A 55,787-nucleotide genomic window follows, 5' to 3' on the forward strand; every position below is an offset into this window, starting at 1 on the left:
GCGGCCAACAAGGCCGGCAAGGACGGGCTGGAGATGCTGCTCATCCCGACCGAAGAGATTTTCGGCCGCTATTCGGCGCTCGACCTGATCGACGAGAGCACCGGCCGCATCTACATCGAGGCCGGCGACGAAGTTTCGCCCGAGAACCTTGACGCGCTCGACAAGGCGGGCATCGACCGCCTCGAACTGCTCGACATCGACCATGTCAGCACCGGCCCGTGGATCCGCAATACGCTCAAGGCCGACAAGGCCGAAGAACGCGATCAGGCGTTGAGCGACATTTATCGCGTCATGCGCCCCGGCGAGCCGCCGACGAAGGAGACCGCCGAAGCGCTTTTCGCCGGGCTGTTCTTCGATCCGGAGCGCTACGACCTCTCGGCCGTCGGCCGGGTGAAGCTCAACATGCGCCTCGGCCTCGACGCCGACGACACGATCACCACGCTACGCACCGAGGACATCGTCGCGGTGGTGAAGGAGCTGGTGAACCTGAAGGACGGCAAGGGCGAGATCGACGACATCGACAATCTCGGCAACCGCCGCGTGCGTTCGGTCGGCGAACTGCTCGAAAACCAGTATCGCGTCGGCCTGCTGCGCATGGAGCGCGCGGTGAAGGAGCGCATGTCGTCGGTCGACGTGTCGACGGTGATGCCGAACGACCTGATCAACGCGAAGCCCGCGGTCGCCGCGGTGCGCGAATTCTTCGGCTCGTCGCAGCTTTCGCAGTTCATGGACCAGACCAACCCGCTGTCCGAAGTCACCCACAAGCGCCGCGTCTCGGCGCTCGGGCCGGGCGGTCTGACCCGCGAGCGCGCGGGCTTCGAAGTCCGCGACGTTCACCCGACCCACTATGGCCGCATCTGCCCGATCGAAACGCCCGAAGGCCCGAACATCGGTCTGATCAACAGCCTCGCGACCTTTGCGCGCGTCAACAAATATGGCTTCATCGAGACGCCGTATCGCAAGATCATCGACGGCAAGGTGACCAACGAGGTCGTCTATCTGTCGGCGATGGAGGAATCGAAGCACACGGTCGCGCAGGCGAACGCCGACCTCAACCCCGACGGCAGCTTCATCGACGAGCTGATCTCGGCGCGCGAGGCGGGCGAATTCCTGATGGCGCCGCGCGACCAGATCACGCTGATGGACGTGTCGCCGAAGCAGCTCGTTTCGGTCGCGGCCTCGCTGATCCCCTTCCTCGAAAACGATGACGCCAACCGCGCGCTGATGGGATCGAACATGCAGCGTCAGGCGGTGCCTTTGCTCCGCGCCGAGGCGCCGGTCGTCGGCACCGGCATGGAAGGCACCGTCGCGCGGGACTCGGGCGCGGCGATCGCGGCGCGCCGCGGCGGCGTGATTGACCAGGTCGACGCGACGCGTATCGTCATCCGTGCGACCGACATGGTCGAACCCGGCAAGTCGGGCGTCGACATCTATCGCCTGCAGAAGTTCCAGCGCTCGAACCAGTCGACCTGCATCAACCAGCGTCCGCTGGTGAAGGTCGGCGACGTCGTCCGCACCGGCGACATCATCGCCGACGGTCCGTCGACCGAGCTTGGCGAACTGGCGCTCGGCAAGAATGTGCTCGTCGCCTTCATGCCGTGGAACGGCTACAACTATGAGGACTCGATCCTCATCAGCGAGCGCATCGTGAAGGACGACGTCTTCACCTCGATCCATATCGAGGAATTCGAAGTCACCGCGCGCGACACGCGCCTCGGGCCGGAGGACATCACCCGCGACATTCCGAACGTCGGCGAGGAAGCGCTCCGCAACCTCGACGAGGCGGGCATCGTCTATATCGGTGCCGAAGTCGGCCCGGGCGATATCCTCGCGGGCAAGATCACGCCGAAGGGCGAAAGCCCGATGACGCCGGAAGAAAAGCTGCTGCGCGCGATCTTCGGTGAAAAGGCGAGCGATGTGCGCGACACCTCGCTGCGCCTGCCGCCGGGCGTGTCGGGCACGGTCGTCGAGGTCCGCGTCTTCAACCGCCACGGTATCGACAAGGACGAACGCGCGATCGCGATCGAGCGCGAGGAAATCGAGCGCCTGAAGCAGGACGCCGACGACGAGCGCGCGATCCTCAACCGTGCGACCTTCTCCAGCCTCAAGGACCTGCTGATCGGTCAGACGACCAGCGCGGTGCCGAAGGGCCTGAAGAAGGGCGACGAGGTCACCGAGCAGATGCTGGTCGATCTCGACCGCGCCGACTGGTGGAAGCTCGCGGTGGTCGAGGACAATGCGCAGACCGCATTGGAAGCGATCAAGGCGCAGTATGACGACGCGATCAAGCGGATCAACGCGAAGTATGAAGACCGCGTCGAGAAGCTGCAGCGTGGCGACGAACTGGCACCGGGCGTTCTCAAGATGGTCAAGGTCTTCGTTGCCATCAAGCGCAAGCTGCAGCCGGGCGACAAGATGGCCGGCCGTCACGGCAACAAGGGCGTCATCAGCCGCATCCTGCCGAACGAGGACATGCCGTTCCTCGAAGACGGGACGCCGGTCGACATCGTGCTCAACCCGCTGGGCGTGCCGTCGCGCATGAACGTCGGGCAGATCCTCGAAACCCACCTCGGCTGGGCCTCGCGCGGCCTCGGGCGGCAGGTGACGCAGGCGCTGGAGGATTGGCGCGACGCCAACCCCGACGCGATCGGCGGCCAGATGCCCGAAGCGGTCAAGGAATCGCTGGAGCATGTCTATGGCGCCGAATATCGGGCCGACATCGAATCGCGCGATGCCGACAGCATCGTCGAACTCGCGTCGAACCTGAAAGTCGGCGTGCCGTTCGCGACGCCGGTGTTCGACGGCGCGAAGGAAGCCGATGTGTCGAACATGCTGACGCTGGCGGGTCTCGACTCGTCGGGCCAGTCGGACCTGTACGACGGCCGCACCGGCGACAAGTTCGACCGCAAGGTGACCGTGGGCTACATCTACATGCTGAAGCTCCACCACCTGGTCGACGACAAGATCCACGCGCGTTCGATCGGGCCGTACAGCCTCGTTACCCAGCAGCCACTGGGCGGTAAGGCGCAGTTCGGCGGCCAGCGCTTCGGGGAAATGGAGGTCTGGGCGCTCCAGGCCTATGGCGCGGCCTATACGCTGCAGGAAATGCTGACGGTGAAGTCCGATGACGTGATCGGCCGCACCAAGGTCTATGAGGCGATCGTCAAGGGCGACGACACGTTCGAGGCCGGCATTCCCGAAAGCTTCAACGTGCTCGTCAAGGAAATGCGTTCGCTGGGCCTCAACGTCGAGCTATCGTCCTATTCGGACGAAGACCCCGACGAAGGTCCGGACGCCCTTCCCGAAGCCGCCGAATAAGATTTTTCCTCACCCCTCTCGCCCGGCGCGAGAGGGGAAGATGGAGCAGATATATGAACCAGCTTACCAACTTCATGAACCCGGTCGCGAAGCCCGAAACCTTCGACATGATCAAGATCGGCATCGCGAGCCCGGAGCGTATCCGCTCGTGGTCGTTCGGCGAGATCAAGAAGCCCGAAACGATCAACTACCGCACGTTCAAGCCCGAGCGTGACGGCCTGTTCTGCGCGCGCATCTTCGGTCCGATCAAGGATTATGAATGCCTGTGCGGCAAGTATAAGCGCATGAAATACAAGGGCATCGTCTGCGAGAAGTGCGGTGTCGAAGTCACGGTCACGAAAGTGCGCCGCGAGCGCATGGGCCATATCGAGCTCGCCGCGCCGGTCGCGCACATCTGGTTCCTGAAGTCGCTGCCGTCGCGCATCGGCCTGCTGCTCGACATGCAGCTCAAGCAGCTCGAGCGCGTCCTTTATTTCGAAGCCTATATCGTTCTTGAGCCCGGCCTGACGCCGCTCGAAAAGTTCCAGCTTCTGACCGAGGATGAACTGCTCGACGCGCAGGACGAATATGGCGAAGACGCGTTCAGCGCCGGCATCGGCGCCGAGGCGATCCGCGTGCTGCTCGAAAATCTCGATCTCGAGCAGGAACGCGTCGACCTGATGGAAGATCTGGCGACGACCAAGTCGGAGTTGAAGCCCAAGAAGATCATCAAGCGCCTGAAGGTCGTCGAAAGCTTCATCGAGTCGGGCAACCGTCCCGAGTGGATGATCCTGGAAGTCGTCCCGGTCATTCCGCCCGAACTGCGCCCGCTGGTGCCGCTCGACGGCGGCCGTTTCGCGACGTCGGATTTGAACGATCTCTATCGCCGCGTGATCAACCGTAACAACCGTTTGAAGCGGCTGATGGAACTGCGCGCGCCGGACATTATCGTCCGCAACGAAAAGCGCATGCTGCAGGAAGCCGTCGACGCATTGTTTGACAACGGCCGCCGCGGCCGCACGATCACCGGCGCCAACAAGCGTCCGCTGAAGTCGCTCAGCGACATGCTCAAGGGCAAGCAGGGTCGCTTCCGCCAGAACCTGCTCGGCAAGCGCGTCGACTATTCGGGCCGTTCGGTCATCGTGACCGGGCCGGAGCTCAAGCTGCACCAGTGCGGCCTGCCGAAGAAGATGGCGCTCGAACTGTTCAAGCCGTTCATCTACGCGCGCCTCGACGCCAAGGGTCTGTCGATGACCCTGAAGCAGGCGAAGAAGTGGGTCGAAAAGGAACGCAAGGAAGTCTGGGACATCCTCGACGAAGTCATTCGCGAGCACCCGGTCCTGCTGAACCGCGCCCCGACGCTTCACCGCCTCGGCATTCAGGCGTTCGAGCCGGTGCTGATCGAAGGCAAGGCGATCCAGCTGCATCCGCTGGTCTGCGCCGCGTTCAACGCCGACTTCGACGGTGACCAGATGGCGGTCCACGTGCCGCTCTCGCTGGAAGCGCAGCTCGAAGCGCGCGTGCTGATGATGTCGACTAACAACATCCTGTCCCCCGCGAACGGCAAGCCGATCATCGTGCCGTCGCAGGACATGGTGCTGGGTCTCTATTATCTGTCGCTGGAGCGCGAAGGCGAGCCGGGTGAGGGCATGCTGCTCGCCGACATGGCCGAAGTGCATCAGGCCTTGCATGTGGGCGCCGTGACGCTCCACACCAAGGTCAAGAGCCGCGTTCCGCAGACCGACGAGGAAGGCAATACCTACCTCAAGCGCTACGAGACCACGCCGGGCCGTATGCTGATCGGCGAATGCCTGCCGAAGTCGCACACCGTGCCCTTCGACGTCGTCAACCGTCTTCTCACCAAGAAGGAAATCGGCGACGTGATTGACCAGGTCTATCGCCACACTGGCCAGAAGGAGACGGTGCTGTTCGCCGACGCTATCATGGCGCTGGGCTTCCGCAACGCGTTCAAGGCGGGCATCTCGTTCGGCAAGGATGACATGATCATCCCGGCGTCGAAGGAAGGGATGGTCGACGAAACCCGCGCGCTCGTGAAGGATTTCGAGCAGCAGTATCAGGACGGCCTGATCACGCAGCAGGAAAAATATAATAAGGCGATCGACGCCTGGTCGCAGTGCGGCGACAAGGTCGCGAACGCGATGATGGACGAAATCCGCGCAACGCCGAAGCTCGAAAACGGCCGCATGGCCCCGATCAACTCCATCTACATGATGGCGCATTCGGGTGCGCGTGGTTCGCAGGCGCAGATGAAGCAGCTTGCCGGGATGCGCGGCCTGATGGCGAAGCCGTCGGGCGAGATCATCGAAACGCCGATCATCTCGAACTTCAAGGAAGGCCTGACCGTTCTCGAGTATTTCAACTCGACCCACGGCGCCCGCAAGGGCCTGGCCGACACGGCGCTCAAGACGGCGAACTCTGGCTATCTGACCCGCCGCCTCGTCGACGTGTCGCAGGATTGCGTCGTGATCGAGGATGACTGCGGCACTGAACGCGGCATGGAAATGCGCGCGATCGTGCAGGGCGGTTCGACGATCGCCTCGCTCGGCGAGCGCATTCTCGGCCGTACCACGCTCGAGGATGTGACCGACAAGGACGGCAACATCATCGCGCCAGTGGGCACGCTGCTCGACGAAGCGACGACGGCGCGGATCGAGGAGGCCGAGGTTCAGTCGGTCAAGATCCGCTCGCCGCTGGTCTGCGAAGCGACGCTGGGCGTGTGCGGCAAATGCTATGGCCGCGACCTCGCGCGCGGGACGCCGGTGAACATCGGCGAAGCGGTCGGCGTCATCGCGGCGCAGTCGATCGGCGAACCCGGCACGCAGCTCACGATGCGGACCTTCCACATCGGCGGCGCGGCGCAGGTCAACGAGCAGTCGAACGCCGAAGCGATTTCGGACGGCACGATCGAATATCGCGACATGGCGACGATCGTCGACCAGCGCGGCCGCCGTCTGGCGCTGTCGCGTTCGGGTGAAATCGCGGTCATCGACAGCGAAGGCCGCGAGCGCGCTTCGCACAAGCTGCCCTATGGTGCGCAGATCATGCACAAGGACGGCGAGAAGGTGAAGAAGGGTGACCGGATCGCCGAATGGGATCCGTTCACCATGCCGCTGATCACCGAAAAGAACGGCGTCGTGAAGTATCAGGATCTGGTCGATACCAAGACGCTGATCGAGCAGGTCGACGAAGCGACGGGCATCGCCCAGCGCGTCGTGATCGAATATCGTTCGGCAGGTCGGTCCAAGAAGGAAGACCTGCAGCCGCGCCTGACCTTGCTCGACGATGCGTCGGGCGAAGCCGCGCGCTACCTGCTCGCGGTCGGCACGATGCTGTCGGTCGAGGACGGTCAGGAAGTGCAGGCGGGCGACGTTCTGGCGCGTGTGACCCGCGAAGCGTCGAAGACGCGCGACATCACCGGCGGTCTGCCGCGTGTTGCCGAGCTGTTCGAAGCGCGCATTCCGAAGGATAACAGCGTCATCGCGAAGATCAGCGGCCGCATTGAATTCGTCAAGGATTACAAGGCGAAGCGCAAGATCGCGATCGTTCCGGAAGAAGGCGATCCGATCGAATATCTGATCCCCAAGTCGAAGGTATTGGAAGTGCAGGAAGGCGACCAGGTCAAGCGCGGCGACGCGCTGATCAGCGGTTCGCCGAACCCGCACGACATCCTCGACGTCATGGGCGTCGAGGCGCTGGCCGAATATCTGGTTGCGGAAATCCAGGAAGTCTATCGACTCCAGGGCGTGAAGATCAACGACAAGCACATCGAGGTGATCGTTCGCCAGATGCTGCAGAAGGTCGAGATCACGAGCGGCGGCGACACCACGTTGCTGCCGGGCGAACAGCTCGATTATCTGGAGATGATGGAATATAACGCGAAGCTGCCGAAGAACGGCAAGCCCGCCGAAGGGCGCCCGGTGCTGCTGGGCATCACCAAGGCGAGCCTCCAGACGCGCAGCTTCGTCTCGGCGGCGTCCTTCCAGGAAACGACCCGCGTCCTCACCGAAGCGTCGGTGCAGGGCAAGGTCGACTCGCTGCAGGGCCTGAAGGAAAACGTCATCGTCGGCCGCCTGATCCCGGCGGGCACCGGTGCGGCCATGAACCGCGTCCGCGTCACCGCCTCGTCGAAGGACGCGGCGCTGCGCGCGGCGATGCGCAACGCGACCGAAGCACATCTGATCGCGCCGCAGACCGCCGCCGAGGAGCATGAAGCCGAACTGGCACAGGGCCCCGAGGCGGCGATCGGCGACGATCCGCTGGGCAAGGTGCAGGGCGAGGACTTCACCACCGACGACGTGATGGTCGAAGATCGTCCGGAAGGCGAAGGCGAGGAATAAGCCCCTCGGCCCGCTGGCCCGACAGAAAAAAGCCCCGCCGGAGTGATCCGGCGGGGCTTTTTCTTTGGGCGGCTTCGAGAGCGGGCGGAACGCTCGGCTTTGGTTGCTGGTGATCGGCAAGCAGGCGACCATACACGTCAACGGTGGCGCGCCTACGCTTGAAGGGCGATACCAGTTAACAGTCGGATTTTTTAATCAGCAATCGGCAGTGCAAGATGGGGTGTGAGGCCTTGCCTTCATATCTTCTGACAACAGATGATTGAAAATCAGGGCAAAAGGAAGCGAAATGACAATAACCGGAATAATGGCTCGTTTTGCCCAATACGCCGGGCTAGCGCTTCTGATAACAAGCCATAGAATATAAGAAAAACATGCCGAAATCGAAAATATAAACGAGATGGTCAGGAGCAACTTTCCGGTCCACGCCATTTCGTCCCGAATGAGCGACGCCGCCATTATTATCGTGGTTCCAAAACTGCTTAACGCTCCCACCGCAGAAAATAGTGCGAAGCAAAAAAATATCACACGATCAAAGCGTGAAATCTGTTCCCAGTATGTTTGGTATCCCATTTGCCCCTCCCAGCAGATGATAGGGGAATGATATATCATAATTCTGGCAAATGCTATGCGCCGTAGCCAGTTTGACGCCGCGTTGAGGTGTCAAAAGACATCGCATCCGCTATCGGTCCGAAGCTCGGCACGATAGAAAGGGCCCACCGGCGTGACCGGTGAGCCCTTGGTTGTTTGGGGAATGTGCGGGCCGGCGCGATGGGGCTTTGCGGCCGCCGGCCCTTCGCTGTCCTAGGGCGCGAGGATCGCGACGGCGAGGTACAGCAGCAGCGGCAGGCCAAAGCCCAGCAATGTCAGGGCGACGAAAGCGACGCGCGTCCACAAGACGTCGATGCCGAACTGGTCGGCCATCCCGGCGCACACGCCGAAGATCATCCCGCTGCGACGATTCTTGCGAAAACCCTGGTTCATGTCTTTCCTTTCGATCCCGGCCCGAGGACCGGCGTTCTTGGTGGCCTTTCGGGGCTGGTCAGGCGACCAGCCCACTGAAATGCGCAGCGTTCGGGCCGACAGCGGCGAGGAACAGCATCGAGCAATAGAGCGAAGCAACCGCCGCGATGGCGTAGCTCTTGAGCGAGTCGACGTTGAAATGGGCCATGATCTTGTCCTTCCTATATGGGTCCGCCGGGCCATCCGGTGGATGCCCGATGTATTGCAGGAGGCGTGCCAGTTTCATTCATTGGCAGTTAACGGGGGTTTTTGGGGTTCAGATATTTTATTTCAACGAGATTTTTACCGGAATATGGTGAAAATATCCGATTAAAAGTAATTTTTATGAAATCCCCTTTGCTTCGTCATTGCGAGCGAAGCGAAGCAATCCAGAGTAGTGCAAGGCTGCTCTGGATTGCTTCGCTTCGCTCGCAATGACGAAGGGAGAAATCCGCAGTGTGGATGGAGGCTTGCCCGTCCTCCTCCGCTGGTCGCTCGACGAAAGGCCATTTCCCTCGGCGTTAGAAATATCCTACGCGCAAAAGGCATGACGCTGACCCGCCTTTCGCTGACCGATTTTCGCAATCATGCCGGCGCGGACATGGCGGCGGGGGCGGGGCTGGTGGCGCTGCACGGCGACAATGGCGCGGGCAAGACGAACATATTGGAAGCGATCTCGCTGCTCGCGCCCGGCCGCGGGCTGCGCCGCGCGCCACTGTCCGACATGGTGCGCGACGGTGCGAGCGGCGGCTTCGCCATCTTCGCCGAAGTTCTCGCGGGGGCCGATCTGCCGCCGGTCGCGCTGGGCACGGGTATCGAGCCCGCGCACCCGGGACGGCGGATCGTGCGGATCAACGGTGCGTCCGCAGCGGCCGCCTCGCTCGGCGAGTGGATCGCGATCCTGTGGCTGACCCCTGCGATGGACCGGCTGTTCGTCGAGAGTGCGGGCAACCGGCGGCGCTTCCTGGATCGCCTCGTCCTCGCGCTCGACCCGCGTCACGCGCAGCACAGCAACCGCTACGAAGCGGCGCTGCGCGCGCGCGGCAAGCTGCTCGCCGATCCGGGACAGACCGATCCGCAATGGCTCGCCAGCCTCGAGGCGCAACTTGCCGAGCATGGCGCCGCGATCGACGCCGCGCGGTTGGCGACGCTCGCGGCGCTGTCGGGGGAACTCGCCGACCAGCCCGACGCGCCGTTTGCCCGGCCGCTGCTGACATTGGTCGACGGTGAGGGACGCGCGCGAGAGATGCCCCACGATGTCGAGGCGCTCAAGGCCCTGTTCGCCGCGCGCCGCCGCATCGATGTTGCTGCGGGCCGCGCGACCGCGGGGCCGCACCGCGACGACCTGTCCGCTGTCCACGCCGCGACCGGGCGCGCGGCAGCGCGCTGTTCGACCGGCGAACAGAAGGCGATGCTGCTCTCGCTCGTCCTCGCGCACAGCGATTGCGTTGCGCGCGGGCGCGGGGCGCGGCCGGTGCTGTTGCTCGATGAGGTGGCGGCACACCTCGACCCCTCGCGCCGCGCGGCGCTCTACGAACGGCTCGCGGGGCAGGGGGGGCAGGCGTGGCTGACCGGGACCGAGGCGGCGCTGTTCGCCGACATGCCGGGCCCGGTGACGCGATTCCGCATCGCGGGCGGACGGATCGCGGCGGGCTGACCGCCGTTAGCCCTTCGGCTTGACTGTTACCCAGATGCTGATCGGCGCCGCGAACTTGCCCCGCGCGGGTTTGCCGACGTCGATGCGTTCGGCGGTGACCAGTTCGCCGGTCTCCAGCGTGAAGCTGGCCCACGGCTTCGGCATACGGTTGAAGCTCATTTTCTGGAGCGGCTGGCCGGTGGCGGTGTTCATGATCGTTGCGGTGATACCCATGCGGCGCGGGTAGCCGGGGGGCGGTGATCTTGTCCAGCGCGAAGGGGAAGAAGAAAGCCGGGTTTCGATTGAAGGCGGGCATTGGTAAATTGAGAGGGGGTTTTGCGTCCGCTGGCGTCGCCCCCCTCTCCAAGCTTCGCTAGCTCCCAGGGGAGCAAGCTGCGCTATCCTCTCCCTCAAGGGGAGAGGAGGCTATGTCCGCTCTCCACCCCAAAACAGCCGCTCCGTACAATCGCTCGTAATGATCATCCATTCGCGCTATAATGCGCTTTGCCAGAGGGTCGGGCGATCGCCGCCGTGCGCAAGCGCGGGGGAGGAAAGTCCGGGCTCCACGGAAACCACGGTGCCGGATAACGTCCGGCGGCCCCCGCGAGGGGGTCAGGGAAAGTGCCACAGAGAAGAGACCGCCAAAGGCTTCGGCCCGGCGAAAGGTGAAAGGGTGCGGTAAGAGCGCACCGCGCGGACGGTAACGGACGCGGCACGGCAAACCCCACCGGGAGCAAGGTCGAATAGGGATGGCAAGAGGCAACTCAGGGCTGGTTCCGGCCCCGTCGTCCGGGTTGACTGCTTGAGCGTTCGGGCAACCGCACGCCTAGAGGAATGATCGCCCATCCCCGGCAACGGGGTGGACAGAACCCGGCTTACAGACCCTCTGGCATACTCTCCCCATCCGGCACGCGCGGAACCGCGCACCGCCGCCCCGCGTTTCATGCGGACCAGAAAGGGAGACGAGCCATGCAAGTCGTCGATGACCATGTCGAGGTGACCGAAACCGAAGCGAGCGGCGGGGTAAAGGAGCAGGGCGTGCGCTATGTCCTGGCGATTTCGCTGCTGGCCGTGATCGTCGTGCTATCGGCCATCTGGATCGTGCCGGCCTTGCTGCGGTCCTAGAGCGGCGAGCCCCAAATCTGACCCACCGTCCCGTTCGAACTAGGGTTCTGATATAGCGCAGGGCTATCCGGGATAGTGGACCGCCATCACCTCCCACTCCTTCGGTCCCGCGGGAAGCTGCACGGTGCGAAGATCGCCGACCGCGGCGCCGCGTAGCGCGCGGGCGAGGGGGCTGTTCCAGCCGATCCGGCCGGCGCCGGCATCGGCTTCATCGTCGCCCACCAGCGTCACGATGCGCCGCGCGTCGTCGTCATCGGCGAGTTCGACCGTCGCCCCGAACCAGATGCGGTGCTTGTCGGGCTGCGCCGCGGGGTCGACGACGCGCGCCGCCTTCATCCGCCGCGCGAGGAAGCCGAGCCGCCGGTCGATCTCGCGCAGCCGCTTGCGGCCGTAAATATAATCGCCATTCTCGCTGCGGTCGCCATTACCCGCAGCCCAGCTGATCGTCTCGACCAGCTTGGGGCGTTCCTGCCCGAACAGCGCGTCATATTCGGCGCGCAGCGCCGCGAAGCCTGCCGGGCTGATGATGTTGGTCTTGTCCCCCGCCATGGGGCCTACCCCGGATTGCGCTTGCCGAGGTAGAAGCTCAGCGGAGCGTTGGGGAGCGGCCGGTCGCGCAGCGTGTCGTAGACGACGGCGTTTTCGAGCACGCGCTGGACATAGTTGCGCGTCTCGAAGATCGGGATCGCCTCGATCCAGTCGACCATGTCGATGCCGCCACCCCGGGGATCGCCGTTGGCGCGCAGCCATTTGTTCACATTGCCCGGCCCGGCATTATAGGCCGCGACCGCGAGCGGATAGCTGCCGCCGAAATAGCTCAGCATCTGCTGGAAATAGGTCGAACCGAGCGTGAGGTTGTAATTGGTGTCGCTGGTCAGCGAGCCCGCGTCGTAGCTCAGTCCCAGCTTGCCCGCGACTTCGCGCGCGGTGCCGGGCATGAGCTGCATCATCCCGCGCGCGCCGGCATGACTGATCGCCTGCCGGTCGAACTGGCTTTCCTGCCGCGTGATTGCGTGGATGAAGGTCCAGTTGCCCTCATGACCCGAGGGCACGCGCACGGTCGGAAAGCCCGACACCTCGACCGCGTCGAGGCTGTTCGCCTGCGCGCTGCGCCCGATCATCACGCCGAGGTCGGGGCGGCCGATCGACGACGCGAGCTGGCCCGCGAGGACATGGTCGGCGGGCGTGGTCGCGCGCTGTGCGATGGCGCGGAGGAACTGCGACTGCTCGCGCCACGCGCCGATCTCGCCCAGCGCGCGCGCCGCGCGCACCAGCCGGTTGTCGTCGAACGCCCGCCGTTCGTCGCCGTTGACCGTGATCGTCGGGTTCGGCGTCGGCTTGGGCTGCGGCCGGCCGAGCCGTTCGAGCGAAAGCTGGCCGTAGAACTGGTCGTAATGCTGCGCGGCGTCGTTGAAGTAGCGGTTCGCCGTGTCGCGGTCGCCCGCGGCGAGCGCAGCGCGGCCCGCCCAGTAGAAACCCTTGGTCCGCGTCTGCGCCGAGCGCGCGGCTTCGCCATAGGCGGCATAGAGTCGTACCGCCTCGCCGGGACGGCGGAGGCTCTTGAACGCGAGTTGCCCCGCGAGCCAAGCGAGCGAGGTATAGTCGTCGCGCACCCCGAGCGGTTCCTCGCGGATCACTACGCCGGGCGCGAAGCTGTCGTCGATCTGTTTGGCGATATTATAGGCGGTGAGCTTGTCGCCCGCGGCGTCGGCCTGCCGCGCATTGGTGAGCAGCGTTTCGATCCATTCCTCGGCGTCGGTCGGCGCCTTCGCCAGCGTGCGCGGGGCGGCGAGCAGCGCGCGCGCTTCGCCGACGCGGCCCGCCTTGCGCAGCCAGGTCGCCTTGGCGGTGATGTAGCCGGGATCGGTGCGGGTGAGCGAGGGATTGTCGCTTTCGACCGCCGAGGCCTGAAGCGCGGCATCGACCGCGCCGCTGCGCATCGCGAGGCGCGCCGCGAACACCGCGCGCTTTTCGGGCGAGACATAGGGAAGCTGGCGGCCCGCCGCGATCGTCGCGTTGGTCCACAGCAGCCGGTCCATGCGTGCGTCATGATCGGCGAGGCTGAAGACGCCGGGGAAGAGGCTGAGCGCGCGGCTCACCTCCATCTCGTCGATGATGCCGCCGGTCCAGGCGCGGCGCGCGGCGGCATTGGCGTCCTCGCGGCGGCCCGCGGCCTTGAGCGCCAGCGCATAGCGCAGCTCGCCGCTCGGCGTGCGCGGCGGATAGGCCTGAAAGAAGGCGAGGGTGCGCTGCGGGTCGTAGCTGTCGAGCGCGATCGCCTTTTCGGCGCGCACGCGCAGCTTGTCGGCGTCGGGCCAGTCGCGGTTCGCCATCAGGAAGCGCGAAAGCTGGTCGAAGGAGGCGGTGTTGGTCGCGGTGAGGCGCCGCCATTCGAGCACCGCATCGCCCACCGAATTCGTCGACGGCGGCGCCCCCGACTGGGCCGCGAGCCCCATCTGGGCGCGATACCAGGCCATTTGTTCGGGAGTGAGTTCGCTCGCATGAGCGGCGGTGGGAAGGAGAAGGGCGGCGGCGAGCGCCAGACGGGAAATGCGGGTCAGCGAAATCATGCCGGCCATGGTAATGCCAAACTCCTTGCGGGGCGCTGAATAGACGTTCAATAGCGTGCGCGCCGGCCAATCCTATGACCGTGCCGGAGTCTTTGTAAAGGAGCGGAGCATGTTTTCGGGGTCGATTCCCGCCTTGGTGACGCCATTTCGCGACGGTGCGTTCGATGCGCCGGCGTTCAAACGGCTGGTCGAATGGCAGATCGACGAGGGAACGAGCGCGCTCGTGCCGTGCGGCACCACCGGCGAAAGCCCAACCCTAGGCTTCGACGAACATTATCAGGTGATCGACGCCTGCATCGAAGCGGCGGCGGGGCGTGTGCCGGTGATCGCCGGTTGCGGGTCGAACGACACCGCGACGGCGATCCGCCATATGCGTTATGCCGAGAAGGCTGGTGCGACCGCGGCGCTGGTCGTCGCACCTTATTACAACCGGCCGACGCAGAAGGGGCTGATCGCGCATTTCGAGGCGCTTGCCGAGGCGAGCAGCCTGCCGATCGTCGTCTATAACGTCCCCGGCCGCACCGTCACCGACATCAGCGCCGAGACGATGTGCAGGCTCGCCGAAATCCCTTCGATCGTCGCGATCAAGGATGCGAGCGGCGACCTCGCCCGCGTGACGGTCCACCGCGCGGGGGCGGGCGCCGATTTCTGCCAGCTCAGCGGCAACGACGATCTGTGGCTGCCGCATGCGGTGCTCGGCGGCGTCGGTTGCATTTCGGTTACCGCCAATGTCGCGCCGCGCCTCTGCGCCGATTTCGCCGCGGCTTGTGCATCGGGCGACTGGACCGGCGCGCTGGCGCTGCATGACCGATTGTTCGACCTGCACAAGGCGATGTTCTCCGACGCGTCGCCCGGCCCGGTCAAATATGCGCTGTCGCGCGTCCACGACTGGTTTTCGCCTGAAGTGCGCCTACCTATCATTGATGCGTCCGAGGCATCGCGCCAGGCCGTCGATGCCGCATTGTCCGCGGCGGGAGTAATCTAGGTTCCGTTTCATGGCCCGTCCGCAATCCGCCGCCGAATTCGACAAGAAGAAGGTCGTCGCCGAGAACCGGCGCGCGCGCTTCGACTATGCCATCGAGCAAGTGTTCGAGGCGGGGATCGCCCTGCAGGGGACCGAGGTCAAATCGCTGCGCTTCGGCGAGGGGACGATCGCCGAAAGCTATGCCGAGGTGAGGGGCGGCGAGGTGTGGCTGATCAATGCCAACATCCCCGAATTCAGCCACGGCAATCGGTTCAATCATGAGCCCAAGAGGCCGCGCAAGCTGCTGCTCAACGGGCGTGAGATCAACAAGCTGCACGCCGGGGTGATGCGGCAGGGGATGACGCTGGTTCCGCTGTCGGTCTATTTCAACAGCCGCGGCCGCGCCAAGGTCGAGTTGGCGCTCGCCAAGGGCAAGAAGGCGCACGACAAGCGGGAGTCGATCAAGGAGCGCGACTGGAAACGCGACAAGCAGCGGCTGATGAAAGAGCGCGGATGAGCGGGGGAGGCCAGCCGCGCGACCCGAAATCCCGGGACAAGGCGTTCCTGATGAACTGGATTCGCCGCAACTCGCCGACGCGCGAGGAATTGCTGGCGAGCCGCTTCGTCAAGCCTTTCGCGCACCGCGTCGCGCACAGTCATTTGTGGCGCTTCACTCGCACCTCGGTGCGGCGCGGCACCGCGCTCGGGTTGTTTGTCGGCATCTTCTTTCTGATCCCCGGCGTCCAGATTTTGGGCGTCGCGCTGCTCGCGCTGCCGTTTCGCGCCAATATCCCGATCGGGGCGGCAATGACCTTTCTGTCGAACCCGGTGACGACCCCGCTGATCCTCGCCGCGTCGGTCTGGCTCGGCAATGTGCTGTTCGGGATGCACACCAATATGGCGGGGCTCTACGCGCTCTATGAGCGATCGGCCTCGCTTTCGGACTGGTGGCAATGGTTCACCGCGAACGCAGGGCCGGCGCTGCTCGGTGGGCTCGGCGGACTGTTCGTGATTTCGGCGGCCTCGGCGGTCGTCGGCTATATTCTGGCCTCGGTCATCTGGGACAATTGGATTCGCCTACGCTGGCGGCGCAAGATCCGTCGGGCACGCGACCAACGACTTGAGACATCGACGAGTGACACCGCCGCCGGTTGAACCGCGGCCGCCCTGCGGCCTATAGCTGTTCCCATCGCAAGATCGCGCCGCGGCGCGCCCTTCGCACTGTCTATCTGGGGAATATCATGACTTTGAACCTTTCTTCGCGCCTGATGGCGACCGCCGCGCTTGGCGCGGTGCTGATGGCGGCAACGCCTGTCTTCGCTCAGGACACCGCCGCCTCGGCGCCCGCGACCGACACCGCCGCCAAGCCCGAAATCGGCGATTTCGGCTTCGATTTCTCGGGCATGGACAAGAGCGTTCAGCCCGGTGACGATTTCTATGCCTATGCCAACGGCACCTGGGTGAAGGATACCGTGATCCCGGCCGACAAGTCGAACTACGGCATGTTCACCGCGCTCGCCGACCTGTCGCAGAAGCGCACGCAGGAAATTCTCGAGGCGGCCAAGTGCGACCCGAGCAGCATGATCGGCCGCGCCTATGCCGCCTATCTCGATTCGGCGGCGGTCGAGGCGAAGGGGCTCGCCCCGATCCAGCCGTGGCTGACCAAGGTCCGCGCCGTCGACAAGGCCGGGCTCCCCGCGCTGCTCGCCGAGGCCGACCGCAGCGGCGTGTCGCATTTCTTCGGCGGCTATGTCGGGCAGGACGACAAGAATCCGGACGTCTATATCTACACCCTGTTCCAGGGCGGCATCGGGATGCCCGACCGCGATTTCTATCTGAAGGACGGCGAGCGCAACCTGAAGTTGCAGGCCGCCTACCTCAAGCATCTGGAGAATGTCCTGACGCTGGCGGGCGAACAGGACGCCGCGGCGCGCGCCAAGGCGATCTACGACTTCGAAAAGCAGGTTGCGACCGTCCACTGGGACAAGAACGACAGCAGCGACGCGACCAAAGTCTATAACAAGATGACGATCGCCGACCTGACCAAGGCCGCGCCCGGTTTCGACTGGTCCGCCTTCATCCGCGGCGTCGGGGTCAAGGAGGACACGATCCTGGTCGCGCAGCCGAGCGCGCTGACCGGCGAGGCGAAGCTGATCGCCGACGCGCCGATTGGCGTGCTGCGCGACGCGTTGCTCGTCCGCAGCCTCGACGGCTTTTCGGACGTGCTGCCCGACGCGGTGGCGAAGGAGGCCTTCTCCTTCTATGGCACCGCTTTGTCGGGGACGCCGCAGATGCAGGAGCGCTGGAAGCGCGCGGTCGATTTCACCACCAACAATCTGGGCGAAGCGGTCGGTCAGGACTATGTCGCGAAATATTTCCCGCCCGAAACCAAGGCGGCGATGGATGTCCTCGTGAAGAACGTCCTCGCGGCGCTCGACACGCGGATCGGTAATCTGACGTGGATGCAGCCCGCGACCAAGGTGAAGGCGAAGAAGAAGCTCGCCAATTTCACGACCAAGATCGGCTATCCCGACCGCTGGAAGGATTACAGCAAGCTGGAGATCAAGGCCGACGACCTGTTCGGCAATGCGCTGCGTTCGAACCAGTTCGCGCACGACGACAATATCAGCCGCCTCGACGGGCCGATCCGCCGCTGGGAGTGGGGGATGACCCCGATGGAGGTCAACGCCTACGCCAATTTCGGGATGAACGAGATCGTCTTCCCCGCGGCGATCCTGCAACCGCCCTTCTTCGATCCGAAGGCCGACGCGGCGATCAACTATGGCGGCATCGGCGCCGTCATCGGCCATGAGATCAGCCACCATTTTGACGACCAGGGCTCCAAATATGACGAGACGGGCAAGCTCGCCAACTGGTGGACCCCCGCCGACGTCAAGGCGTTCGAGGCCGCGAGCAAGGCGCTCGTCGCGCAATATGACGCCTATGAGGTGCTGCCCGGCGAACATCTCGACGGCACCTTCACGCTCGGCGAGAATATCGGAGACCTTGCCGGCCTGACGATCGCCTATGACGCCTACAAGAAGTCTCTCGGCGGCAAGGAAGCGCCGGTGATCGACGGGCTGACCGGCGACCAACGCTTCTTCCTCGGCTGGGCGCAGGTGTGGCGGCGCAACTATCGCGAGCAGAATCTGTCGCAGCGCATCACGACCGACCCGCATTCGCCGTCGATTCAGCGGGCTTGGGTCTCGCGCAACCTTGACCCTTGGTATAAGGCCTATAACGTCAAGCCGGGCCAGAAACTCTATCTGGCGCCCAAGGATCGCGTCCGCATCTGGTGATGCGCCCATAGAAGAGAGTGTCGTTGACTGCGCAAAGCCTGCCTGCCGCTGATGCTGATTTCAGTCGGGGGGCGGGCTCCGCGGGGCCGCCGCCGGCGCTTGCGGCGCTGTCGCGGCTCGATGCCGCGATCATCGGCGGGCTCGCCTTGCTGTCGGTCGCGCTGCTGTTCTGGGCGACGGCCAATGCGGTGTTGGCTGCCGGCTTCCTTGCCGGACTTGCGATTTCCGTCTGCGGGCTGATCCTCACGCGGCGGCTGTTTCCGGCCGCGGCCGGCGGCGAGGTGGCGGCGCCCGACTGGACGATGCTGCGCGCAGCGGTCAACCACGACGATGTCGCGATCGCCGTGACCGACCGCGCCGGGCGGCTCGTCTGCGCCAACGATCTGTTCGCGACGTGGATGGGCGGCTTCGTGACCCCGCCGGGGTTGCCGCTCGACGGACGCGGCGCCGACCTGCTCAAGAACGCCGGGCGTGCCGCGTGGCGCGATGGCGAGGGGCACGCCAGCGACATCGCGGTCGGGCCACTGCAATTGCAGGCGCAGGTGACGCGGACCGGGCAGGCCGAGGATTATCTCGTCTGGCGCTTCGCCGCGCTCGAACGGCTCGACCTGACGAGCGAAGTGATGCGCCACCTCGACGGGCCGGCCGGTCGGACGCTGGCGCGTGCGGGGATCATGGCGGCGCTGGTCAGCGCCGAGGGCCGGCTGCGCACCGCCAACCAGGCCTTTCTGCTCCGCGCCTTCGACGAGGGCGACCAGGCGCATTATGCCGGACGCGACGTCGCCGCGATGCTGCGGCTCGACGACGCGGGCACGCTTTACTTCGCGCGCGAGGGCGACCGCGCGACGCCGGTGCGGATGCTCCAGATTCCGCTGACGCCCGCCGACGGCCATGGCCCAGTGCTGCTCGCGATGCTCGACGAGGAAATGGGGCCCGCCGACCGCGGCACCGCACAGACCTATGTCGAGACCTTGCTGTCGCTGCTGCCCTTCGGGCTCGCGCTGGTCGATCGCGACGGGCGCTTCCTCTATATGAACCGCGCCTTCCTCCGCGCCGCGGGGATCGGCGAGGGGCGCCCGCCGCGCTATCCCGGCGATCTGGTCGTCGGCGAGGACAAGGGGCCGCTCGCCGACATGATCCGCCGCCACAGCAGCGGCCAGCAGGTCGGCGGCGATCTGTCGATCCGGCTGATCGGGCAGGGCGACGACCCGGTGTCGATGCGCGTCGTCGGGGTGCGCGGGCTCGGTGAGGCGGCGGTGCTGCTCAGCCTCAAGGATTCGAGCGAGGAATCGCGGCTGAAGCGTCAGGTCGCACAGGCGTCGAAGATGCAGGCGGTCGGCCAGCTCGCGGGCGGCGTCGCGCACGATTTCAACAATATCCTCACCGCGGTGCTCGGTGCCTGCGACCTGATGCTGATGCGCCACACGCCGGGCGACAGCGATTATGACGACATCCAGCAGATCCGCAGCAACGCCAACCGCGCCGCCAGCCTGACGCGGCAATTGCTCGCCTTCTCGCGCCAGCAGACGCTGCGTCCGCAGATCTTGCAGCTTCCCGACGTGATTTCGGAGGTGTCGCATCTGCTCAAGCGGCTGATCGGCGATACGGTCCAGCTTATGGTGCATCACGGCCGCGGCCTCGGCGCGGTGCGCGCCGACCCGGGGCAGCTCGAACAGGTGATCATCAACCTCGCGGTCAATGCGCGCGACGCGATGGCGGGCGCGGGAACGCTGACGATCGAGACCTATCCGGTGTCGGCCGCCGACGTCCGCCAGATGGGCAATGAGTTCATGCCCCCCGCCGATTATAGCGCGCTGAAGGTCAGCGACACCGGCAGCGGCATTCCCGCCGACGTCCTGCCCAAGATCTTCGAGCCCTTCTTCACCACCAAGGATGTCGGCAAGGGGACCGGGCTCGGCCTGTCGACCGTCTATGGCATCATCAAGCAGTCGGCGGGCTTCATCTTCGCCGACAGCCGGCCGGGGGAGACGAGTTTCACCATCTATCTCCCCGTCCACCGCGCGGGGAGCGACGGCCCAGCAACGCCTGCGCCGCCGGCCAAGCCCAGGAAGAGCCAATGGGGCACCGGCACGATCCTGCTCGTCGAGGACGAGGATATGGTGCGCGCAGTCGCGGAACGCGCCCTGACCCGCGCGGGTTATAGCGTCGTCACCGCCGCGCAGGGCGAGGAAGGACTGGAGCGTTTCGCCGGGATGGAAAAGATCGACCTGATCGTCAGCGACGTCGTGATGCCGACGATGGACGGCCCGGCAATGGTGCGTGCGATGCGCGCGAAGCGGCCGGCGTTGCCGGTGCTGTTCATGTCGGGCTATGCTGAGGAGCAGCTTCGCCAGTCGATCGACATCGCCGACGTCGCTTTCCTGCCCAAGCCCTTCTCGGTCGCACAACTGACCGAAGCGGTGTCGGCGGCGCTCGACGAGGCGGCGCATCGGGCGGGCCATGGCTGACGCGCCGCGCATCCTGCTGGTCGAGGACGACGTGCTGATCGGCATGATGCTGGCCGACATGTTCGACGCGCTCGGTCTGCCCGAGCCCGCGCAGGCGACGACCAATGATGAAGCGTTGGCGGTCATCGCCGCCGAATCGCTCGCCGGCGCGCTGATCGACATCAACCTCGGCGACGAAAAGGGCTGGCCGATCGCCGACGCGCTCGCGGAGCAGGGCATTCCCTTTGCCTTCACCTCGGGCGGCGGCGACGTGATCCCGCCCGCGCACGCGCACCGGCGGCTGGTGACCAAGCCCTTCCGCTTGACCGACATCGAGGCGGCGATCGCCGAGTTCGGCGCCTGACCCGTCGCCCCCGCGCAGGCGGGGCCGCCGTCGCCCTTTCCCTTCGCTGCTGCGTAAACTGCCAGCGACCCTCGCCCGCGCGGGGCGAGGAACTATTTTTGTTCCCCTCTTGTTCCATGAGAACAAATGTGGCACATGAGGCAGGCGTTGCGATGCTTCCGCGGTCGCTCTAGAGCAGGAAAGGGACGGCAATGGCCGGACAATTGTCACTCGTCGAATCGGGGAAATCAGTGAACGGAACGGACAGGCAGAAGGCGCTCGACGCCGCGCTCGCGCAGATCGATCGCGCGTTCGGCAAGGGCTCGGTGATGAAGCTGGGCTCGAAGGAAGCGATGCAGGTCGAGGCGGTTTCGACCGGCTCGCTCGGGCTCGACATCGCCCTGGGGGTCGGCGGTCTGCCGCGCGGCCGCGTCATCGAAATCTATGGCCCCGAAAGCTCGGGCAAGACCACCCTCGCGCTGCACTGCATCGCCGAGGCGCAGAAGATGGGCGGCACCGCGGCCTTCGTCGACGCCGAACATGCGCTCGACCCCGTCTATGCCAAGAAGCTCGGCGTCGACATCGACGAACTGATCGTGTCGCAGCCCGACACCGGCGAGCAGGCGCTGGAGATCGTCGACACGCTGGTGCGCTCGAACGCGATCGACGTGCTCGTCGTCGACTCGGTCGCGGCGCTCGTCCCGCGCGCCGAGATCGAAGGCGAGATGGGCGACAGCCACGTCGGCCTCCAGGCGCGCCTGATGTCTCAGAGCCTGCGCAAGCTGACGGGATCGATCAGCCGCTCGCGTTGCATGGTGATCTTCATCAACCAGCTTCGCATGAAGATCGGCGTGATGTACGGCAATCCCGAAACGACGACCGGCGGCAACGCGCTCAAATTCTACGCCTCGGTCCGCCTCGACATCCGTCGCACCGGCCAGATCAAGAATGGCGACGAAATCGTTGGCAACACGACGCGCGTCAAGGTCGTCAAGAACAAGGTCGCCCCGCCGTTCAAACAGGTCGAATTCGACATCATGTACGGGCAGGGCATTTCCAAGATCGGCGAGATCCTCGACCTTGGCGTCAAGGCCGGGCTGGTCGAGAAATCGGGCGCCTGGTTCAGCTATGACTCGATCCGCATCGGCCAGGGGCGTGAGAATGCGAAGACCTTCCTGACCGAGAATCCCGAGCTGATGCAGCGCCTCGAAAGCGCGATCCGCACCCGCACCGACGCGGTCGCCGAAGAGATGATGACGGGCCCCGACGACGACGAATGACCGATCTTGAACGCCATCCGGCCGGTTTCCCCTCCCATGAACCGGCCGGCCGACGGCGGCGGGCCCCGCAGCCTCCTTGCGGCTGCATCGCACCTGCACCTGTCCCTCTCGCAGGTCGGCCCGCCCGCCGTTGATTTGCTGCCGATCGGTATGCGATCTGGCGGCGACAGCGTAAAACGGGTCGGGAAGCGGCCATTCCCCTTCGTTCCCTCTCTTCGTCGTTCCCGCGAAAGCGGGAACCCGGTGTGGGGTCAGCCGACGCACGCCCTGGGTTCCCGCTTTCGCGGGAATGACGAAATGATGAGTCGCAGACCGTCGCTTACGGCCGCTTTGCGTTCCCTTCCTTCGTCATCCCGCGCTTGATCCGGGATCCCGCTTTCGACGTTCGCGCAGAGGCGCGAAGCGGCCTATCGGTCCCGGCCATCGTCTCGGCGTCTCCGCGTCTCCGCGCGAACTATAATCTCTGCGCTCTTTGCGTCTCTGCGCGAATTGTCTTCCTTTCTGCGCCCGGCCGCTTCAAATCATTATCGGCCCCAAACCTGCGCTGCCTGGCCAGGCGCGGCGCCAAGGAGAATGCGATGAGCCTGATTGTCCACCACCTCAACAACAGCCGTTCGCAGCGCATCCTGTGGCTGCTCGAGGAAATCGGCGCGTCCTATGAGATCAAATTCTACGACCGCGATCCGGTGACCAATCTCGCGCCGCCCGAGCTGCTCGCGGTGCATCCGCTCGGCAAGTCGCCGGTAATCGAGGATGGCGGCAAGGTGATCACCGAATCGGGGGCGATCGTCGAATATCTCTGCGAACGCCATGGCGGCGGCGCTCTGGTTCCCGAACGCGGCACCGACGATCATATTCGCCACCTCGAATGGATGCATTTCGCCGAGGGGTCGGCGATGACGCCGATCCTGCTGCGCCTCTATACCGCGCGGCTAGGTGCGGCGGCGGCGCCGCTCGAAGCCCGCATCGCGCATCAGCTCGATTCGCATTTCGCTTATATGGAAAGCCGGGTGAGCGACGCAGGTCATTTCGTCGGCTCCAGCCTGTCGGCGGCCGACGTGATGCTGAGCTTTCCCGCCGAGGTTGCGATCATGCAAGGCATGGCGCCGCGCTATCCGAAGCTCGCGAATTTCGTGAACGCCTGCCACGACCGGCCGGCGTGGCGCCGGGCGCGCGACAAGGGCGGGGCCTACTATGGCTATTGAACACCGGGGTCTTGTCGCTGCGGCGGCGGCGCTGCTGCTCGCGGGCACCTCGGTCGCGCTCGCCGCGCCGCCGACGCTCGGGCCCGAGGTTGAGCGCAATATCGTCGTTCCTGACGGCAGGGCCTTCGCGCCGACCGCGGCCGACGAGGAGGGCGCGATCGACCGCTTCGCCACCTATGCCGCGGCGCTGGCGCGGCGCGACTATGCCGCCGCCTATGCGATGCTGCGCCTATCGTTCCAGGCGTCGAACCCGCGGCTCGAATGGGAAATGAACATGCGCAAGCGTTCGGCGCTGTGGGCCGACGGCCAGCTCCGCATCCTGCGGCTGAGTTGGTATCCCGACCCCGCGGGCCAGCCGCCGGGGCTTTACGCGGCCTTTGATTTCCGCGGCGACCGCAAGGACGGCACGATGGATTGCGGCTATGTCGTCGTCCACCGCACCGACCCCGCGAGCCCCTTCACCGTCGTCCGCACCGACACGTCCGAAGTGCCGCCCGAACTGATCGAGGACGGGGTGCCCAAGGCCGATGTGCTGCATCAGCTTCCCTGCTATCTGGGCAAAGGGATCGCGACGTCGTTCTGAACGAAGGGGTCGATCACCGTCATCGCCACTAATCGACTTGTCGCACCGCGACAAAATCCCTAATTCGCGCGCATGACATCGACCAACGACATTCGCCGTTCCTTCCTCGACTATTTCGGGGAGGCGGGGCATCATATCGAAGCTTCGGCGCCGCTGGTGCCGTACAACGACCCGACGCTGATGTTCGTCAACGCGGGCATGGTTCCGTTCAAGAATGTCTTCACGGGGCTGGAGAAGCGCCCCTACAGCACCGCGACCTCGTCGCAGAAATGCGTGCGCGCGGGCGGCAAGCACAACGACCTCGACAATGTCGGCTACACGGCACGGCATCATACCTTCTTTGAAATGCTGGGGAATTTCTCCTTCGGCGACTATTTCAAGGAACAGGCGATCACGCACGCCTGGACGCTGCTGACCAGGGATTGGGGGCTGCCGGCGGAGAAGTTGACCGCGACCGTCTATCATACCGACGACGAGGCGTTCGACCTATGGCGCAAGATTTCGGGGCTGCCCGAGGAGCGCATCATCCGCATCCCGACCAGCGACAATTTCTGGTCGATGGGCGACACCGGGCCGTGCGGGCCGTGCAGCGAAATCTTCTATGACCATGGCGACCATATCTGGGGTGGCCCGCCGGGATCGCCGGAGGAGGATGGCGACCGCTTCGTCGAGATCTGGAACCTGGTGTTCATGCAATATGAGCAGCTTCCGGGCGGCGAACGGCTCGACCTGCCGCGGCCGAGCATCGACACCGGCATGGGGCTGGAACGCATCGCGGCGGTGATGCAGGGCGTCCACGACAATTACGACACCGACACGTTCAAGGCGCTGATCGCGGCGTCGGTCGACCTGACCGGGGTGCCCGCCGAGGGCGCGACGCAGGCGAGTCACCGCGTGATCGCCGACCATCTTCGCGCGTCGAGCTTCCTTGTCGCCGACGGCGTGCTGCCGTCGAACGAGGGGCGCGGCTATGTGCTGCGCCGGATCATGCGCCGCGCGATGCGCCACGCGCATCTGCTCGGCGCCAAGGATCCGCTGATGCACCGGCTGCTGCCGGCGCTGACCGCCGAGATGGGCGTCGCCTATCCCGAACTCATCCGCGCCCAGCCGCTGATCGCTGAGACGCTGGAGCGCGAGGAGACGAAGTTCCGCCAGACGCTCGACAAGGGGCTGCGCCTGCTCGACGAGGCGACCGTCGGCATGGGCAAGGGCGACACGCTGCCCGGCGAAACGGCGTTCAAGCTCTACGACACCTATGGTTTTCCCTATGACCTGACCGAGGATGCGCTGCGCGCGCAGGATATCGCGGTCGACCGCGCGGGCTTCGATGCGGCGATGGCGCAGCAGAAGGCGGCGGCGCGCGCGGCGTGGAAGGGCAGCGGCGACAAGGCGTCGGACGAAATCTGGTTCGATCTCGCCGAAGCGAACGGCAGCACCGAATTCACCGGCTATACCTCGACCGCAGGCGAGGCGACGGTGATCGGGCTGGTGCGTGACGGCAAGCCGGTTGACGCGGCGAAGGCCGGCGACGAGGTCGTCGTGCTCACCAACCAGACACCTTTCTATGGCGAGAGCGGCGGTCAGATGGGCGACGCGGGGACGATCGCGACGCTCGACGGCGCGAAGGCCAGCGTCAGCGACACCGGCAAGCCGCTCGGCCGCCTGCACACGCATCAGGCGAAGCTGGAGGCGGGGACGCTGAAGGTCGGCGAAACGGTGCAGCTCGCGGTCGATGCGGCGCGGCGCGACCGCATCCGCGCCAATCACAGCGCGACGCATTTGCTGCACGCGGCGCTTCGCAATCGGCTCGGCGGGCATGTGACGCAGAAAGGGAGCCTCGTTGCCGAGGATCGCTTCCGCTTCGACTTCTCGCATCCGAAGGCGCTGACGCCGGAAGAGATCGCGACGATCGAGGCCGATGTGAACGCGCAGATCCGCGCCAACGAAGCGGTGACGACGCGGCTGATGACCCCCGAGGACGCGATCGCGGCGGGCGCGATGGCGCTGTTCGGCGAGAAATATGGCGACGAGGTGCGCGTGCTCAGCATGGGCAAGGCCGACGACCATAGCTATTCGGTCGAATTGTGCGGCGGGACGCATGTCCGCGCGCTGGGCGACATCGCCTTGTTCAAGATCGTCGGCGAAAGCGCGGTTTCGTCGGGGGTGCGGCGCATCGAGGCGCTGACCGGCGAGGCGGCGCGGCAATGGCTGAATGCTCGCGACGAAGCGCTGAAGAGTGCGGCGGCGGCGCTCAAGACCTCGCCCGACGAGGTGCCCGCGCGCGTTGCGGCGCTCGCCGAGCAATTGAAGAAGGCCGAGCGCGAGCTGGCCGACGCGAAGAAGGCGCTGGCGATGGGCGGCGGGGGAACCGCGGCCGGTCCTGCGGTCGAGCAGGTCGGCGACACGGCTTTCCTCGCGCAGGTCGTCGACGGGCTCGATCCCAAGGAGTTGCGCGGCACGGTCGATGGGCTCAAGAAACAGGTCGGCAGCGGCGTCGCGATGCTCGTTGCGGTCAATGACGGGCGCGCGTCGGTCGCGGTCGGGGTGACCGACGACAAGACCGCGAGCCACAATGCCGTCGATCTCGTCAAGGCCGCGGTCGCGGCGCTCGGCGGGCAGGGTGGTGGCGGACGGCCCGACATGGCGCAAGGCGGTGGGCCTGAAGGCAAGGCCGCGGACGATGCGATCGCGGCGGTCATCGCGGCGCTGGCGGCCACCATTTGAAACCGACGAAGAAGACGCGGCGCACCGATCACGCCGAACGGCTGATCGCGGCGCCGCTGCCCGATGTGTTCGCGGCCTTCACCAGCGCCGCGAAATTGGCGCGCTGGCTGCCGCCCGAGGGCGCGACCGGGGCGTTCGATCATTGCGACCTTCGCGCAGGCGGCGGGTTCCGGCTGCGGCTGACGTTCGACGATCCCGATATCGAGACCAAGAGCGACGACGACAGCGACATCGTCGAGGTGCATATCCCGACGCTCGACGACGGGCGGCTGATCGTGTGGGAGGTCGAATTCGAGTCCGACGACCCGCGCTTTTCAGGGACGATGGCGATGCACTGGTATCTGTCGCGAAAGGGCGGCGGCACGCTGGTGACGATCGACGCGCATCAGGTGCCGCCGGGGATTTCGGCGAAGGATCATCAGGCGGGGCTGAGTTCGTCGCTCGCCAATCTGGCGGCGGTGGTGGAATAGGATTCGCGCAGAGATCGCAGAGATCGCAGAGATCGCAGAGGTTGCAGAGGATTTGGTTCACGCGGAGACGCGGAGACGCGGAGGAAAAAGGAGATGGGCGGCTTTGCCGCCCTTTCTTTTCCTCTGCGTGCTCTGCGATCTCTGCGCGAATATTTTCTTCTCCGCGTCTCCGCGTCTCCGCGTGAATAAGGAAGACCGTCGCCCCCGCGAAGGCGGGGGCCGCTGTCGGTTTACGCAGCGATGCTGAGCAGGGCTGACGGCGGACCCCACCTTCGCGGGGGCGACGGTTATTGGTTCAGCCGTTCACGCCCTTCGCCTGACCCCACGCCCGCGCGGCGGTGTAGCCGAGATAGCCGGTGCCGAAGAGTGCGTAGAGCGGTTCGGGGATGCCGGCGAGATAGGCGTTCATGCCCTCGGCGATGCCTTTTGCCATGTCGGGGCGCGCGGCGGCGATCAGGCCCATCGGGATTGCCCACAGCAGCAGCGCATACATGACATAGAGGAAGCTCGGCCGCGCGCGGCTGGTCCAGGGGTCGGTGCTGTTCGCCTCGGCGACGATCGCGGTCATCCGCGTCTTGATCGCATCCATTTCCTGGCTGCCCTCGAGCTTCAAGAGTTCGAGCTTGGCGCGGTCGCGCGCTTCGGGGTCGGGAATGATCTTGTCGATCAGCTTGGCGACGGGGCCGATCAGGCCTTCGATGATGCTCATGTTTCGCTGTCCTTTTGCTGGAAGTTGTCAAAGTTCACGATACGTCCCGGTAAAATGATACCCGTCACGCATTCCCGATGCGGTTGGCCAGCCAGCCGTAGAGGAAGGCTTCCTGGCTGGGGCGGCGTTCGGCGAAGGCGATGTAGCGTTCGCCCTGCAGTGCCTCCATCGCGCGCAGGAGGACGGTCTCTCCGCCCTTGCCGCGCGCCTTCAGGAAGCCGTCGAGCGCGGACAGCGTGCGCGGGCCGATCTCGCGGTCGACCGCGATGTCGGGATAGTCGCGCGCGGCGCGGTTGAGCGCGTTGAGCGCGCGCTGAAGGAAGCCCGCGGCTGTGCCGGCGCCCATGTTGACGCCGGTGTCGAACAATTCGGCGGCGATTTTCGGGGCTCGCAGCGCGACCTTGTCGAAACCGGGGCGCAGCCAGTAGATGCGGCGATAGATCGACGCCGCCTCGGCGCGCGGCAGGTCGCGCATCGCGCCCGCATAGCCCTGCGACCGCGCGACCGCTTCGGTGATTCCCCAGCAGGTCGGGCCGCCGCGATCGGCGGGATGGTTTACATAGCGGCCTTCGCGGTCGATGACGGCATCGATCAGCGCGTCGGCGTCGCAGCTCGACGGGTCGGGTCGTGGCATGATTCGCTCCTTTAGGTTCGTTGGGCAAGCATAACGAACCATATGGGAACAATGTAGGAAAGGCTTTTCTTCATGCGGGCTTTGCAGGTGCGCGAACTTCTACCCGGACATGCGGGCGCCGCGCTCGCCGACCTGCCGGTTCCCGAGCCGGGACCGGGTGAGGTGCGGGTGCGGGTGCGCGCGGCGGCGGTGAATTTTCCCGACCTGCTGATGACGCGCGGCGATTATCAGTTGAAACCCGACCTGCCGTTCGTGTCGGGACTGGAGTTCGCGGGCGAGGTCGATGCGGTGGGGGAGGGCGTGTCCGGCTGGCAAGCGGGCGACGCGGTCGTCGGCGGCAATCGCTTCGGTGCGATGGCCGAATATGCTGTCGTTCCGGCGGCGGCGCTGCGGCGCAAGCCCGAAGCGCTGGGCTGGGACGAAGCCGCCGCCTACCCGGTCGCTTATCTGACCGCTTATGTCGCGCTCGTCCGCTGCGCGCGGATCGAACCCGGCGAAACCTTGCTCGTCCACGGCGCGGCGGGCGGCGTCGGGCTGGCGACGGTCGATCTGGCCAAGGCGCTCGGCGCGCGGGTGATCGCGGCGGCGAGCAGCGCGGCCAAGCGCGACGCGATCGCCCGCGCCTATGCCCCCGATGCGGTGATTGCGGCCGAACCCGGTTTCCGCGAGGCGGTGAAGGACCTGACCGGCGGCAAGGGCGCCGACGTCATCTTCGACCCCGTCGGCGGCGATGTCTTCGACGAATCGACGCGCTGCATCGCTTTCGGCGGGCGCCTGCTGGTGATCGGTTTCGCGTCGGGGCGCATTCCGGAGGTGTCGGTCAATATGCCGCTGATCAAGGGCTTTTCGGTCGTCGGGGTGCGCGCGGGCGAATATGGCCGGCGCTTTCCCGAGCGCGGCGCGGAGAATGTCGCGGCGATCGACGCGCTCGCGGCCGAGGGGCGGATTCGTCCGCATGTCCACGCCGCGCTCGACCTTGCCGACTGGCGCGAGGGCTTCGCGATGCTCGAACGGCGCGAGGTGGTGGGAAAGGTCGTGCTGCGGCCGTGACGGGCCGGTTCCGGCTGCCATAATTTTGCGACATTCGCGCCCCCATCTCCGCGCCGGGGTGCCCGGCGGTTTCGCCGAACGGAATGAAGGATGGGAAATGAAGAGATTGATGATGATGGCCGTGATGGTCGGTGCGGCGCTGCCGGTCGCGGCCTCGGCGCAGCCGCCGCACGACGGCGGCCGCATGTTCGACATGATGGACGGTAATGGCGACGGCAAGCTCGACAAGGCCGAGATCACCAAGATGGCGCAAATGCGCGCCGAGCGGCAGGGCGACGCGTCGCTCGCCTCGCCGGAACGGGTCGACGCTTTCTTCAAGCATCTCGACGCCAACGGCGACGGTTTCATCGACAAGAACGAAATGGAATCGATGCGCAAGGCGCGCGCCGCGCCGCCGCCGCCGGACGAGCCGGAGACCGCGCCCGACGACGCGAGCTGAACGCGGGGCCCCTTCCCGCTAGCGGGAAGGGGATTCGTTCAGGCCAGTGCGATCCGGATCGCCTGCACGAGGAAGGTGACGCCGACCAGCGTCAGCAGCCAGCGGCGGCTGGTGCGGAAATGCGCATCGCTGATCCGGTCGAGCAGCACGCCGCCGACCATGATCCCGGCCATCGAAGCTAGGATCGAGATCGCGGTTGCCCCGAGCGGCATCGCCTCGCGGGCCGCGTCGCTCAGCAGGACGCCGCCATAGACGAAAATCTTCGACGCATGGCCCATCGCCTGCATCACCGCCTTGGTCGCGACGATCTGATGCCGGCCGAGCCGCGTGTTGATGAACAGCATGTCGGTGACCGGGCCTGATACGCCCGCGACGAGTGCGATTCCGGTCGAGACGAAACCGCCACCGAGCGCGTGCCAGCGGTTCGCGGCGTCGAGCGGCAGCCAGCGCTCGGGCAGCCAGACGAGGATCGGCATCAGGCCGAGGCCCAGGAAAACATAGAATTTCGACGGCGCGAACAGGATCGCCGAAAAGAAGGCGACGGCCGCCGCGGTGCCGAGCCCGAACCAGATCAGGACCGGCCAGACGATATGCGCGCGGTGCAGGAAGGCGCGCCAGCCGTTGGACGCGAACTGGATCGCGCCGTGGAGCGCCAGCGCCGTCGCGACCGGCAGCAGCCAGGCAAGCAGTCCCATGAAGACGAGGCCGCCCGCCATGCCGAACAGGCCCGACAGGATCGACGTCAGAAAGGCGGCGATCACGATGCTGACCTGCATCGGTCCATCGCTTTCCGTGTGAACCGCCTTGGCGGTGCGGATCATATTGGTCGGGACGAGAGGATTCGAACCTCCGACCCCCACACCCCCAGTGTGATGCGCTACCAGGCTGCGCTACGTCCCGACCGGCCCGATTGGGCAGGCGAGGCCCCTAGCGCGGCTTGGCGGGGGATGCAAGCGGGAAGCCATGGCTTGATCTCGCCGCCTGCCTCCCCATGTCAGCACCGCCCGCGAGGGGAGGGCGCGCAGCGAGCGGTTGCGTCGAAATTCCCCGCGTGATAGGCGCCGCGCCATTATTTGCGCGCCCGCTCCCGGGGGAGGGGGTGATGCTGCAAAGAGAAAGTCTTTCATTCATGTCGACCAATCTGCTTCTGACCCAGGCGGCTGGCTCCGGGGGCGGGGCCGCCGGTTTCATCATGCTGGTGCCCTATCTGCTGATCTTCGTCGTTTTCTGGTTCTTCCTGATCCGCCCGCAGCAGGTGCGGATGAAGGAGCATCGCGCCAAGATCGCGGCGGTGAAGCCGCGCGATCAGGTCGTGACCGGCGGCGGCATCGTCGGCAAGGTGACGCGCGTCGATGATGATTTCGCCGATATCGAAATCGCGCAGGGCGTGAAGATCAAGGTGGTGAAGTCGACCATCTCCGACGTCCTGCAGCCCGGCGCGAAGCCCGCGAACGACTGACGCCTTCGGCGCCGCCGGCGTCGGCGGCGCCCAGAACCGGAATTTCCCTATGCTCGATTTCCCGCGCTGGAAGACCATCGGCATCAGCATCATCCTGCTGCTCGGCATCCTCTTCACCATTCCCAGCTTCCTGCCCGAAAAGACCTTCGACAAGCTGCCGTCCTTCGCGCAGATGAAGGTCAATCTGGGCCTCGACCTTGCCGGCGGCAGCCATTTGCTGCTCGAGGCCGATGTCTCCGATCTCCAGAAGACCCAGCTCGCCAACATGGAAAAGACCGTGCGCGCGGCGATGCGCGGCGAGCGCGGACCCGACGACGACATCGCGATCGGCGAACTGTCGACCGCGGGCGGCAAGATCAGCTTTCTCGTCCGCGACCAGAAGCAGCTCGACGAAGCGCGCGACCGGCTATTCAAGGAGACGGGCGGCGCGGGGATGACCGGCCAGCGCGATTGGCGGATCGATGTCGTCGATACGACACGCCTGGTGCTGACGCCGACCGCGGCGGGGCAGAAGCAGGCGATCGCCAACGCGATGGATACCGCGCGCGACATCATCGACAAGCGCGTCAACGCGCTCGGCACGCGCGAACCGACGATCATCCGCCAGGGCGACGACCGGGTCGTCGTTCAGGTGCCCGGCCTTCAGGATCCGCAGCAATTGAAGGATCTGATCGGCAAGACCGCGCGGCTCGAATTCCGCATGGTCGACGCCAACGCCGACCCCAATGAAGCGGCGGCGGGCCGTGTGCCGGTGGGAAGCGAGATCGTTCCCTATGCCGAGGGCGCCAGCGCCGGCGCCCCGTTCGAGGTGCTGCGCCGCCAGGTGATGATCAGCGGCGAGCAGCTTCTCGACGCGAAGCAGGGCTATGACGGACAGTCGGGCCAGCCGGTCGTCAACATCCGCTTCGATTCGGGCGGGTCGGCGACCTTTGCCAAGGTGACGGCGCAGAATGTCGGCAAGCGTTTCGCGATGGTGCTCGACGGCCGGGTGCTCTCGGCGCCGTCGATCAACGAGCCGATCCTGGGCGGCAGCGCCCAGATTTCGGGCAGCTTCTCGGTCGCCACCGCGAACAACCTCGCCATCTCGCTCCGCTCGGGCGCGCTGCCGGTCAAGATGACGGTGGTCGAGGAACGGACGGTGACGCCGGAGCTTGGAGCCGATTCGATCCGCAAGGGCGCAATCGCGGGCATCATTGCCACGGTCTCGGTGCTCGTGCTGATGCTCATCGTCTATGGCCGCTTCGGCGTTTATGCGTGCCTCGCGCTCTTCTTCAACATCTTCCTGATCATCGCGATCATGGCGGGGTTCAACGCAACGCTGACCTTGCCCGGCATCGCAGGCTTCGTGCTGACGATCGGCGCCGCGGTCGACGCGAACGTGCTGATCAACGAGCGCATACGCGAGGAACTGAAACGAGGGCGACGCGTGTTCCAGGCGGTCGAACTCGGCTATTCCGAAGCGAGTCGCGCGATCTTCGACGCCAACGTCACCAACGTCATCGCCGCGGCGCTGATGTTCTGGTTCGGCACCGGCCCGATCAAGGGCTTCGCCGTGGTGCTGACCATCGGCATCGTCACCAGCGTCTTCACCGCCGTCACCGTCACGCGTCTGTTTGCCGCCCGCTGGCTCCATGCCAAGCGTCCGGCGACGATCAACATTTAAGAGAAAGGGAGCGAAACGATGCGTCTGCTGAAACTCGTCCCCGAGGACACGAACATCGATTTTCTGCGCTGGCGGAAAGTCGCGTCGGCCGCGAGCTTCCTCCTCGTCGCCATATCGATCGCGCTGGTCGCGGTGAAGGGCCTCAACCTGGGCGTCGACTTCGTCGGCGGCCAGTCGGTCCGCGTCGAATTCCCCGGCACGATGCCGAAGATCGACGAGATTCGCGAAAAGGTCGGCGACATCGGCCTCGGCGAAGCGACGATCCAGCAATTCGGGTCCGACAAGGCGGTGGCGATCCGCACCGCGCTGCCCGAAGGCGACAAGGCGGCGGCCGACCGCGCGGGCAAGCAGCTCGTCGACGGCATCCACAAAGCCTTTCCGACCGCGCACACCGGCTCGGTCGAGACTGTGTCGGGCAAGGTGTCGGGCGAGCTGATCCGCACCGGCGCGCTCAGCCTCGCGCTCGCGATGATCGGCATCTCGATCTATATCTGGATCCGCTTCGAATGGCAGTTCGGCGTCGGTGCGCTCGGACGCCTGTTCCACGAGGTGGCGCTGACCTTTGGCTTGTTCGCGGTGACGCAGCTTCAGTTCGACCTCAACAGCATCGCGGCGCTGCTGACGATCGTCGGCTATTCGCTGAACGATACGATCGTCGTCTATGACCGCGTGCGCGAGAATCTGAAGAAATACCGCAAGATGGAGATTGTGCCGCTGCTCAATCTCTCCATCAACGAAACGCTGTCGCGCACCGTGATGACCAGCGTGTCGGTGATGCTGGCGCTTGGGGTGCTGCTGGTCTTCGGCCCCGACGTGATCTTCGGCTTTACCGCGGCGATGCTGTTCGGCGTCTTCGTCGGCACCTATTCGTCGATTCTGATGTCGACGCCGGTGCTGGTGTGGCTGAAGGTCGGTCCGCAGAGCTTCGTCCCGCGCACCAGCGCCGCGACCGAAGGCGCCGAGCGCATCACCCGCAAGGACGATGGCGCGGTGGTGTGAGTTTCGGCTTCGACCCGGCCTTCACAATTTCTTGAGAAGTGCGTCAGGACTTCGCCGCCGCTTTCGTCTTCATTGTCCCCGGCTTGAAAGGACGTCGTCGTCCGGCAGGGGAGATATATGGGACGGGTCAGCACAAACAACGGTGAACAACTGAACTTCACCCGCGACTCCGGCATTGCCGTTTCGCTGCGCGTCTGGTCCGAAACTGACGTCAGCGGCGTCATATGGAGCAACGGCGGGCATATTTCGTCGTCCAAGACCGAGATCATGCAAGTCTTCCTCCAGCGGGAGGACGGGCGCGAAATCGATGTGAAGATCAACAATGCCGGCATCGGCGCGCGCGAGGGACATCACCTGTCGCTGATATGGGCCAGCAGCTCCGATTCCAGCGGCGATGTCGGCGTGGCGATGGTGAACCACAGCACCGGACGCCACCAGATATTCGGAAATCGCATTGATGAGCTGATGGCGAAACCCATGGCGAACCTCAACGGATGTTGTCTTGCCGTGGTCATCATCATCGCCGCCGGGATCTTCGGATCCTTCCTCGGGCAATTCAAAGCGGCCGTGATCGGCCTGGCGCTGTTGGCGATACCCGTTCTGCTCATGGCGAGCATCAGCAAGACCAAGGGGCAAAGGGCCGGCGTCCGGGAGGATTATGCCGCCCAGGTCGAACGCTATGTCGCGGATGTTCTGGCCCGCGAAACCTGAACTCGCGGACCGGGCCTCATCGTTTTGCGCAGCGGCGGAGATGCTCCGCCAGTTCGCGGCCGTTGCGATCCCAGTCGAAGCGGCCGCCAAGACTGGCGGCGACATCGCTCGGTGAGGGCGGGGCGGCGAGGATGTCCCGGACCGCCGCCGCGATGGCCTGCGGCGTGCGCCGGGCGATGCGCCCGGCGACGGGCGAGGTGACGAGTTCGGCGGCGCCGCCCGCGTCGCTGATCACGATCGGCGTGCCGCAGGCGAGCGCTTCGACCCAGGCGTTGGCGAGCCCTTCGCTGACCGACGGCATGACGACGACGTCGGCCGCGCGATAGAGACATGGCAGGTCGGCGTTGGCGACCGACCCCATCAGGTGGAACCGGTCGGCGACGCCGAGCCGCTCGGCCAGCGCGCGGTAGCGGCTTTCCTCTTCGCCGGCGCCCGCGAGCCAGTAATGAACGCCGGGAAGGTCGGGCAACGCCTCGATCACCAGCGCCTGGCCCTTGCGCGGAATGAGCGCGCCGACCGTTGCGATGACCGGGGCGTCGTCCATGCCGAGCGCGGCGCGCGCGGCGGCGCGGTCGCCGGGGTGGAAGCGCGCGGTGTCGATGCCGGTGTAATGGACCGCGACCTTGGCGGCGTCGATCCCGATCGCGGCCATGTCGCGACGCATCGCGTCGGAGACCGCGAGCAGGCCGGCGGCGCGATCGGCGGCTTTCACCACCGCGGCCTTGCTGGACGCGTCGTGTCCGAAATAGCTGATGTCGGCGCCGCGCGCCTTGATCGAAAAGGGCAGGCCGAGCGCCGCGGCGACGCGCATCGCGGCGGGCCCCTCGGGATAGAAGAATTCGGCATCGACGACATCGAACACCTGCCCACGCACCGCCGCCAGCACCGCGCGCGCGACTTGCGCCGGGTTGAAGCGGGTGCCGTAGCGCGGGATCAGGGCGAAGCGCGGGCGATGGACGGTGAGGCCGTTCCATTGTTCGGTTGCCGGCAGATCGCGAAGCGCACGATAGCGGCCGTGCAGCGATAGCGGGAAGGGCGGCAGGCCGACGGGCGCCACGACGGTGAGCTCGATGTCCGGCTGCGTGGCGAGGGCGCGGAGGCTTTTTTCGACGAACAGGCCAAAGGTCGGCCGCGCGGCGTCGGGGAAAAGCGTGGCGATGGAGAGGATGCGGAACGTCACGCCGCTGTTCCACTTTGCGCGACATTGCGAGCCCTTCGACTGCCTTGCAGGCGCTCAGGATAAACTATGCGAAGCAATCCAGAGCGGTTTATGCCTGCTCTGGATTGCTTCGCTCCGCTCGCAATGACGATGGATATGAACGGCATTACAGCGACCGGATCAGCCGTACCGCCACGGCAGCCCAGGGCGGATTGCTCACGACCTGCTGGCGCTGGCCGGTGCCGAGCGGGAGCAGGTGGAGCTTTTCGCCGTCGACGTTGAGCAGCCGCGCGAAGAAGAAGCGGCCGGCGGGGCGGGGGACGAGTAGGTCGCGATTGAGCGCGCCCGCCCAGTCGCCCGCGATGCGGCGACACCAGATTTCGTCGCCCGCGCGATAATCGCCGATCGACGAGGTCACGCGCACCGCCACCATATCCTCCCCCGGCCGCGCGGTGATCGCCTGTTCGACGCGGGTCGGTGCTTGTGCACCATCGGCACCGAGTAGCGCGGTGATCGTGAGTTGGGTGTCCTGTGGCAACTGGACGAGTTCGGCCGCCTCGACCCCCAGCGCCCTGGCGATGCGGTTCATCCAGCCGAGCGACAGCGTTCGCGTGCCCGTCTCAAGGCGGCCGATCGTCTGCGCGGTCGTCGGCGGGTCGCAGCGTTGGCCGACTTCCTCGAGCGTCAGCCCCTTGGCGCGGCGGACGGCGCGGATACTGTTGATCATGAACGTGCTCCGATAACCAAATCGGTTTCTTCTTTCCTACAAAATCATCCAATGTCAAGGGAGCGTGCCAAGAAGGAGATTCGCATGACCGCACGCCGCCTGGAAACCCGCCTCCACCCCGACGACCGGCTCGATCCTGGCAAGACTGGGCCGCAGGTGATGCGGCACGTCACGGTCAATGTCGCCGAAAGCCCGATCGCGTGGCTCGCGGCGCGCGGGATGCTGACCCCGGCGCAGCTTGCGGCGGGCGAGCGGCTGCGCGCCGATTATGAGCGCGCGGGCCTGTCGGCGCGCCTGACGATGCGCTGGGACGCCGCGCCGCCCGCGAAGAGCCGCGGTGGCGCGCGGGCGGCGGACGCCTCGCTGGCGCGGATCGACGCGCATCGGCGTTTTCACGCGGCGATCGACCATGCTGGGCCGGGGCTCGCCGACATCTGCTGGCGCGTGATCTGCGCGGGCGAGGGGATCGGCGGCGCGGAGAAGGCGATGGGATGGCCGGCGCGGTCGGGGAAGCTGGTGCTGGGGTTGGCGCTCGATCGGCTGGCGGGGTTTTATGGGGTGGGGTGATGATTCTTGTGGCCGGAACGATCGGAAGCGAAACCGTCCTTCATCGTCATCCCGGACTTGATCCGGGATCCATTCTCTCAGCGCCGGATGAATGGATCCCGGATCAAGTCCGGGATGACGAGAGTTGAGCGGCAGTTTTCATCCCATCTTCGTCATTCCCGCGAAAGTGGGGAATGTCCGCTCCCCACCCCAATGCGGACGTTATCCCAGTGCCTCGACTTCCTCAGCCAGCGCCAGCCAGCGATCTTCGGCGGCGGCTTTTTCGTCGCGTAACGTGTCGAGCTTGCCGGTCAGCGCAGTGAAGCGCGCATGGTCGCGCGCGAACAGGCCGCCGTCCGAGAGCTCGGTCTCGATCCCCGCCATTTCCGCCTCGATTTCCTCGATCCGGCCGGGGAGGAGGTCGTAGTCGCGCTGGTCCTTGTAGCTCAGCTTCTTGCGCGCCTGCGGCGGCGGGGGCGGGGCTTCGGTCGCGGCGGCCTTCGCCTTGGCCGTCACCGGTTTTGCGCGTTTCGCTTCCCAGTCGGCATAGCCGCCCGCGACGATGTCGACCTTTCCCGAACCGTCGAGGCCGAGCGTCACCGTCACCGTGCGGTCGAGGAAATCGCGGTCGTGGCTGACGAGCAGCACCGTGCCTTCATAATCGGCGATGACCTCCTGCAGCAGGTCGAGCGTTTCGAGGTCGAGGTCGTTGGTCGGCTCGTCGAGGACGAGCAGGTTCGATTCGCGGGCGAATTCGCGGGCCAGCAAAAGCCGCGAGCGCTCGCCGCCCGACAGCGCGCCGACGCTCGCCTCGGCGATCGCGGGGTCGAAGAGGAAATCCTTCAGATAGCCCTGAACATGCTTCTTGACCCCGCGGACCTCGATCCAGTCGCCGCCGTCGGCGAGGATGTCGCGCACCGTCTTGTCGGGCGAGAGCAGGCTGCGCTGCTGGTCGATGACGATGCCGTCGAGCGTCGGGGCGAGGGTGACCGTGCCTTCGTCGGGCGCGATCTCGCCGGTCAGCAGCTTGAGCAGAGTCGACTTGCCCGCGCCGTTGGCGCCGACGATGCCGATGCGGTCGCCGCGCTGGACGCGGAAATCGAAATCCTTGATGATCGTGCGCTCGCCGAAGCGCTTGCTGATATGATCGGCGACAATCACCGATTTCGAGCGGACATCGTCGTTGGCGAGGCCGAGCTTGGCGACGCCGGGGCCGCCAATCATCGCGGCGCGGGTGGCGCGCATTTCCTTGAGCTTTTCGAGCCGCCCCTGGTTGCGCTTGCGTCGCGCGGTGACGCCGCGTTCGAGCCAGTGCGCCTCGAGCCGCAGCTTGGAATCGAGCTTTTGTGCGGCGCGGGCTTCCTCCGCGAACACCGCTTCGGTCCATTCGTCGAAGCCGCCGAAGCCGATTTCCTTGCGGCGGATGCTGCCGCGGTCGAGCCACAAGGTCTGGCGCGTCAGGCGGGTGAGAAAGGTGCGGTCGTGGCTGATGACGACGAAGGCGCCGGTGTAGCGCGCGAGCCAGTTTTCGAGCCAGTCGATTGCCGCGAGATCGAGGTGGTTGGTCGGCTCGTCGAGCAGCAGAACGTCGGGATTCTGCGCCAGCGCGCGCGCGATGGCGGCGCGGCGACGCTCGCCGCCCGAGGCGCTGGCGGCGGTGCGCGCCATGTCGATGCCAAGCTGGTCGGCGATCGCGGCGACGTCGTGCTCGGCGGGGGCGTCGGCGCCGGATGTGGCATAATCCATCAGCGTGTCGAACGCCGACAGGTCGGGCTCCTGTTCGAGCAGCACGACATGCGTGCCGGGGACGATCGTGCGCTTGCCCTTGTCGGCGTCGATGCGGTTCGCGAGCAGCTTGAGCAAGGTCGTCTTGCCCGCGCCGTTGCGGCCGATCAGCGCGAGGCGATCGCGCGCGCCGACATAGATGTCGAGATCCTCGAACAACCAGCCGCTGCCCTGGACGAGGCCAAGGCCTTCATAGGATAAAATTGGAGCTGCCATGATGAACGGCTCGCTACATATGCGTTCAGCGTCATGCAAGCGCGGCGAGGGCAAGGCCGGAACGGGTTCGCTCCGTCAGCGTTACGGAGTGGTCATCAGTTACGGCCGGAACTCCGGTCCACAGGAGAATGAAATGACGAAGCAAATGCTCACCGCTATGGCGGCCGGTATCGCGCTGATGGCGGCGGTGCCCGCCATTGCCCAGCAGGGAGGATCGACGGTGACGACAGCTACGGTGCAGGGACCCATTCTCTCCTTCAGCGTCAGCCAGGAAGTGCGCTCGCGCCCCGATCAGGCAACCGTGGGCGCCGGGGTGACGACGACCGCGCCGACGGCGGTCGAGGCGATGCGCGCCAATGCCGCGGCGATGGACAAGCTGATCGCCGCCGCGAAGGCGCGCGGGATCAAGGCCGAGGATATCCAGACGAGCGGCATCAACCTGTCGCCGCAATATGACTACAGCAACCGCAGCGACGGCCAGCCGCCGCGCTTCCTGGGCTATCAGGTGTCGAACAGCGTTCGCGCGACGACGCCGAAGATCGACGATATCGGACCGCTGCTCGACGCGCTGGTCGCGGCGGGCGGCACCAATGTCGACGGGCCGTGGTTCGGGATGAAGGACCCCGACGCGCAGCTCGTCGGCGCGCGCGGCGCGGCGATCAAGGAAGCCGAGGCGAAGGCGGCCGACTATGCGCGGCTTGCGGGCTATCGTGGCGCCGAACTGGTATCGATCGGCGAAGGCAGCTTCGGCGGGCCGCAGCCGCCGATGCCGATGGTGCGCCTGCAGGCGATGGATGCCGGCTCGGCAAAAGCGACGCCGGTCGAGCCGGGGCAGGTCGCCAATACGCTGACGCTGAGCTTTCAATATCGGCTGGTGCGATAGAGCGGCGAGCCTTTAATCCGACCCATCGCCCCGTTCGTGTCGAGCGAAGTCGAGACACCCATCAGGAAAGCGCAAGGCCGATGGGTGTCTCGACTTCGCTCGACACGAACGGAATTGAGAGTGATGCAGATTCAGGGCGCGGCGCTCTTTGAAGCGCGCGCCGCCGTCAGGGCTTGAGCTTGATCTTCCGCTCGACCCTGGCGGCCGCCTTTTCCTCTTTCTTCCGCCGGTTGAAGACGCGGCGCATGTAACGGACGTCGGTGGCGCCGAGATGCGCTTCGGCGGCCACGAACTGTTCCTGCTCCTCCTCGCCGACGTGATGGAGATATTCCTCCTTGAGCGCGGCGAACCGGCGCAGCCAGCCGGGCGACGCCATGTCGCGGGCGGCGAGGTCGCCGAGCATGTCGTCGATCTCCTTATGCTCGGCGATCGCGTGGCGCGCGAAGTCGGTGGTTTCGGGGTCGCGCAGCACGCTCGACCAGAGCGCCTGCTCCTCGGCCGCGGCGTGGGCCTTGAGCTCCTTCACCAATTCCTTGAACAGCGCTTGGCGATCGGGCGACTTGCCTTCGGTCTCCTCGATCATCGCCAGCAGCGCGCGGTGGCGGTCGTGATCCTCGACGAGGCGGCCGAAAATATCGGGATCGCCGCGGAATTTCGTTTTGGGCGTGCTGCCGATCCGCGCCGCGACGCCGGGCACGACCGCCTTTGCCTTCGCGATAGCCTCGACCTTCGCCTTTGCCGCGGGTTTGCGTTTCGCTGTATCGCGATCGATCGTTCGTGCCGTCATATCGGTCCCACTCCTTTGGCCTGCCCTTTCCGAACGCAGCCCCGAAGTCATGGTTCCGGCGGCAACTCTCCCTCCGCCCACGGCCATGGCCGCTCGCGGAACCATTTGGTGATGATATATTTGCGCCCCTTGCGCACTTTCATCCCGTGGTGGAGCGTCTCGGGATTGGGGGTGCCGTCCGCGCGGACATTGTTCCAGGCGAGCAGCTTGCCCGTTTCGGGCTGGTGCAGCTTTCCCGTCGACAGGAAGCGCGTCGCGCCGCCCGCGGCGGGCTCGTTGAGATAGATCATCAGCGTCCAGCTCCGCTGGCCGGGGATCGCACAATAGGTCTCCCAGTCCGCGCCGTCGGGGTCGAAATAGTCGGTGTGCGCCTTGAACTCCTCGCCGACGTCGTAGCGCTGGCCCTGGAGCGGCTCGCCATATTCGAGCGGGATGCCGGTGAGAGCATGGAGCCGGTCGTTGACCGCGGCGACCGCCGGATGGCGATGGTCGAGGTCGCAGGTCGAGCTGGTGCGAAAAGCGTCGTCACCATTGGGATCGGCGATCGTCGAGGGCCGTGCCTTGGCGTCGATCAGCGCGATCAGCGCGGCACAGGTGTCGGCGTCCAGGAAGCGCGCGAGCATATATTGCTGGAGCTTCGGGGACGGCGCACGCCGGATGCCGGGGACCGCCGCGAGCCGTTCGGCGGTGCGGTCGGCGCCCGAAGCCCGCATGTCGACATGTTCGTGATCCGCCATGCTGCGCTTTTAATGGCGCGATCCCGTGCGAACAATGCTTGACGGCAAAAGACCCCGCGCCTATCGCCGCGCGCTGTCAGAGGCGGTTTCGCCCGACGTGTGGCGATCATAGCTCAGTTGGTTAGAGCGCCGGTTTGTGGTACCGGAGGTCGTGGGTTCGAGCCCCATTGGTCGCCCCATTTTCTCTATCTTCGCGCGTAGCAGCTTTTGGGGTGACTCGGCGCCCATGACGGATTATTACGCTTTGACGTAATTTTCTAACGCGAGGAGTCGCGCATGTCTGCTGTCTGGGATTTCGCCGATTTCGACGATCATGAGCATGTCCACATGTTCCGCGATCGCGCCAGCGGGCTCACGGCCGTCATCGCAGTCCATTCGACGCATCTCGGTCCCGGCGCGGGCGGCGTGCGATACTGGCATTATCCGCAGCGTGCCGCCGCGATCACCGACGCGCTGCGCCTGTCGCGCGGGATGAGCTACAAGAATGCGATGGCGGGGCTGCCGCTCGGCGGCGGCAAGGGCGTGATCCTGGCCGACGAAGGGCAGGCGAAGACCCCCGAACTGCTCGCGGCGTTCGGCCGCGCGGTCGAATCGCTGGGCGGCGCCTATGTCACCGCCGAGGATGTCGGCATGTCGGTCGCCGACATGGTCGAGATCGCGCGCGCGACGCGCCACGTCAGCGGTCTGCCGGCGGCGGGCGACGCAGTAGGCGGCAACCCCAGCCCGCTGACCGCGCTCGGCGTCTATCTGGGGATCAAGGCGGCGATCCGCGAGAAATTGGGCACCGACAGCGCCGCGGGCGTGCGCGTCGCGGTGCAGGGCGTCGGCAGCGTCGGCGAAGGCGTCGCGCGGCGGCTGGCCGCCGATGGCGCGAAGCTGATCCTCGCCGATGTCGATCTGGCGCGGGCGAAGGCGCTTTCCGAAGAACTGGGCGCGGACCTCGCCGATTCGGCGGCGATCATGGAGGTCGAGGCCGAAGTGCTGAGCCCCAACGCGCTCGGCGCGACGCTGACCGAGCAGAGCATAGAGCGGCTGAAGGTGTCGATCGTCGCGGGCGCCGCGAACAACCAGCTCGCGACCGACGCGGACGGGCAGCGGATTCATGACCGCGGCATCGTCTATGCCCCCGATTATGTGATCAACGCGGGCGGGATCATCAATGTCGCGCTCGAATATCTGGGGCAGGGCAGCCGCGAGGAGGTCGAAAGCCGCATCGGGGCGATCCCCGGTCGCCTCGCCGAAATCTGGGCCGAGAGCAAGGCCAGCGGCATCCCGGCGTCGGTGGTGGCCGACCGGATGGCGCAGACGCTGATCGGGCGAAATTGAGCGTCGCCCGGGCGACGCTATGGGATGGCGTCGGCGGGAAAACCCGCTAAGCCTCGCCGTCGATGAAACGGCATTTCTATCTGGTCGCGGGCTGGGCGTCACTGGGGCTTGGCGCGATCGGCGCGTTCCTGCCGTTGCTGCCGACGGTGCCGTTCGTCATCCTCGCCGCTTTCTGCTTCGCGCGTTCCTCGCCGCGGCTCGAAACCTGGCTGCTGACCCACCCGCATTTCGGCCCTCATATCGTCGCGTGGCGCGAGAAGGGCGCGATCAGCCGCAAGGGCAAGATCGCGGCGACCGCGGCCTTTGCGTTCAGTATCGTGCTGGCGGCGATCTTTTCGCCCTGGCCGTGGGTGATGGCGCCGGTAATCGCGGCGGCGGTGACCGGGAGCTGGATCTGGACGCGGCCGGAGGGGTGATTCACCATCGGTGCACGGGGTGCTTGACCTTCGACTCCCCACGGGCGAGAGAAGCGCCGCCGGGTCGCGCCGGGCAATTCACTGGACCGATAAACCGGCCTCACCTAAAGACGACGCGAGACCGATGCACGCTTACGCCAACCCCACCCGCTTTCTCGCGATCGCCAAGCCGCTGACGCCGTGGCTGCTCGGCCTTGGGCTGCTGCTTTTGCTCGCCGGGGCCTTTGCGGGGCTGGCGATGGTGCCCGGCGAAGCGAAACAGGGCGAGACCGCGCGAATCCTCTATGTCCATGTGCCATCGGCATGGCTCGGCATGGGCGGCTGGACCTCGCTCGCGGTCGCCGGGCTGGTGCAGCTCGTCTGGCGCCATCCGCTGTCGGGGATTGCGGCGCGCGCGATCGCGGTGCCGGGGATGCTGTTCACCGCGCTCTGCCTCGCGACCGGATCGATCTGGGGCAAGCCGACCTGGGGCACCTGGTGGGAATGGGACGGGCGGATGACCTCGATGCTCGTTCTCCTCTTTCTCTACGCCGGCTTCATCGCGCTGACGACGGGCGATGAGGGCCAAAGACAGGGCGGATCGCTGTCGCGCGGCGCGGCGATCTATGCGCTGGTCGGCGCGGTCAACATTCCGATCATCAACCGCAGCGTCGTGTGGTGGAACAGCCTGCACCAGGGGCCGAGCATCACGCTGGGCGGGTCGAGCATCGACGGTTCGCTGCTGTGGCCGCTGGGGCTGACCGTGCTCGGCTTTTCGCTGCTGTTCGGGGCGATCGTGCTGATGCGGATGCGGCGGATCATCGCCGACAACCGCGTCGCGGCGCGGCTGCGGCGGCTCGCCGACGACGACGAGGGATATTGAGACATGGCGGGGGTGATCAGCGGGGGCGGGCAATGGGCCTATGTGATCGCGGCCTATGCGCTGACGGCGCTGCTCACCGGCGCGGTATTGTGGCATAGCTGGCGTGCGATGGCGAAGGCAGAGAAGCGCAGCGACGCGCTGCGTAGGGATCGCAAATGAAAGCGAAGCACCAACGACTGATATTGGCGCTGGTGGCGCTGGGCGGCGTCGCGGGCGCGGGCGTGCTCGCGGCGAGCGCGCTGCGCGACGAGGCCGCCTATTTCCGCACCCCCGCCGAAGTGAAGGCGGGCAAAGCCGAGGTCGGCGAGGCGATGCGGCTGGGCGGCATGGTCGCCGCGGGCAGCATCAAGCGCCAGAGCGACGGCGTGACGATCCGCTTCGTCGCGACCGACGGCAAGGCGTCGATCCCGGTCCAGTTCACCGGCATCGTCCCCGACCTGTTCGCCGAGAACGCCGGCATGGTCGCCGACGGCCGGCTGCGCGCCGATGGCGTTTTCGTGGCCGATCGCATCCTCGCCAAGCATGACGAGCGCTACATGCCGCCGCAGATGGGCGAGATGCCGAAGAATATGAAGCTGGTGCCGGGGGAATGAGCGACATCGAATTTCCGTCATTGCGAGCGAAGCGAAGCAATCTCCAGCTTGCGATCTTTCGTGACGATGGCTGGAGATTGCTTCGTCGCTTCGCTTCTCGCAATGACATTGTCGGGTTCGGGGGCATAGCCGCATGATCGCCGAACTTGGCCTCGCTCTCCTGTGGATCGCGGCGGCGCTCGCCTGCCTGTCGCTCGTCGCGGGCATAGCCTATGTCCGCACCGGCAAGGACGATCTCGCTGCGCTGGTGCGCCCGGCGAGCGTCGCGCAGGGGGCGCTGACCGCCGTCGCCTTCCTGCTGCTCATCACCCTGTTCGTGCGGTCCGACATGTCGGTCGAGCTCGTCGTGCGCAACAGTCATAGCCTGAAGCCGATGCTGTTCAAGGTGGCGGGAGCGTGGGGCAATCACGAAGGGTCGATGCTGCTGTGGCTGACGATCCTGGGTCTGTCGGGGGCGCTCGTCGCGATCTTCGAGAAACGGCTGCGCAAGGATACGCTCGTCGCGACGCTTGCTGCGCAGGCGGCGCTCAGCCTCGGTTTCTTCGCATTCCTTCTCTTCTCGTCGAATCCGTTCAAGCGTCTGCCCGTCGCGCCGCCCGACGGGCAGGGGCTCAACCCGCTGCTCCAGGACCCCGGCCTCGCCTTCCATCCGCCGACGCTCTACATCGGCTATGTCGGGATTTCGGTCGCCTTCAGCTTCGCGGTCGGGGCGCTGATCACGCGTGAGATCGGGCCTGCCTTTGCGCGCGCGATGCGGCCGTGGGTACTCGGGAGCTGGATTTTCCTGACGCTGGGGATCACGGCGGGTAGCTATTGGGCCTATTATGAGCTCGGCTGGGGCGGCTGGTGGTTTTGGGATCCGGTCGAGAATGTCTCGCTGATCCCGTGGCTCGCGGGCGCCGCCTTGCTCCATTCGGTCAGCGTCACCGCGACGCGCAACGCGCTGCGCGCCTGGACGGTGATGCTCGCGGTGATCGCTTTCTCGATGTCGATGGTCGGGACGTTCATCGTCCGATCGGGCCTGCTGACCAGCGTTCACAGCTTCGCGGTCGATCCCGAGCGCGGCACCTTCCTGCTCGCCTTGATGTTCATCTATATCGGCGGCGCGCTGACCCTCTTCGCGTTCCGGGCGGGGGCGGTCGCCGAGGGCAAGAAATTCGCGCTGCTGAGCCGCGAGGGATCGCTGGTCATCAACAATCTGCTGCTGACGACGATCCTCGCGCTCGTGCTGCTCGGCACTCTCTATCCGATCGTCGCCGAGGCGATGGGGGAGAAGATTTCGGTCGGCCCGCCCTATTACAACAAGGTCGCGGGGCCGCTGGCGCTGATCCTCTGCCTTGTCATGGTGACGGGGCCGCTGCTGAGCTGGCGCAAGGATGACGGCAAGAAGCTCTGGTCGCGCTTGCCGGTCGCCTTGCTGGCGGCCATGATCGTGCTGTTTGGGCTGATCCTGTTCGGGGGCAAGGTCGGGGTGCTGCCCTTGCTCGGCATGACGGTCGCGGGACTGGTCGCGGTCGCGAGCCTCGCGCCCCTCTGGGGCCGCAACCTCCGCCGCACGCCTTTGCCGACCTGGGGCATGGTGATTGCACATTTCGGGGTCGCGGTGGCGCTTGCCGGGATGGGCGCCGAAAGCGCCTTCATCAAGGAACGGCTCGTCGCCGCGGCGCCGGGCGAGACCGTGACGGTTGCCGATTTCTCGGTCAAGTTCGCGGGCGTCAAGCCGATCGCGGGGCCGAATTACACCGCGATCGAGGGCACGCTGATCGCGACGACGCCTTCGGGCGCGTCCTTTACGCTGCATCCGGCGGCGCGGACCTTTCCGGGGCTGATGGGCGGGCCGCCGACCGAGACCAATGAAGCGGCCTTGCTGACGCGGCCGGGCGGGCAGCTTTATGCGGTGCTCGGGCAGCCGGTGACGGGCCCCGACGGGACCGCCGACCGCTATCAGCTCCGCCTGTGGTGGAAGCCGCTGGTGTGGTGGATCTGGCTCGGCGGGGCGTTGATTGCGATCGGTGCGGCGCTGTCGCTGCTCGGCCGCGCGCAACTGCTCGAAATCTGGCGTGCGCGCCGCGCCCGCAAGGCACAGGAGCGTTTCGCATGAGGAGCCGATGGGTTCTGTTCGTGCCGCTGGCGATCATGGCGCTGCTGTTCGGCGCCTTCATCTATCGTCTGACGGTGCCGAACGACACGCTGATCCAGTCGCAATGGATCGACAAGCCGATGCCGCTGTTCGATCTGCCGCCCGCGGCCGCGGGGATCGAGGGGCTGAAGAGCAGCCAACTCGCTGACGGCAAGCCGCGGCTGGTCAATGTCTTCGCAAGCTGGTGCATTCCGTGCCGCGCCGAAGCGCCGCAGCTTGAGGCGCTGAAGGCGGCGGGGGTGCCGATCGACGGCATCGCGATCCGCGACCGGCCGGAGGATGTCGCGCAGTTCCTGCGGGAAAACGGCAATCCGTTCGAGCGGATCGGCTCGGACGTGCAGAGCAGCGTGCAGATCGCGCTCGGATCGTCGGGGGTTCCCGAAACCTTCCTGATCGACGGCAAGGGAATCATCCGCGAGCAGATTCAGGGCGTGATATTGGCCGATCAGGTACCTGAGATCGTCGCCAAGCTGGAAGCGATGAAGTGAGGGAGCTGGTTCAACATCGCCGCGCCCCTGCGCAGGCAGGGGCCCATCTCCTGCCGCCACGCTCCGGCGCAGCCGGCCGTTTGATGGCGCGCCTTTCGGAGATGGGCCCCTGCCTGCGCAGGGGCGCGTGGGCTTTTTTGCTCGCGGTTCTGTCTCTCGGGTCGATGCCGTCATCCACCGCACAGGATCGCCTGCCGCCCGCTCCCTATGCCTATCAGCAGCTCCGCGACCCGGCTGAGGAGGCGAAGGCGAAAGCGCTGATGGAGACGCTGCGCTGTCTCGTCTGTCAGGGGCAGTCGATCGCCGACAGCGACGCGCCGCTCGCGGGCGACATGCGGCACGAGGTGCGCACCAAGATCGCGGCAGGCGAAAGCCCCGATGCGATCCGCAAGTGGCTCGTCGCGCGCTATGGAAACTGGGTGAGCTATGATCCGCCCTTCGATGCGGCGACGGCGCTGCTGTGGCTCGGGCCGCTGCTGTTCCTCGCGCTCGGCGGCTGGCTCGCCTTCGGGCGGTTCCGGCGTGGCGATGCGGACGGGGAGGGCGGAGCATGATCTGGCTCTGGATATTGCTTGCGGCCGCGCTGACCGTCCTCGGCATCTTCTGGCTCGGCCGCTTGCCTGCCGCATCGCGGCCACTTGCGGGCGCGGCGGTGATGCTGGGGCTCACCGGCTATGCCTTGCAGGGCAGTCCCGCGCTGCCCGGCCATCCGGTTGCCCAGGCGGCCGAGCCCGAGGGGTTCGGAGAGGCGATCACCGATCGCCAGCAGGGGATGGCGAATCGCTTCGGCCCGGCGGCGCAGTGGATCGGCATGTCCGACGGCTTCATGCGCACCGGCAAGACCGAGCTCGCGGCGCAGACGCTCGAAAAGGGGCTCGAGCGCTATCCCGACAATGTCGACCTGTGGACCGGCCTCGGTAATGCGCTTGTCGCGCATGGCGGCGGGGTGATGTCGCCCGCGGCGGCGCTTGCCTTCGACGAGGCGGCAAAACGCGACCCGAGTCATCCGGCGCCGCCTTTCTTCGCGGGGCTGGCGATGGCGCAGAGCGGCGACCTGAAGGGCGCCGAGGCGGTGTGGAACCGGCTTTTGCAGCGCTCGCCCGCCGACGCGCCGTGGCGGCCCGACCTCGAAATGCGCCTGGCGCAGCTTCGCCAGGCGTTGGGTCCCGAACTGCCGCTCGAGTCGCCGGCCGGGCCCTGAGGCGCGTCCCGATTTGGAACCTATTATCCTTGTCCGGGCTCGTCTAAAGCGCGCGCCATGACTGCCGAGTCGCAACAGGCGGCCGGCGACGCCACGCGCGCCGCCCCCGCCGCCTCCATCGCCCATATGGGCCACGGCCATCATGGCGACAGCAAGCTGAAGCTTGCCGTCGGCGCGGTCGGCGTCGTGTTCGGCGACATCGGGACGAGCCCGCTCTATGCGTTCCGCGAAACTTTTGCCGGTCATCATTCGATCGAGGCCGACCGGCTGCATATCTATGGCGTGCTGAGCCTCGTCTTCTGGTCGATGATGCTCGTCGTGACCTTCAAATATGTGCTGACGATCATGAAGGCCGACAACAAGGGCGAGGGGGGCAGCCTGGCGCTGCTGGCGCTGATCAGCCGCTCGTCGGAAGGCAAGCGCTGGACCTGGCCGATCGTGCTGCTCGGCGTGTTCGCGACCGCGCTCTTCTATGGCGACTCGATGATCACCCCGGCGATGTCGGTGCTGTCGGCGACCGAGGGCCTGCAATATGTGAGCCGCGGGTTCGAGCCCTATATCGTGCCGATCGCGCTCGCGATCCTGATCGGGCTTTTCGCGATCCAGTCGCGCGGAACGGCAAAGGTCGGGATGCTCTTCGGCCCGATCATGCTCTGTTACTTCCTGATGCTCGCGATCCTGGGGGTGACGCATATCGTCGATCATCCGTCGATCGTGATGCACACGCTCAACCCGATCAACGCGCTGCGTTTCTTCTGGCTCGACGGCTTCACCGCCTTCGTCGCGCTCGGCGCGGTGGTGCTCGCGGTGACGGGGGCAGAGGCGCTCTATGCCGACATGGGGCATTTCGGGCGCGCGCCGATCGGGCTGTCGTGGCTTTGCTTCGTGCTGCCCGCGCTGATGCTCAATTACATGGGGCAGGGCGCGATGGTGCTCGCGGGCGAGGTCGCACCGACCGCGCAGCTGATCCAGGACCCCTTCTTCCTGATGATGCCCGAAGCGTGGAAGGTGCCGGTGGTGCTGCTCGCGATGCTCGCGACGATCATCGCCAGCCAGGCGGTGATCTCGGGCGCCTTCTCGCTCACCCAGCAGGCGATCCAGCTCGGCTTCATGCCGCGCCTGCGCGTCGACCACACCAGCGCCTCGGCGCAGGGACAGATCTATATCCCGGTGGTCAACTGGGGGCTGATGGTGATGGTCATCCTGCTCGTCCTCTTCTTCGGATCGTCGAGCAATCTTGCCGCGGCCTATGGCATCGCGGTGACGGGGGCGATGTTCATCGACACCTGCCTGATGAGCGTCGTGCTGTTCGTGCTGTGGCGCTGGCCGGCCTGGAAGGCGATCCCGATCCTCGCCGTCTTCTTCATCGTCGACATCGCCTATCTCGGCGCCAACCTGATCAAGGTGCCCGACGGCGGCTGGGTGCCGCTGGCGATCGGCCTGACCATCTTCACCATGCTGACGACCTGGTCGCGCGGGCGCAAGCTGATGCAGCAGGAAATGGCCGAGGGTGCGATGCCGATCCCGGTGTTCGTGAAATCGGCCGCGAACAGCGCGACGCGGGTGCCGGGGACCGCGGTGTTCATGACCTCCTCGTCCGACGGGGTGCCGCACGCGCTGCTCCATAACCTCAAGCACAACAAGGTGCTGCACGAACGCATCATCCTGCTGACGATCAAGATCGCCGACGTGCCGTTCGTGCAGGAAGAGCGGCTCTGCCAGCTCGACGACCTGGGGCAGGGGTTCCACCGGCTGGTGCTGAACTACGGCTTCATGCAGCCGGTCGACGTTCCCGAGGCGCTGAAGCGCGTCACCGGCTGCGGCGGCGAGTTCAAGATGCTCGAGACGAGCTTCTTCCTGTCACGCCAGACGCTGATCGCCGCGAGCAAGCCGGGTATGCCGATCTGGCGCGAGAAGCTCTTCGCCTGGATGCTGCGCAATTCGGAAAGCGCGATGGAATATTTCCGCCTGCCGACGAACCGCGTGGTCGAACTGGGGAGCCAGGTCGCGATCTGACGTTCGCCGGGTTAACTTACCGCAATGTCAGAATAAGCGTTTGAACATTCGGACAAGTCTTGCGATGCAGGACCGATCCCTCGGGCAGGGCGACCAGCGACATGCGGACGGAGAGCAGCAACAGGCCGATCATGCCGGTGGTGCCGGAACCCTTTGCGCTGATCGTCGGGAGAATGGACGACGGCGGCGAAGCCGGATTCATGGGTGCTCTCCGCCGCATGGGGCTTCGTCCCGAACCTGTGACGACGAAGGATATGCGGGCCGAGGCGCCGCTGGCTCGCGTGCGGTTCGGATCGACCTCGGCGCTGATCGGGCGTGCGTCGGCCGATGCGCTCGACCTCGCCGATCCGCTCCACTCCCTGACCAGCCAGCTCGCATCGCGCCTGGACGAGGCATGGCGCGATGCGGGGCGTGTGTGGGCGGTGATTCCGGAGGCGGAAGGAGGCCCCGATACCGCCGGGAATCTGGCGGTGCGCTTGCGCGAATATTTCAAGGCGATGGTGCTGTTGATCGACCTGCTCGACGCGAGCCATATTTTCTGGGCGCCGGCACGGTTGTGGACCGACGCGCCCCAGTTCCGCGATGCGATCGCCGAGATGCTGGCGAGCGGTATGCCGCCGGTGCTGCATCTGGTCGCCTTTCGCCGCAGCGATGCGCCCGGCGGCGCGGTCGTCCGGACCCGGGGACTCGCCCTGTTCGGCGGGCACGAGATCGAGGGCGCGATTCCCGCGGGCTGGACGGTGGCCGAAATGGTCCGGCGGCTGGCACGGCTGGCGCTCGACATCATATTGAACGGCCCGGTCGTCGCGCCGCGGCGACTGCGCGGGCTCGACCCCGGCGAGTGGGTGGCGCTGACCCCGGTAGCGGATGAAGCGGACGGGAGCGGCACCGTCCGCGTGGAATTCGGCAGCGACCTTTGATGGCGGGGCGCTGGTGGCAAGGTGCACCGCCGCCCCGCGCCGGCTTCCAGCGTCACCATCTGATCCCGGTCGCCCTGTTGCGGCGGCCGCAAATGGCCGCGATGTTCGATCAACTGCGCGCCGATGGCTTTGCGCTGCACTGCTTCGACCGCAACGGGTTGATGTTGCCGGCGTGCGAGAGCGCGGCACTGTCGTCGGGCCACGCGCTTCATCGCGGACCGCACCGCGACTATAATGATGTGCTGGCGGCGCGGGTCGAGCGGATTCGCGCCCATTTCGCGCTGCAGGCACCCGCTGATCCCGGCGCCGCCCGCCGGACCGCGACGATGCGGCTGCGCCTGTTGCAGGACGTGATGCGGCGGGCACTGACCGATCGGCACGGCGGCGCCTTCTGGCTCAACCGCCGCGATCCGATGCGGCTGTTCGCCGACCGCCCCTATCTCGACGACGCGATCGGGCGGCTGTTCGGCGAAACCTAGAGCCGGACCTTCGCTTCGAGCTCGCGGCGCGCGGCGATATATTGCGCTTCGAGCTCGGCGACGAAGTCGGCGACCGGGCGCACGCCGCGGATCGCGCCGATGCCCTGGCCCGACCCCCAGATGTCCTTCCACGCCTTGGCCTTCGTATTGCCGCCCGAGCCGAAGTTCATCGTCTTGAGGTCACCTTCGGGCAGCGCGTCGGGGTCCATTCCCGCCGAGACGATCGACTGACGCAGATAATTGCCGTGAACGCCGGTGAAGAGGTTCGAATAGACGATGTCGGCGGCGCGACCCTCGACGATGCCGTTCTTGTAGCCGTCCTCGGCATTGGCCTCGGCGGTCGCGATGAAGGCGCTGCCGATATAGGCGAGGTCGGCGCCGCACGCCTGCGCGGCGAGGATCGAGCGGCCGTGGCCGATCGCCCCCGACAGGGCGACGGGGCCGTCGAACCATTCGCGGATTTCCTGGATCAGCGCGAAGGGCGACTGGCGGCCGGCATGGCCGCCGGCGCCCGCCGCGACCGGGATCAGACCGTCGGCGCCCTTTTCGACCGCCTTGCGGGCAAAGCGATCGTCGATGACGTCGTGGAGCGTGATGCCGCCCCAGCCATGGACGGCCTGGTTGAGTTCCTCGCGGGCGCCGAGCGAGGTGATGGTGATCGGCACTTTCCATTTTTCGCAGGTCGCGATGTCGGCTTCGAGGCGGTCGTTCGATTTATGGACGATCTGGTTGACCGCGAAGGGGGCCGAGAGCCGGGCGGGGTTGGCGCGGTCCCACGCCGCAAGCTCTTCGGTGATCTGGTGCAGCCATTCGTCGAGCAGCGACTGCGGACGGGCGTTGAGGGCAGGAAAGCTGCCGACCACCCCGGCCTTGCACTGGGCGATGACGAGTTCGGGCCCCGATACGATGAACAGCGGCGATCCGATGACGGGCAGGCGCAGGCGGTCGAAGATCGGGGGAAGGGCCATGAATCAGTCACTCCGGTTGCGGTCTGAAACTGACCTTAACGTAAACGGAAGGTCGCGCAAGAGAGGATGGCATAGCGATAATGTCAGGCCGCGAGGGCCGATACGGGAGTCGGGGCCGCGGACGGCCCGCGGCGCTCAGCCCCGGGCCGCGGCGGCCGCGTGCCGGTCCTTTTCGGCGCGCAGCCGTTCGGCATCGAGCAGCTTGTCGGCCATCGCCTGCCACGCCGCGGCGGCGCGCAGATTGCGGTCGCGGACCTGGGTCAGCGGTGAGGCATCGGCCTCCGCCGAGCATTTTTCGGCCTGGGCGAGATAGAAATCGATGGTGGCCGACACGGCGGCGCCTCCTTTCAGCTTTGGGTCAATCGACCATGTCGGCGATGATACGCCGAAGCTCGCGGCGCGACAGCGTCGGGCGGCGGCGGCGCGGCAGGATTGCCGTCTGCGCCTTTCCGGCCAGCGACAGCGCGGGCAGAGCGGGGAAAATCGAATTGTTATGGAACATAGTCATCATCTTTATCTTTAAACTTCAGTGTTCTGGTTGTTGGAAGCCGGCGCGGTTTCGCACCGGCTCCTTCGGTCACAGCCCGCGCCGTTTGCGCTGGCTGGGGGGAACCGGCCCGCTGCCGCGTTCGCGGTAGACGAGGCGGCCCTTGGTCAGGTCATAGGGCGTCATTTCGACGCGAACCGCGTCGCCGACGACCGACCGGATGCGGAAACGCCGCATCCGGCCAGCGGTATAGACGATCACGCGGTGCCCGTTTTCGAGCACGACGCCGAAGCGTCCGTCGGGCAGGATCTCGTCGATCTGCCCGTCGAAGGTCATCAATTCCTCTTTGGCCAAGGATCAGGCCGACTGGAGGTTGATCGCCGAGGTCTTGCCGTTACGGCCGGTTTCGAGGTCGTAGGAGACGCGCTGATCCTTGTTCAGCGTGGTCATCCCGGCGCTCTGGACGGCGGTGATATGGACGAAATTGTCGCCCGAGCCATCCTCGTTCTCGATGAAGCCATAGCCCTTGTCCTGGCTGAAAAATTTGACGGTGCCGATCGGCATGATGGTTTTCCTTTCACGGAAATAGAGAATCCCCCGGCAAAAGGCACCGGCGGAGCTGGTAGCGTGTGAAGGGAAGATAGTGCCCCGAAAGGGCCCGTAAATTTCCGTCGCAGGCGACGTTAGCGGAGCCGATATAGGGGATTGGGCCTGAAAAGTCAAGGTTGTGGGCCGGTTTCGTGGCGATTCCTTCGATTCCCTCGCTTCCTGCCTTCGTCATTGCGAGCGGAGCGAAGCAATCCCGAGCGGCTTGTCACACGCTGGATTGCCGCGCGGCTTCGCCGCTCGCAATGATGATTCCGACCAAGGTCATCGCACGCTAACCCGATGCGGATTGGCGGGTATCGATAGTCTCCGGCGCCGCGTCGTTCGCCGGGTCGGGGAGCGCGAAGAAGGCGCGGCGGGCGGCTTCGCCGGCGGTGCGGAGCGGGGTGACTTCGGCCTCGCGCAATATTTCATACTGCTCGAGCTCGTCGTCATCGAGTTCGCGGGCATAGGCAGGGTCGCCGAACTGGCCGTCTTCGCGGCCATAGAAGCAGTCGGGCGGCGGGAAGTCGGTGCGCCAGTCGCCGGTGTGGTCGTCGAACCAGACGGTCATCGCGGCCGCGGCCTCCTCGGGCGTTTCGTCGCCTTCGTCCGCATCGCCCGGACCCGCGGAAATCTGCGCAACTTCATTCGCGATTTCGGTGCCGCGCCACAGCGCGGCGAGCGGGTTGGCGCGATTGTCGCGGCCCGCGAGCCAGAGCGCGAGCGCGGCGGCGAGGCCCGGTGCCTGCTGCTCCGGCTCGTCCTCCTGCGCCGCCTCGCCGGTGCATGCGGCCGCGACCGCGTCGAACAGCGAGAGGAAGCCCGGCCAGTCGGCGGCGATGATCTGCGCGAGCATCTCCTCGCCCGCGCGGGCGCGGGTTTCGACCATCTTGTCGAGCCGCGCGAGCATCGCGAGACCGAGGCGGCTGTCGATGCGGCGGCGTTTAGTGAGGCTGCGATCCTCCTCGCGTATCACGGTGGTCGTCTCGTCATGCCCCCAGATCGCGCGGTCGAGCAGCTCATCGACGAGCCGCCCGCGCGCGATCAGCAGCGCCGCCGCGCAGCCGAGCCGGAACGTCGCACCCTCGGGCCGCTGCTTGAGCTGATAGACGGCGGCGGGCGACATGCCGACATGCGCCGCGGAGATCTTCACCGAGCCGTTGGTGGCGAAGGCTTCGAGAAACTCGCGCTGGAGCGAGGGCGTCCAGTGATAGCTGGACGGGGCGGGGATATGCGCGGGGTTGCAGGGTGTGTCGTCCATCGGTTCGTCCTTTTGGTCAGGTGAAACTGATCTAATGAACCATATGGGTGAAATGTAGGAAAGGGGGTGGCGGTCCTATTTCGACCGGGGGCGGACCAATCCTCCCTGCGGCGTAGCCGTGGGGAGGGGGACCGCTCGCGAAGCGAGTGGTGGAGGGGCCGCGACGATTGCGCCAAGGGCCCCTCCGTCAGCCCTGCGGGCTGCCACCTCCCCATCGCTGCGCGACAGGGAGGATTTG

Annotated in this window: 55 protein-coding genes, 2 tRNA genes and 1 other RNA gene; 37 read left to right on the forward strand and 21 right to left on the reverse strand. The window is 66.1% G+C overall.

Features of this window, described 5'->3' with window-relative positions:
• On the forward strand, nt 1–3,318 hold a 3,318-nt coding region (gene rpoB / locus VHO04_RS17435), incomplete at its 5' end, for a DNA-directed RNA polymerase subunit beta (RefSeq protein WP_329629487.1).
• 53 nt (nt 3,319–3,371) lie between these two features.
• Nucleotides 3,372–7,655: a DNA-directed RNA polymerase subunit beta' gene (gene rpoC / locus VHO04_RS17440; RefSeq protein WP_329629488.1), complete on the forward strand. Its 4,284-nt coding sequence runs from the start codon at nt 3,372–3,374 to the stop codon at nt 7,653–7,655.
• A gap of 195 nt (nt 7,656–7,850) precedes the next feature.
• Here the strand turns inward: rpoC and VHO04_RS17445 are convergent, their stop codons facing one another.
• The 3 genes from VHO04_RS17445 to VHO04_RS17455 form a co-directional block, all read right to left on the reverse strand.
• Complete coding sequence (locus VHO04_RS17445) at nt 7,851–8,225, reverse strand: hypothetical protein (protein WP_329629489.1); 375 nt, start codon at nt 8,223–8,225, stop codon at nt 7,851–7,853.
• Nucleotides 8,226–8,456: 231 nt separating this feature from the next.
• Nucleotides 8,457–8,636, reverse strand: a complete 180-nt coding sequence (locus tag VHO04_RS17450; RefSeq protein ID WP_257543890.1) for a PspC domain-containing protein — start codon at nt 8,634–8,636, stop codon at nt 8,457–8,459.
• 58 nt (nt 8,637–8,694) lie between these two features.
• Nucleotides 8,695–8,823 carry a hypothetical protein gene (locus VHO04_RS17455; protein ID WP_257543888.1) on the reverse strand — a complete coding sequence of 43 codons (129 nt, stop codon included), beginning with the start codon at nt 8,821–8,823 and terminating at the stop codon, nt 8,695–8,697.
• Nucleotides 8,824–9,201: 378 nt separating this feature from the next.
• Here VHO04_RS17455 and recF point away from each other — a divergent pair, with 378 nt between their 5' ends.
• Nucleotides 9,202–10,311, forward strand: a complete 1,110-nt coding sequence (gene recF / locus VHO04_RS17460; RefSeq protein ID WP_329629490.1) for a DNA replication/repair protein RecF — start codon at nt 9,202–9,204, stop codon at nt 10,309–10,311.
• A 6-nt stretch (nt 10,312–10,317) separates the two neighbouring features.
• On the opposite strand, the gene VHO04_RS17465 is transcribed toward recF, so the two are convergent.
• Nucleotides 10,318–10,524, reverse strand: coding sequence for a hypothetical protein (locus VHO04_RS17465; protein WP_329629491.1), 207 nt, complete (start codon nt 10,522–10,524; stop codon nt 10,318–10,320).
• A 273-nt stretch (nt 10,525–10,797) separates the two neighbouring features.
• On the opposite strand from VHO04_RS17465, the gene rnpB reads away from it, so the two are divergent.
• Together rnpB and VHO04_RS17475 are read left to right on the forward strand one after the other, a co-directional pair.
• An RNA gene (gene rnpB / locus VHO04_RS17470) (RNase P RNA component class A) lies at nt 10,798–11,184 on the forward strand.
• 75 nt (nt 11,185–11,259) lie between these two features.
• The gene (locus tag VHO04_RS17475) at nt 11,260–11,415 is read left to right on the forward strand and encodes a hypothetical protein (protein WP_297663704.1); all 156 of its coding nucleotides are present in this window, start codon (nt 11,260–11,262) and stop codon (nt 11,413–11,415) included.
• A 63-nt stretch (nt 11,416–11,478) separates the two neighbouring features.
• On the opposite strand, the gene greB is transcribed toward VHO04_RS17475, so the two are convergent.
• Both greB and VHO04_RS17485 read right to left on the reverse strand, forming a co-directional pair.
• Nucleotides 11,479–11,964 carry a transcription elongation factor GreB gene (gene greB / locus VHO04_RS17480; protein WP_329629492.1) on the reverse strand — a complete coding sequence of 162 codons (486 nt, stop codon included), beginning with the start codon at nt 11,962–11,964 and terminating at the stop codon, nt 11,479–11,481.
• A 5-nt stretch (nt 11,965–11,969) separates the two neighbouring features.
• Nucleotides 11,970–13,994 carry a lytic transglycosylase domain-containing protein gene (locus tag VHO04_RS17485; RefSeq protein ID WP_329629493.1) on the reverse strand — a complete coding sequence of 675 codons (2,025 nt, stop codon included), beginning with the start codon at nt 13,992–13,994 and terminating at the stop codon, nt 11,970–11,972.
• A 100-nt stretch (nt 13,995–14,094) separates the two neighbouring features.
• Between VHO04_RS17485 and dapA the strand changes: the two genes are divergently transcribed.
• The 11 genes from dapA (at nt 14,095) to VHO04_RS17540 (ending at nt 27,300) form a co-directional block, all read left to right on the forward strand.
• Nucleotides 14,095–14,970 (forward strand): 4-hydroxy-tetrahydrodipicolinate synthase, encoded by an 876-nt coding sequence (dapA, locus tag VHO04_RS17490; protein WP_329629494.1) that lies wholly within the window; start codon nt 14,095–14,097, stop codon nt 14,968–14,970.
• Nucleotides 14,971–14,980: 10 nt separating this feature from the next.
• Entirely contained in the window at nt 14,981–15,466 is a 486-nt protein-coding gene (gene smpB / locus VHO04_RS17495) for an SsrA-binding protein SmpB (protein ID WP_329629495.1), read from the forward strand.
• A gap of 50 nt (nt 15,467–15,516) precedes the next feature.
• Nucleotides 15,517–16,104 carry a DUF2062 domain-containing protein gene (locus tag VHO04_RS17500; RefSeq protein ID WP_329629496.1) on the forward strand — a complete coding sequence of 196 codons (588 nt, stop codon included), beginning with the start codon at nt 15,517–15,519 and terminating at the stop codon, nt 16,102–16,104.
• A gap of 113 nt (nt 16,105–16,217) precedes the next feature.
• Nucleotides 16,218–18,248 (forward strand): M13 family metallopeptidase, encoded by a 2,031-nt coding sequence (locus VHO04_RS17505; protein WP_329629497.1) that lies wholly within the window; start codon nt 16,218–16,220, stop codon nt 18,246–18,248.
• Nucleotides 18,249–18,355: 107 nt separating this feature from the next.
• Nucleotides 18,356–20,716, forward strand: a complete 2,361-nt coding sequence (locus VHO04_RS17510) for a hybrid sensor histidine kinase/response regulator (RefSeq protein WP_414713139.1) — start codon at nt 18,356–18,358, stop codon at nt 20,714–20,716.
• The gene (locus VHO04_RS17515) at nt 20,709–21,059 is read left to right on the forward strand and encodes a response regulator (RefSeq protein WP_297665327.1); all 351 of its coding nucleotides are present in this window, start codon (nt 20,709–20,711) and stop codon (nt 21,057–21,059) included. The genes VHO04_RS17510 and VHO04_RS17515 overlap by 8 nt, the downstream gene beginning before the upstream one ends.
• Nucleotides 21,060–21,250: 191 nt before the next feature.
• On the forward strand, nt 21,251–22,318 hold the full coding sequence (recA, locus tag VHO04_RS17520; protein WP_329629498.1) for a recombinase RecA: 1,068 nt from the start codon (nt 21,251–21,253) through the stop codon (nt 22,316–22,318).
• A 578-nt stretch (nt 22,319–22,896) separates the two neighbouring features.
• A complete protein-coding gene (locus tag VHO04_RS17525) occupies nt 22,897–23,523 on the forward strand; it encodes a glutathione S-transferase (protein WP_329629499.1) in 627 nt (208 codons plus the stop codon).
• Nucleotides 23,513–24,106 (forward strand): hypothetical protein, encoded by a 594-nt coding sequence (locus VHO04_RS17530; protein ID WP_329629500.1) that lies wholly within the window; start codon nt 23,513–23,515, stop codon nt 24,104–24,106. Before VHO04_RS17525 ends, VHO04_RS17530 begins: the two co-directional genes overlap by 11 nt.
• 72 nt (nt 24,107–24,178) lie before the next feature.
• Entirely contained in the window at nt 24,179–26,830 is a 2,652-nt protein-coding gene (gene alaS, locus VHO04_RS17535; protein ID WP_329629501.1) for an alanine--tRNA ligase, read from the forward strand.
• Nucleotides 26,827–27,300, forward strand: coding sequence for an SRPBCC family protein (locus VHO04_RS17540; RefSeq protein ID WP_329629502.1), 474 nt, complete (start codon nt 26,827–26,829; stop codon nt 27,298–27,300). Before alaS ends, VHO04_RS17540 begins: the two co-directional genes overlap by 4 nt.
• A gap of 295 nt (nt 27,301–27,595) precedes the next feature.
• Here the strand turns inward: VHO04_RS17540 and VHO04_RS17545 are convergent, their stop codons facing one another.
• A complete protein-coding gene (locus tag VHO04_RS17545; protein ID WP_329629503.1) occupies nt 27,596–28,009 on the reverse strand; it encodes a holin family protein in 414 nt (137 codons plus the stop codon).
• A gap of 64 nt (nt 28,010–28,073) precedes the next feature.
• Entirely contained in the window at nt 28,074–28,643 is a 570-nt protein-coding gene (locus VHO04_RS17550) for a glycoside hydrolase family 108 protein (RefSeq protein ID WP_329629504.1), read from the reverse strand.
• 72 nt (nt 28,644–28,715) lie between these two features.
• Here VHO04_RS17550 and VHO04_RS17555 point away from each other — a divergent pair, with 72 nt between their 5' ends.
• On the forward strand, nt 28,716–29,693 hold the full coding sequence (locus VHO04_RS17555) for an NADPH:quinone oxidoreductase family protein (protein ID WP_329629505.1): 978 nt from the start codon (nt 28,716–28,718) through the stop codon (nt 29,691–29,693).
• Between the two features lie 97 nt (nt 29,694–29,790).
• Nucleotides 29,791–30,132: an EF-hand domain-containing protein gene (locus VHO04_RS17560; protein WP_329629506.1), complete on the forward strand. Its 342-nt coding sequence runs from the start codon at nt 29,791–29,793 to the stop codon at nt 30,130–30,132.
• 38 nt (nt 30,133–30,170) lie between these two features.
• Here the strand turns inward: VHO04_RS17560 and VHO04_RS17565 are convergent, their stop codons facing one another.
• Complete coding sequence (locus tag VHO04_RS17565) at nt 30,171–30,953, reverse strand: sulfite exporter TauE/SafE family protein (RefSeq protein ID WP_329629507.1); 783 nt, start codon at nt 30,951–30,953, stop codon at nt 30,171–30,173.
• Between the two features lie 2 nt (nt 30,954–30,955).
• Nucleotides 30,956–31,032 (reverse strand) — tRNA-Pro (locus VHO04_RS17570).
• A 229-nt stretch (nt 31,033–31,261) separates the two neighbouring features.
• Between VHO04_RS17570 and yajC the strand changes: the two genes are divergently transcribed.
• From yajC to VHO04_RS17590, 4 genes are all read left to right on the forward strand, one after another.
• Nucleotides 31,262–31,591, forward strand: coding sequence for a preprotein translocase subunit YajC (yajC, locus tag VHO04_RS17575; protein ID WP_297665345.1), 330 nt, complete (start codon nt 31,262–31,264; stop codon nt 31,589–31,591).
• 49 nt (nt 31,592–31,640) lie between these two features.
• Nucleotides 31,641–33,254, forward strand: coding sequence for a protein translocase subunit SecD (secD, locus tag VHO04_RS17580; protein ID WP_329629508.1), 1,614 nt, complete (start codon nt 31,641–31,643; stop codon nt 33,252–33,254).
• An 18-nt stretch (nt 33,255–33,272) separates the two neighbouring features.
• A complete protein-coding gene (gene secF / locus VHO04_RS17585; RefSeq protein ID WP_329629509.1) occupies nt 33,273–34,253 on the forward strand; it encodes a protein translocase subunit SecF in 981 nt (326 codons plus the stop codon).
• Nucleotides 34,254–34,370: 117 nt separating this feature from the next.
• Entirely contained in the window at nt 34,371–34,964 is a 594-nt protein-coding gene (locus VHO04_RS17590; RefSeq protein WP_329629510.1) for a hypothetical protein, read from the forward strand.
• A gap of 16 nt (nt 34,965–34,980) precedes the next feature.
• On the opposite strand, the gene VHO04_RS17595 is transcribed toward VHO04_RS17590, so the two are convergent.
• Nucleotides 34,981–36,144: a glycosyltransferase gene (locus VHO04_RS17595; protein WP_329629511.1), complete on the reverse strand. Its 1,164-nt coding sequence runs from the start codon at nt 36,142–36,144 to the stop codon at nt 34,981–34,983.
• Between the two features lie 145 nt (nt 36,145–36,289).
• Nucleotides 36,290–36,850 (reverse strand): helix-turn-helix domain-containing protein, encoded by a 561-nt coding sequence (locus tag VHO04_RS17600; RefSeq protein WP_329629512.1) that lies wholly within the window; start codon nt 36,848–36,850, stop codon nt 36,290–36,292.
• A gap of 84 nt (nt 36,851–36,934) precedes the next feature.
• Here VHO04_RS17600 and VHO04_RS17605 point away from each other — a divergent pair, with 84 nt between their 5' ends.
• Entirely contained in the window at nt 36,935–37,417 is a 483-nt protein-coding gene (locus VHO04_RS17605) for a DUF6456 domain-containing protein (protein ID WP_414713135.1), read from the forward strand.
• A gap of 201 nt (nt 37,418–37,618) precedes the next feature.
• On the opposite strand, the gene VHO04_RS17610 is transcribed toward VHO04_RS17605, so the two are convergent.
• Entirely contained in the window at nt 37,619–39,397 is a 1,779-nt protein-coding gene (locus VHO04_RS17610) for an ABC-F family ATP-binding cassette domain-containing protein (RefSeq protein ID WP_329629513.1), read from the reverse strand.
• 133 nt (nt 39,398–39,530) lie between these two features.
• On the opposite strand from VHO04_RS17610, the gene VHO04_RS17615 reads away from it, so the two are divergent.
• Entirely contained in the window at nt 39,531–40,280 is a 750-nt protein-coding gene (locus VHO04_RS17615) for an SIMPL domain-containing protein (protein WP_329629514.1), read from the forward strand.
• A 166-nt stretch (nt 40,281–40,446) separates the two neighbouring features.
• Here VHO04_RS17615 and VHO04_RS17620 read toward each other — a convergent pair whose 3' ends face one another.
• Together VHO04_RS17620 and VHO04_RS17625 are read right to left on the reverse strand one after the other, a co-directional pair.
• Nucleotides 40,447–41,067, reverse strand: a complete 621-nt coding sequence (locus VHO04_RS17620; protein WP_329629515.1) for a hemerythrin domain-containing protein — start codon at nt 41,065–41,067, stop codon at nt 40,447–40,449.
• 47 nt (nt 41,068–41,114) lie between these two features.
• Nucleotides 41,115–41,804 (reverse strand): 2OG-Fe(II) oxygenase, encoded by a 690-nt coding sequence (locus VHO04_RS17625; RefSeq protein ID WP_329629516.1) that lies wholly within the window; start codon nt 41,802–41,804, stop codon nt 41,115–41,117.
• Nucleotides 41,805–41,906: 102 nt separating this feature from the next.
• Here VHO04_RS17625 and VHO04_RS17630 point away from each other — a divergent pair.
• The 13 genes from VHO04_RS17630 (at nt 41,907) to VHO04_RS17690 (ending at nt 52,245) form a co-directional block, all read left to right on the forward strand.
• Nucleotides 41,907–41,983 (forward strand) — tRNA-His (locus VHO04_RS17630).
• A 97-nt stretch (nt 41,984–42,080) separates the two neighbouring features.
• Nucleotides 42,081–43,130 carry a Glu/Leu/Phe/Val family dehydrogenase gene (locus tag VHO04_RS17635; RefSeq protein ID WP_329629517.1) on the forward strand — a complete coding sequence of 350 codons (1,050 nt, stop codon included), beginning with the start codon at nt 42,081–42,083 and terminating at the stop codon, nt 43,128–43,130.
• Between the two features lie 62 nt (nt 43,131–43,192).
• The gene (locus VHO04_RS17640) at nt 43,193–43,546 is read left to right on the forward strand and encodes a YbaN family protein (protein ID WP_297662986.1); all 354 of its coding nucleotides are present in this window, start codon (nt 43,193–43,195) and stop codon (nt 43,544–43,546) included.
• Between the two features lie 124 nt (nt 43,547–43,670).
• Nucleotides 43,671–44,408, forward strand: a complete 738-nt coding sequence (gene ccmC, locus VHO04_RS17645; RefSeq protein WP_329629518.1) for a heme ABC transporter permease CcmC — start codon at nt 43,671–43,673, stop codon at nt 44,406–44,408.
• Between the two features lie 3 nt (nt 44,409–44,411).
• On the forward strand, nt 44,412–44,567 hold the full coding sequence (gene ccmD, locus VHO04_RS17650; protein ID WP_329629519.1) for a heme exporter protein CcmD: 156 nt from the start codon (nt 44,412–44,414) through the stop codon (nt 44,565–44,567).
• On the forward strand, nt 44,564–45,001 hold the full coding sequence (gene ccmE, locus VHO04_RS17655) for a cytochrome c maturation protein CcmE (RefSeq protein ID WP_329629520.1): 438 nt from the start codon (nt 44,564–44,566) through the stop codon (nt 44,999–45,001). The genes ccmD and ccmE overlap by 4 nt, the downstream gene beginning before the upstream one ends.
• A 133-nt stretch (nt 45,002–45,134) precedes the next feature.
• Complete coding sequence (locus VHO04_RS17660) at nt 45,135–47,102, forward strand: heme lyase CcmF/NrfE family subunit (RefSeq protein ID WP_329629521.1); 1,968 nt, start codon at nt 45,135–45,137, stop codon at nt 47,100–47,102.
• Entirely contained in the window at nt 47,099–47,629 is a 531-nt protein-coding gene (locus VHO04_RS17665; RefSeq protein ID WP_329629522.1) for a DsbE family thiol:disulfide interchange protein, read from the forward strand. The genes VHO04_RS17660 and VHO04_RS17665 overlap by 4 nt, the downstream gene beginning before the upstream one ends.
• A gap of 164 nt (nt 47,630–47,793) precedes the next feature.
• On the forward strand, nt 47,794–48,183 hold the full coding sequence (locus tag VHO04_RS17670; RefSeq protein WP_329629523.1) for a cytochrome c-type biogenesis protein: 390 nt from the start codon (nt 47,794–47,796) through the stop codon (nt 48,181–48,183).
• Nucleotides 48,180–48,830 (forward strand): tetratricopeptide repeat protein, encoded by a 651-nt coding sequence (locus tag VHO04_RS17675; RefSeq protein ID WP_329629524.1) that lies wholly within the window; start codon nt 48,180–48,182, stop codon nt 48,828–48,830. Before VHO04_RS17670 ends, VHO04_RS17675 begins: the two co-directional genes overlap by 4 nt.
• A 126-nt stretch (nt 48,831–48,956) precedes the next feature.
• Nucleotides 48,957–50,846, forward strand: a complete 1,890-nt coding sequence (locus VHO04_RS17680) for a potassium transporter Kup (RefSeq protein WP_329629622.1) — start codon at nt 48,957–48,959, stop codon at nt 50,844–50,846.
• A gap of 101 nt (nt 50,847–50,947) precedes the next feature.
• A complete protein-coding gene (locus VHO04_RS17685; protein ID WP_329629525.1) occupies nt 50,948–51,766 on the forward strand; it encodes a hypothetical protein in 819 nt (272 codons plus the stop codon).
• Nucleotides 51,766–52,245, forward strand: a complete 480-nt coding sequence (locus VHO04_RS17690) for an AHH domain-containing protein (protein WP_329629526.1) — start codon at nt 51,766–51,768, stop codon at nt 52,243–52,245. The genes VHO04_RS17685 and VHO04_RS17690 overlap by 1 nt, the downstream gene beginning before the upstream one ends.
• Here VHO04_RS17690 and VHO04_RS17695 read toward each other — a convergent pair.
• The 6 genes from VHO04_RS17695 to VHO04_RS17720 form a co-directional block, all read right to left on the reverse strand.
• Complete coding sequence (locus tag VHO04_RS17695) at nt 52,242–53,213, reverse strand: nitronate monooxygenase family protein (protein ID WP_329629527.1); 972 nt, start codon at nt 53,211–53,213, stop codon at nt 52,242–52,244. The two genes, VHO04_RS17690 and VHO04_RS17695, sit on opposite strands and share 4 nt — an antisense overlap.
• A 135-nt stretch (nt 53,214–53,348) precedes the next feature.
• A complete protein-coding gene (locus tag VHO04_RS17700; protein WP_329629528.1) occupies nt 53,349–53,546 on the reverse strand; it encodes a hypothetical protein in 198 nt (65 codons plus the stop codon).
• Nucleotides 53,547–53,571: 25 nt separating this feature from the next.
• Complete coding sequence (locus tag VHO04_RS17705) at nt 53,572–53,715, reverse strand: hypothetical protein (protein WP_329629529.1); 144 nt, start codon at nt 53,713–53,715, stop codon at nt 53,572–53,574.
• A gap of 75 nt (nt 53,716–53,790) precedes the next feature.
• The gene (gene infA / locus VHO04_RS17710) at nt 53,791–54,054 is read right to left on the reverse strand and encodes a translation initiation factor IF-1 (protein ID WP_297661045.1); all 264 of its coding nucleotides are present in this window, start codon (nt 54,052–54,054) and stop codon (nt 53,791–53,793) included.
• A gap of 3 nt (nt 54,055–54,057) precedes the next feature.
• Nucleotides 54,058–54,264 carry a cold-shock protein gene (locus VHO04_RS17715; protein ID WP_257543305.1) on the reverse strand — a complete coding sequence of 69 codons (207 nt, stop codon included), beginning with the start codon at nt 54,262–54,264 and terminating at the stop codon, nt 54,058–54,060.
• A 316-nt stretch (nt 54,265–54,580) separates the two neighbouring features.
• Complete coding sequence (locus VHO04_RS17720) at nt 54,581–55,549, reverse strand: hypothetical protein (RefSeq protein WP_329629530.1); 969 nt, start codon at nt 55,547–55,549, stop codon at nt 54,581–54,583.
• Nucleotides 55,550–55,787: the final 238 nt, after the last annotated feature.

This window comes from Sphingopyxis sp., assembly GCF_036261875.1.
Classification (GTDB): domain Bacteria; phylum Pseudomonadota; class Alphaproteobacteria; order Sphingomonadales; family Sphingomonadaceae; genus Sphingopyxis.

Bases quoted from the DNA above. Each gene is read 5' to 3' on its own strand.
- secF (WP_329629509.1), top strand. From the start codon at position 33,273: ATGCGTCTGCTGAAACTCGTCCCCGAGGACACGAACATCGATTTTCTG.
- VHO04_RS17665 (WP_329629522.1), top strand. From the start codon at position 47,099: ATGAGGAGCCGATGGGTTCTGTTCGTGCCGCTGGCGATCATGGCGCTG.
- alaS (WP_329629501.1), top strand. From the start codon at position 24,179: ATGACATCGACCAACGACATTCGCCGTTCCTTCCTCGACTATTTCGGG.
- VHO04_RS17485 (WP_329629493.1), bottom strand. From the start codon at position 13,994: ATGGCCGGCATGATTTCGCTGACCCGCATTTCCCGTCTGGCGCTCGCC.
- VHO04_RS17715 (WP_257543305.1), bottom strand. From the start codon at position 54,264: ATGCCGATCGGCACCGTCAAATTTTTCAGCCAGGACAAGGGCTATGGC.
- VHO04_RS17545 (WP_329629503.1), bottom strand. From the start codon at position 28,009: ATGAGCATCATCGAAGGCCTGATCGGCCCCGTCGCCAAGCTGATCGAC.
- VHO04_RS17620 (WP_329629515.1), bottom strand. From the start codon at position 41,067: ATGACGGCACGAACGATCGATCGCGATACAGCGAAACGCAAACCCGCG.
- VHO04_RS17605 (WP_414713135.1), top strand. From the start codon at position 36,935: ATGACCGCACGCCGCCTGGAAACCCGCCTCCACCCCGACGACCGGCTC.
- VHO04_RS17555 (WP_329629505.1), top strand. From the start codon at position 28,716: ATGCGGGCTTTGCAGGTGCGCGAACTTCTACCCGGACATGCGGGCGCC.
- VHO04_RS17670 (WP_329629523.1), top strand. From the start codon at position 47,794: ATGCCGTCATCCACCGCACAGGATCGCCTGCCGCCCGCTCCCTATGCC.
- VHO04_RS17680 (WP_329629622.1), top strand. From the start codon at position 48,957: ATGGGCCACGGCCATCATGGCGACAGCAAGCTGAAGCTTGCCGTCGGC.
- VHO04_RS17505 (WP_329629497.1), top strand. From the start codon at position 16,218: ATGGCGACCGCCGCGCTTGGCGCGGTGCTGATGGCGGCAACGCCTGTC.
- VHO04_RS17475 (WP_297663704.1), top strand. From the start codon at position 11,260: ATGCAAGTCGTCGATGACCATGTCGAGGTGACCGAAACCGAAGCGAGC.
- smpB (WP_329629495.1), top strand. From the start codon at position 14,981: ATGGCCCGTCCGCAATCCGCCGCCGAATTCGACAAGAAGAAGGTCGTC.
- ccmD (WP_329629519.1), top strand. From the start codon at position 44,412: ATGGCGGGGGTGATCAGCGGGGGCGGGCAATGGGCCTATGTGATCGCG.
- VHO04_RS17685 (WP_329629525.1), top strand. From the start codon at position 50,948: ATGCGGACGGAGAGCAGCAACAGGCCGATCATGCCGGTGGTGCCGGAA.
- VHO04_RS17515 (WP_297665327.1), top strand. From the start codon at position 20,709: ATGGCTGACGCGCCGCGCATCCTGCTGGTCGAGGACGACGTGCTGATC.
- VHO04_RS17610 (WP_329629513.1), bottom strand. From the start codon at position 39,397: ATGGCAGCTCCAATTTTATCCTATGAAGGCCTTGGCCTCGTCCAGGGC.
- VHO04_RS17450 (WP_257543890.1), bottom strand. From the start codon at position 8,636: ATGAACCAGGGTTTTCGCAAGAATCGTCGCAGCGGGATGATCTTCGGC.
- VHO04_RS17720 (WP_329629530.1), bottom strand. From the start codon at position 55,549: ATGGACGACACACCCTGCAACCCCGCGCATATCCCCGCCCCGTCCAGC.
- VHO04_RS17635 (WP_329629517.1), top strand. From the start codon at position 42,081: ATGTCTGCTGTCTGGGATTTCGCCGATTTCGACGATCATGAGCATGTC.
- ccmC (WP_329629518.1), top strand. From the start codon at position 43,671: ATGCACGCTTACGCCAACCCCACCCGCTTTCTCGCGATCGCCAAGCCG.
- VHO04_RS17615 (WP_329629514.1), top strand. From the start codon at position 39,531: ATGACGAAGCAAATGCTCACCGCTATGGCGGCCGGTATCGCGCTGATG.
- rpoC (WP_329629488.1), top strand. From the start codon at position 3,372: ATGAACCAGCTTACCAACTTCATGAACCCGGTCGCGAAGCCCGAAACC.
- yajC (WP_297665345.1), top strand. From the start codon at position 31,262: ATGTCGACCAATCTGCTTCTGACCCAGGCGGCTGGCTCCGGGGGCGGG.
- VHO04_RS17705 (WP_329629529.1), bottom strand. From the start codon at position 53,715: ATGTTCCATAACAATTCGATTTTCCCCGCTCTGCCCGCGCTGTCGCTG.
- VHO04_RS17525 (WP_329629499.1), top strand. From the start codon at position 22,897: ATGAGCCTGATTGTCCACCACCTCAACAACAGCCGTTCGCAGCGCATC.
- VHO04_RS17500 (WP_329629496.1), top strand. From the start codon at position 15,517: ATGAACTGGATTCGCCGCAACTCGCCGACGCGCGAGGAATTGCTGGCG.
- ccmE (WP_329629520.1), top strand. From the start codon at position 44,564: ATGAAAGCGAAGCACCAACGACTGATATTGGCGCTGGTGGCGCTGGGC.
- VHO04_RS17625 (WP_329629516.1), bottom strand. From the start codon at position 41,804: ATGGCGGATCACGAACATGTCGACATGCGGGCTTCGGGCGCCGACCGC.
- VHO04_RS17550 (WP_329629504.1), bottom strand. From the start codon at position 28,643: ATGCCACGACCCGACCCGTCGAGCTGCGACGCCGACGCGCTGATCGAT.
- greB (WP_329629492.1), bottom strand. From the start codon at position 11,964: ATGGCGGGGGACAAGACCAACATCATCAGCCCGGCAGGCTTCGCGGCG.
- dapA (WP_329629494.1), top strand. From the start codon at position 14,095: ATGTTTTCGGGGTCGATTCCCGCCTTGGTGACGCCATTTCGCGACGGT.
- VHO04_RS17465 (WP_329629491.1), bottom strand. From the start codon at position 10,524: ATGGGTATCACCGCAACGATCATGAACACCGCCACCGGCCAGCCGCTC.
- VHO04_RS17660 (WP_329629521.1), top strand. From the start codon at position 45,135: ATGATCGCCGAACTTGGCCTCGCTCTCCTGTGGATCGCGGCGGCGCTC.
- VHO04_RS17690 (WP_329629526.1), top strand. From the start codon at position 51,766: ATGGCGGGGCGCTGGTGGCAAGGTGCACCGCCGCCCCGCGCCGGCTTC.
- VHO04_RS17445 (WP_329629489.1), bottom strand. From the start codon at position 8,225: ATGGGATACCAAACATACTGGGAACAGATTTCACGCTTTGATCGTGTG.
- VHO04_RS17600 (WP_329629512.1), bottom strand. From the start codon at position 36,850: ATGATCAACAGTATCCGCGCCGTCCGCCGCGCCAAGGGGCTGACGCTC.
- VHO04_RS17590 (WP_329629510.1), top strand. From the start codon at position 34,371: ATGGGACGGGTCAGCACAAACAACGGTGAACAACTGAACTTCACCCGC.
- VHO04_RS17565 (WP_329629507.1), bottom strand. From the start codon at position 30,953: ATGATCCGCACCGCCAAGGCGGTTCACACGGAAAGCGATGGACCGATG.
- recA (WP_329629498.1), top strand. From the start codon at position 21,251: ATGGCCGGACAATTGTCACTCGTCGAATCGGGGAAATCAGTGAACGGA.
- VHO04_RS17560 (WP_329629506.1), top strand. From the start codon at position 29,791: ATGAAGAGATTGATGATGATGGCCGTGATGGTCGGTGCGGCGCTGCCG.
- VHO04_RS17455 (WP_257543888.1), bottom strand. From the start codon at position 8,823: ATGGCCCATTTCAACGTCGACTCGCTCAAGAGCTACGCCATCGCGGCG.
- VHO04_RS17530 (WP_329629500.1), top strand. From the start codon at position 23,513: ATGGCTATTGAACACCGGGGTCTTGTCGCTGCGGCGGCGGCGCTGCTG.
- VHO04_RS17695 (WP_329629527.1), bottom strand. From the start codon at position 53,213: ATGGCCCTTCCCCCGATCTTCGACCGCCTGCGCCTGCCCGTCATCGGA.
- secD (WP_329629508.1), top strand. From the start codon at position 31,641: ATGCTCGATTTCCCGCGCTGGAAGACCATCGGCATCAGCATCATCCTG.
- recF (WP_329629490.1), top strand. From the start codon at position 9,202: ATGACGCTGACCCGCCTTTCGCTGACCGATTTTCGCAATCATGCCGGC.
- VHO04_RS17675 (WP_329629524.1), top strand. From the start codon at position 48,180: ATGATCTGGCTCTGGATATTGCTTGCGGCCGCGCTGACCGTCCTCGGC.
- VHO04_RS17640 (WP_297662986.1), top strand. From the start codon at position 43,193: ATGAAACGGCATTTCTATCTGGTCGCGGGCTGGGCGTCACTGGGGCTT.